49 protein-coding genes (2 of these 49 only partly in view) are annotated in these 57,671 nt (G+C 39.2%); 12 read left to right on the top strand and 37 right to left on the bottom strand.

The features are described from left to right. The 11 genes from ACR1PO_RS18345 to ACR1PO_RS18295 form a co-directional block, all read right to left on the bottom strand. Window positions 1–634 carry the 5' end (the start) of a TonB-dependent receptor gene (locus ACR1PO_RS18345; RefSeq protein ID WP_433987703.1) on the bottom strand. It extends 2,243 nt beyond the left edge of the window, so only the first 634 of its 2,877 coding nucleotides appear in the window; it begins with the start codon at window positions 632–634; the stop codon falls past the left edge of the window. 362 nt (window positions 635–996) lie between these two features. After that, entirely contained in the window at window positions 997–2,673 is a 1,677-nt protein-coding gene (locus tag ACR1PO_RS18340; protein WP_433987702.1) for an NADPH-dependent assimilatory sulfite reductase hemoprotein subunit, read from the bottom strand. 32 nt (window positions 2,674–2,705) lie between these two features. Continuing rightward, the gene (locus ACR1PO_RS18335; protein WP_433987701.1) at window positions 2,706–4,418 is read right to left on the bottom strand and encodes a diflavin oxidoreductase; all 1,713 of its coding nucleotides are present in this window, start codon (window positions 4,416–4,418) and stop codon (window positions 2,706–2,708) included. Next, entirely contained in the window at window positions 4,408–5,253 is an 846-nt protein-coding gene (gene cobA, locus ACR1PO_RS18330) for a uroporphyrinogen-III C-methyltransferase (protein WP_433987700.1), read from the bottom strand. The genes ACR1PO_RS18335 and cobA overlap by 11 nt, the downstream gene beginning before the upstream one ends. Window positions 5,254–5,276: 23 nt before the next feature. Continuing rightward, a complete protein-coding gene (cysK, locus tag ACR1PO_RS18325) occupies window positions 5,277–6,188 on the bottom strand; it encodes a cysteine synthase A (RefSeq protein ID WP_433987699.1) in 912 nt (303 codons plus the stop codon). Between the two features lie 27 nt (window positions 6,189–6,215). Then, window positions 6,216–7,046 carry a serine O-acetyltransferase EpsC gene (gene epsC, locus ACR1PO_RS18320; RefSeq protein ID WP_433987698.1) on the bottom strand — a complete coding sequence of 277 codons (831 nt, stop codon included), beginning with the start codon at window positions 7,044–7,046 and terminating at the stop codon, window positions 6,216–6,218. 4 nt (window positions 7,047–7,050) lie between these two features. Further along, a complete protein-coding gene (locus ACR1PO_RS18315; protein ID WP_433987697.1) occupies window positions 7,051–8,289 on the bottom strand; it encodes a sulfate adenylyltransferase subunit 1 in 1,239 nt (412 codons plus the stop codon). A 94-nt stretch (window positions 8,290–8,383) separates the two neighbouring features. Further along, window positions 8,384–9,292, bottom strand: coding sequence for a sulfate adenylyltransferase subunit CysD (cysD, locus tag ACR1PO_RS18310; RefSeq protein WP_433987696.1), 909 nt, complete (start codon window positions 9,290–9,292; stop codon window positions 8,384–8,386). A gap of 12 nt (window positions 9,293–9,304) precedes the next feature. Further along, a complete protein-coding gene (locus tag ACR1PO_RS18305; protein ID WP_433987695.1) occupies window positions 9,305–10,018 on the bottom strand; it encodes a phosphoadenylyl-sulfate reductase in 714 nt (237 codons plus the stop codon). Window positions 10,019–10,101: 83 nt separating this feature from the next. Further along, window positions 10,102–10,518 carry an RrF2 family transcriptional regulator gene (locus tag ACR1PO_RS18300; protein WP_142723040.1) on the bottom strand — a complete coding sequence of 139 codons (417 nt, stop codon included), beginning with the start codon at window positions 10,516–10,518 and terminating at the stop codon, window positions 10,102–10,104. A 216-nt stretch (window positions 10,519–10,734) separates the two neighbouring features. Then, window positions 10,735–11,229, bottom strand: a complete 495-nt coding sequence (locus ACR1PO_RS18295; RefSeq protein ID WP_433987694.1) for a GNAT family N-acetyltransferase — start codon at window positions 11,227–11,229, stop codon at window positions 10,735–10,737. Between the two features lie 142 nt (window positions 11,230–11,371). Here ACR1PO_RS18295 and ACR1PO_RS18290 point away from each other — a divergent pair, with 142 nt between their 5' ends. The 3 genes from ACR1PO_RS18290 to ACR1PO_RS18280 all read left to right on the top strand — a co-directional run bounded on the left by ACR1PO_RS18290 (window position 11,372) and on the right by ACR1PO_RS18280 (window position 15,828). Then, window positions 11,372–12,766, top strand: coding sequence for an aminopeptidase P family protein (locus ACR1PO_RS18290; RefSeq protein WP_433987693.1), 1,395 nt, complete (start codon window positions 11,372–11,374; stop codon window positions 12,764–12,766). Window positions 12,767–12,780: 14 nt separating this feature from the next. Beyond that, window positions 12,781–14,952, top strand: coding sequence for a S9 family peptidase (locus tag ACR1PO_RS18285; RefSeq protein WP_433987692.1), 2,172 nt, complete (start codon window positions 12,781–12,783; stop codon window positions 14,950–14,952). A gap of 270 nt (window positions 14,953–15,222) precedes the next feature. Further along, the gene (locus ACR1PO_RS18280) at window positions 15,223–15,828 is read left to right on the top strand and encodes a DNA-3-methyladenine glycosylase (protein WP_332386742.1); all 606 of its coding nucleotides are present in this window, start codon (window positions 15,223–15,225) and stop codon (window positions 15,826–15,828) included. Between the two features lie 111 nt (window positions 15,829–15,939). On the opposite strand, the gene ACR1PO_RS18275 is transcribed toward ACR1PO_RS18280, so the two are convergent. Together ACR1PO_RS18275 and ACR1PO_RS18270 are read right to left on the bottom strand one after the other, a co-directional pair. Next, window positions 15,940–16,443 carry a TlpA family protein disulfide reductase gene (locus tag ACR1PO_RS18275; RefSeq protein WP_433987691.1) on the bottom strand — a complete coding sequence of 168 codons (504 nt, stop codon included), beginning with the start codon at window positions 16,441–16,443 and terminating at the stop codon, window positions 15,940–15,942. 1 nt (window position 16,444) lies between these two features. Then, a complete protein-coding gene (locus ACR1PO_RS18270) occupies window positions 16,445–16,873 on the bottom strand; it encodes a rhodanese-like domain-containing protein (RefSeq protein WP_433987690.1) in 429 nt (142 codons plus the stop codon). A gap of 144 nt (window positions 16,874–17,017) precedes the next feature. Here ACR1PO_RS18270 and ACR1PO_RS18265 point away from each other — a divergent pair, with 144 nt between their 5' ends. Together ACR1PO_RS18265 and ACR1PO_RS18260 are read left to right on the top strand one after the other, a co-directional pair. Then, window positions 17,018–18,679 carry an FAD-binding dehydrogenase gene (locus ACR1PO_RS18265; RefSeq protein ID WP_433987689.1) on the top strand — a complete coding sequence of 554 codons (1,662 nt, stop codon included), beginning with the start codon at window positions 17,018–17,020 and terminating at the stop codon, window positions 18,677–18,679. A 14-nt stretch (window positions 18,680–18,693) separates the two neighbouring features. Next, window positions 18,694–19,497, top strand: a complete 804-nt coding sequence (locus ACR1PO_RS18260; protein WP_332386745.1) for an SDR family oxidoreductase — start codon at window positions 18,694–18,696, stop codon at window positions 19,495–19,497. Window positions 19,498–19,542: 45 nt separating this feature from the next. On the opposite strand, the gene ACR1PO_RS18255 is transcribed toward ACR1PO_RS18260, so the two are convergent. The 7 genes from ACR1PO_RS18255 to ACR1PO_RS18225 all read right to left on the bottom strand — a co-directional run bounded on the left by ACR1PO_RS18255 (window position 19,543) and on the right by ACR1PO_RS18225 (window position 27,346). Continuing rightward, on the bottom strand, window positions 19,543–20,349 hold the full coding sequence (locus tag ACR1PO_RS18255; RefSeq protein ID WP_332386746.1) for a phosphatase PAP2 family protein: 807 nt from the start codon (window positions 20,347–20,349) through the stop codon (window positions 19,543–19,545). Between the two features lie 32 nt (window positions 20,350–20,381). Continuing rightward, window positions 20,382–22,799: a TonB-dependent receptor domain-containing protein gene (locus ACR1PO_RS18250; protein ID WP_433987688.1), complete on the bottom strand. Its 2,418-nt coding sequence runs from the start codon at window positions 22,797–22,799 to the stop codon at window positions 20,382–20,384. 39 nt (window positions 22,800–22,838) lie between these two features. Beyond that, a complete protein-coding gene (locus ACR1PO_RS18245; protein ID WP_332386749.1) occupies window positions 22,839–23,600 on the bottom strand; it encodes a COG4705 family protein in 762 nt (253 codons plus the stop codon). Between the two features lie 155 nt (window positions 23,601–23,755). Beyond that, window positions 23,756–25,042 (bottom strand): PorY family sensor histidine kinase, encoded by a 1,287-nt coding sequence (gene porY / locus ACR1PO_RS18240; protein WP_433987687.1) that lies wholly within the window; start codon window positions 25,040–25,042, stop codon window positions 23,756–23,758. 12 nt (window positions 25,043–25,054) lie between these two features. Next, window positions 25,055–25,264: a four helix bundle protein gene (locus tag ACR1PO_RS18235; RefSeq protein WP_433987739.1), complete on the bottom strand. Its 210-nt coding sequence runs from the start codon at window positions 25,262–25,264 to the stop codon at window positions 25,055–25,057. Window positions 25,265–25,493: 229 nt separating this feature from the next. Continuing rightward, on the bottom strand, window positions 25,494–26,168 hold the full coding sequence (locus ACR1PO_RS18230) for a response regulator transcription factor (protein WP_332386752.1): 675 nt from the start codon (window positions 26,166–26,168) through the stop codon (window positions 25,494–25,496). Between the two features lie 188 nt (window positions 26,169–26,356). Continuing rightward, entirely contained in the window at window positions 26,357–27,346 is a 990-nt protein-coding gene (locus ACR1PO_RS18225) for an aldo/keto reductase (protein WP_433987686.1), read from the bottom strand. Window positions 27,347–27,571: 225 nt separating this feature from the next. Here ACR1PO_RS18225 and ACR1PO_RS18220 point away from each other — a divergent pair, with 225 nt between their 5' ends. The 3 genes from ACR1PO_RS18220 to ACR1PO_RS18210 all read left to right on the top strand — a co-directional run bounded on the left by ACR1PO_RS18220 (window position 27,572) and on the right by ACR1PO_RS18210 (window position 31,831). Next, entirely contained in the window at window positions 27,572–28,843 is a 1,272-nt protein-coding gene (locus tag ACR1PO_RS18220) for an NAD(P)/FAD-dependent oxidoreductase (protein WP_433987685.1), read from the top strand. Window positions 28,844–28,878: 35 nt separating this feature from the next. Next, window positions 28,879–29,868 (top strand): SDR family oxidoreductase, encoded by a 990-nt coding sequence (locus tag ACR1PO_RS18215; RefSeq protein WP_433987684.1) that lies wholly within the window; start codon window positions 28,879–28,881, stop codon window positions 29,866–29,868. A 115-nt stretch (window positions 29,869–29,983) separates the two neighbouring features. Then, a complete protein-coding gene (locus ACR1PO_RS18210) occupies window positions 29,984–31,831 on the top strand; it encodes a chloride channel protein (RefSeq protein WP_433987683.1) in 1,848 nt (615 codons plus the stop codon). A 165-nt stretch (window positions 31,832–31,996) separates the two neighbouring features. Here ACR1PO_RS18210 and ACR1PO_RS18205 read toward each other — a convergent pair whose 3' ends face one another. The 4 genes from ACR1PO_RS18205 to ACR1PO_RS18190 form a co-directional block, all read right to left on the bottom strand. Beyond that, window positions 31,997–32,941: an aldo/keto reductase gene (locus ACR1PO_RS18205; protein WP_433987682.1), complete on the bottom strand. Its 945-nt coding sequence runs from the start codon at window positions 32,939–32,941 to the stop codon at window positions 31,997–31,999. Between the two features lie 99 nt (window positions 32,942–33,040). Further along, the gene (locus tag ACR1PO_RS18200) at window positions 33,041–34,849 is read right to left on the bottom strand and encodes a hypothetical protein (RefSeq protein WP_433987681.1); all 1,809 of its coding nucleotides are present in this window, start codon (window positions 34,847–34,849) and stop codon (window positions 33,041–33,043) included. A gap of 340 nt (window positions 34,850–35,189) precedes the next feature. Then, window positions 35,190–36,341, bottom strand: a complete 1,152-nt coding sequence (locus tag ACR1PO_RS18195) for an efflux RND transporter periplasmic adaptor subunit (RefSeq protein WP_433987680.1) — start codon at window positions 36,339–36,341, stop codon at window positions 35,190–35,192. A gap of 7 nt (window positions 36,342–36,348) precedes the next feature. Then, window positions 36,349–40,686: a CusA/CzcA family heavy metal efflux RND transporter gene (locus tag ACR1PO_RS18190; protein WP_433987679.1), complete on the bottom strand. Its 4,338-nt coding sequence runs from the start codon at window positions 40,684–40,686 to the stop codon at window positions 36,349–36,351. Here ACR1PO_RS18190 and ACR1PO_RS18185 point away from each other — a divergent pair. Then, window positions 40,685–40,912, top strand: a complete 228-nt coding sequence (locus ACR1PO_RS18185) for a hypothetical protein (protein ID WP_433987678.1) — start codon at window positions 40,685–40,687, stop codon at window positions 40,910–40,912. The genes ACR1PO_RS18190 and ACR1PO_RS18185 overlap by 2 nt on opposite strands. Here ACR1PO_RS18185 and ACR1PO_RS18180 read toward each other — a convergent pair. The 6 genes from ACR1PO_RS18180 to ACR1PO_RS18155 all read right to left on the bottom strand — a co-directional run bounded on the left by ACR1PO_RS18180 (window position 40,909) and on the right by ACR1PO_RS18155 (window position 46,025). Further along, window positions 40,909–41,271, bottom strand: a complete 363-nt coding sequence (locus ACR1PO_RS18180; RefSeq protein WP_332386765.1) for a hypothetical protein — start codon at window positions 41,269–41,271, stop codon at window positions 40,909–40,911. The two genes, ACR1PO_RS18185 and ACR1PO_RS18180, sit on opposite strands and share 4 nt — an antisense overlap. 132 nt (window positions 41,272–41,403) lie before the next feature. Then, the gene (locus ACR1PO_RS18175) at window positions 41,404–41,973 is read right to left on the bottom strand and encodes a Crp/Fnr family transcriptional regulator (RefSeq protein WP_332386766.1); all 570 of its coding nucleotides are present in this window, start codon (window positions 41,971–41,973) and stop codon (window positions 41,404–41,406) included. A gap of 67 nt (window positions 41,974–42,040) precedes the next feature. Further along, window positions 42,041–42,805, bottom strand: a complete 765-nt coding sequence (locus ACR1PO_RS18170; RefSeq protein WP_332386767.1) for a siderophore-interacting protein — start codon at window positions 42,803–42,805, stop codon at window positions 42,041–42,043. 2 nt (window positions 42,806–42,807) lie between these two features. Then, on the bottom strand, window positions 42,808–43,983 hold the full coding sequence (locus ACR1PO_RS18165) for an MFS transporter (protein WP_433987677.1): 1,176 nt from the start codon (window positions 43,981–43,983) through the stop codon (window positions 42,808–42,810). An 85-nt stretch (window positions 43,984–44,068) separates the two neighbouring features. Beyond that, complete coding sequence (locus ACR1PO_RS18160) at window positions 44,069–44,677, bottom strand: hypothetical protein (protein ID WP_332386770.1); 609 nt, start codon at window positions 44,675–44,677, stop codon at window positions 44,069–44,071. Between the two features lie 559 nt (window positions 44,678–45,236). Beyond that, entirely contained in the window at window positions 45,237–46,025 is a 789-nt protein-coding gene (locus ACR1PO_RS18155; RefSeq protein ID WP_433987676.1) for a helix-turn-helix domain-containing protein, read from the bottom strand. Between the two features lie 71 nt (window positions 46,026–46,096). On the opposite strand from ACR1PO_RS18155, the gene ACR1PO_RS18150 reads away from it, so the two are divergent. Then, window positions 46,097–47,314: a CynX/NimT family MFS transporter gene (locus ACR1PO_RS18150; RefSeq protein ID WP_433987675.1), complete on the top strand. Its 1,218-nt coding sequence runs from the start codon at window positions 46,097–46,099 to the stop codon at window positions 47,312–47,314. A 77-nt stretch (window positions 47,315–47,391) separates the two neighbouring features. On the opposite strand, the gene ACR1PO_RS18145 is transcribed toward ACR1PO_RS18150, so the two are convergent. After that, window positions 47,392–48,162: an MBL fold metallo-hydrolase gene (locus tag ACR1PO_RS18145; RefSeq protein ID WP_332386775.1), complete on the bottom strand. Its 771-nt coding sequence runs from the start codon at window positions 48,160–48,162 to the stop codon at window positions 47,392–47,394. Window positions 48,163–48,254: 92 nt separating this feature from the next. Between ACR1PO_RS18145 and ACR1PO_RS18140 the strand changes: the two genes are divergently transcribed. Continuing rightward, entirely contained in the window at window positions 48,255–48,569 is a 315-nt protein-coding gene (locus tag ACR1PO_RS18140) for a winged helix-turn-helix transcriptional regulator (protein WP_433987674.1), read from the top strand. Window positions 48,570–48,768: 199 nt separating this feature from the next. On the opposite strand, the gene ACR1PO_RS18135 is transcribed toward ACR1PO_RS18140, so the two are convergent. The 6 genes from ACR1PO_RS18135 to ACR1PO_RS18110 form a co-directional block, all read right to left on the bottom strand. Then, complete coding sequence (locus ACR1PO_RS18135) at window positions 48,769–50,481, bottom strand: RICIN domain-containing protein (protein WP_433987673.1); 1,713 nt, start codon at window positions 50,479–50,481, stop codon at window positions 48,769–48,771. A 760-nt stretch (window positions 50,482–51,241) separates the two neighbouring features. Next, window positions 51,242–52,534, bottom strand: coding sequence for an adenosylmethionine--8-amino-7-oxononanoate transaminase (bioA, locus tag ACR1PO_RS18130; protein WP_433987672.1), 1,293 nt, complete (start codon window positions 52,532–52,534; stop codon window positions 51,242–51,244). Window positions 52,535–52,767: 233 nt separating this feature from the next. After that, the gene (bioB, locus tag ACR1PO_RS18125) at window positions 52,768–53,751 is read right to left on the bottom strand and encodes a biotin synthase BioB (protein WP_374462715.1); all 984 of its coding nucleotides are present in this window, start codon (window positions 53,749–53,751) and stop codon (window positions 52,768–52,770) included. A 4-nt stretch (window positions 53,752–53,755) separates the two neighbouring features. Next, entirely contained in the window at window positions 53,756–54,364 is a 609-nt protein-coding gene (bioD, locus tag ACR1PO_RS18120) for a dethiobiotin synthase (RefSeq protein ID WP_332386779.1), read from the bottom strand. Between the two features lie 44 nt (window positions 54,365–54,408). Further along, window positions 54,409–55,524 carry an aminotransferase class I/II-fold pyridoxal phosphate-dependent enzyme gene (locus ACR1PO_RS18115; protein ID WP_332386780.1) on the bottom strand — a complete coding sequence of 372 codons (1,116 nt, stop codon included), beginning with the start codon at window positions 55,522–55,524 and terminating at the stop codon, window positions 54,409–54,411. Further along, window positions 55,517–56,140, bottom strand: a complete 624-nt coding sequence (locus ACR1PO_RS18110; RefSeq protein ID WP_433987671.1) for a hypothetical protein — start codon at window positions 56,138–56,140, stop codon at window positions 55,517–55,519. Before ACR1PO_RS18110 ends, ACR1PO_RS18115 begins: the two co-directional genes overlap by 8 nt. 67 nt (window positions 56,141–56,207) lie before the next feature. Here ACR1PO_RS18110 and ACR1PO_RS18105 point away from each other — a divergent pair, with 67 nt between their 5' ends. Next, window positions 56,208–57,671, top strand: the 5' portion of a protein-coding gene (locus ACR1PO_RS18105; protein WP_433987670.1) for an aminotransferase-like domain-containing protein. The gene runs 27 nt beyond the window's last position; 1,464 of the gene's 1,491 nt are visible here — the first part of the coding sequence; the start codon lies at window positions 56,208–56,210; the stop codon falls past the right edge of the window.

Below are 57,671 nucleotides of genomic sequence, written 5' to 3'. Positions count from 1 at the left end.
CTGTAGGCCCTATGGCATTTCCCAGCGGTACGCCCAAGGTTGCTGATTGTACATCAACGCCATCAACCAACTGCATGAAACGGAAGTTGTTCGGTGAATTGAAACCTCTTGAATTCGGAATTTTCAACGTAAGACTGGAAGTTAATAGCTGTAATCCTTTTACGTTTTCCAGGGTTTCATAAAACGAAGCAGCCGGACTTTCTCTGATGGTTTTAATATCTATTTTCTCAATAGCTATTGGTGATCTTAATATCTTTTCCGGAACTCTGGAGGCTGAAATCACCACATCATCAATGATGGTATTCTGAGGATTAAGGCCTACCGTTATTTTGTTGGAAGGTGAAAGTATTTCTACAGTCTGGCCGGTGAACCCATCTTTCTGAATAACCACCCGGAACGGAATGGTAACCCTTGTTCTGAGCTTAAAATTACCCGATTGATCGGTTAATGCAGTATCCTGTGTGTTTTCGATCTGTACTTTTACAGAATCGAGACCTTTATGCGTACCTGTATTTTTGATGCTACCGCTAAGCTCTATGAGTTGCTGCTGTGCTTCTGCCAGGTTAAAAAATAGAAATGTAAATGCAATAATGCCTGCTTTTGGTAGAAAATTTCCCTGCTTTTTGTTTTTCATTTTTTCTTCATTTTTTAGGTTGAGAATGAAGCTGTCTGAATTTTTACCTTTAATGATGAAAATCTTCAATATGGTTTCATATTACAATTGAAGGGCTTAGAATTCCCCTCCTCCGGAGGGGTGGCAAAAATTCTTTAATTTTTGACGGGGTGGTTTAAGCCGTTAATAGAATTCTGAGATTGCTTCACCTTTGGTTGCAATGAAAGAATGTGTATTAACTTTTCCTCGTGGTTCAAAAAGTTGAAACAGCTTTATATGTATTGTTACTAGAGCATCAACAACACATACACATTCGTCTGCCTAAATGAAGAGGTTGATTTTTTTTATTTTTTTTCAGATCATCATGAAAATTAGCCATATAATTAATTTAGGTTAAGTAAGTAACGGTATGAAAAATCACCAAATGTTTCTTCTGCCAGTCTTTTCTGCACATAAATCCCGAAAAGCTCATCCAGCGTGGTCAGAATTTCTTCTTCACCAATGTTTTCTTTAAATTTTGTATTCAGCCGCATTCCCAGGCGGTCTCCTCCGATGTGGAGATTATATTTCCCGTAGGCTGTTCCCACAAATCCTATTTCAGCATTGGGAGATCTTCCGCAGCCGTTGGGACAGCCGGTCATACGGATCGTGATATCTTCTTCCAGCAGACCATATTTTTCAAGAATAGGTTCTATTCTCGTGACCAGAGAAGGCAGATAACGCTGGGCTTCAGCCAGTGCCAGTGAACAGGTGTTTAAAGCTACACACGCAACAGAGTTTTTGCGTAAAGCACTTGCTCCATCGGTATGTTCTGAAATTCTGTGTTCTTTTAAAATAGCTTCAATTTCAGCTTTATCTTTTTCATCAATATCAGCAAGAATAAGATTCTGGTTGCAGGTAAAACGGAAATTGGCTTTTCCTGTCTGCGCAATTTTTAATAACCCCGATTTTAAAGAATATTCTGCTGTATTAAGGATTCTTCCGTGCTCTACAAATACGGTATAGAACCATTTACCTTCATGATTCTGTATCCAGCCGTAGCGGTCTTTTCTTTGTGTAAATGTAAATTCACGGGCCGGCTCAAAATTGAATCCGGTTCTCTTTTCCACTTCAGCTCTGTACTGGTCGATGCCCAATTTATCAATCGTATATTTTAATCTTGATAATTTCCGGTCGCTCCTGTTTCCGAAGTCTCTTTGTACCGTGATGATTTCGTACACGGCTTTTAATACTTTTTCTTCCGTATCTAAAAATCCAAGAATGGAGGCGAGACGGGCATAAGTAGCTTCATTTCCGTGAGTGGCACCTAATCCCCCTCCGGCAGCAATATTATAACCCACAATTTTATCGTTTTCGGTAATGGCGATTAAAGCGATATCATTGATGAATACATCCACATCATTATTGGGCGGAACGGCAATTCCTATTTTCAGTTTTCTCGGAAGATATCTGTCCTGATACAAAGGATCTTCTTCTGCTTTACGATCTACAAGAAGTTCATCATCAATCCAGATATCATAGTAAGCTTTGGTTTTCGGAAGACACATTTCACTGATTTTTCCTGCCAGTTCATACGCTTCCTGCTGTAAAGGAGATTCCGAAGGATTGGCTGTACAGGTTACATTTCTGTTCACGTCCCCACAGGCCGCAATAGAATCCAGATGCTGCAGGTTGAAGCTCTGAATGGTGGGTCTTAAATGAGATTTCAAAATCCCATGCAGCTGAATCGTTTGTCTTGTGGTTACTTTAATGGTTCCTGTGGAATGGTCTTCAGCCGTTTCATTCAGGCCTACCCATTGTTCAGGAGTTAAAAAACCACCGGGAAGTCTTAATCTGATCATATAGGAATACAGCCATTCCAGCTTTTTGGAAACACGCTCTTCCCTTCTGTCTCTGTCGTCCTGCTGGTACATTCCGTGGAACTTGATCAGCGTCTGGTCATCTTCCCTTATGGCTCCGGTGAAGTTGTCTGCAAGGCTTTCCTTTAAAGTTCCCCTGAGTCCGTTACTACCGGTTTTAATCCTTTCTACCGGTGAAAGATTTTCTTTATCGTTGTTCATAACTGTTACCTTTGATTTTTTGAGTACTTCTTTTAATACACATCTTTAGCATATCTGCCGCTTAATTCCATTTCTTCCAAATAGTTTACAGCGTCTTCTTTGCTGCGTTTTCCTTCATTCTGAATAATGTTCAGGAGTGTTTGTTCTACGTCCCTGGCCATGGGCTCTTTGGCGCCGCATACGTATACTGACGCGCCTCCTTCCAGCCAGTAAAATACTTCCTGAGATTTTTGTTCTAATCTGTGCTGAACATATACTTTCTCAGCGGTATCTCTGGAAAAAGCAAGATCCAGATGGGTCAGACCGCCTGTCTTAAGGAAGTCCTGAAGTTCAGCCTGATAAAGAAAATCTGATACAAAGTTTCTGTCTCCGAAAAACAGCCAGTTTCTTCCCTCTGCACCTGTTGCATCACGTTCCCAAAGAAAAGACCTGAATGGTGCAATACCTGTTCCCGGCCCTATCATGATGATATCCTGATCAGCTTCCGGCAGTTTAAAGTGTCCTGCATCCTGGATGTAAAATTCCAGCTCTTCTCCTTCTTTAAATTCACTTAGAAATCCACTGCATAATCCATTATGCTTCTGATGATCAATAAAGAATTCTGATTTTGCCACGGTAATATGAATTTCGGTATCACCGTGAGCCTCCGGAGAAGAAGAAATGGAATAGAGACGAGGTGCCTGAGCGGTTAATATCTGTAAGATTTCTTTAAATTCATCTGCATTTTTTACAGGATAAATCCTAAGAAGGTCAAGAAGGCTCAATCTGACTTCCGGAATGGAATGTCCCGTTATTTTTGCATACTGGGCAACAACTGATTTCAGTAAATAGCTGATGTTAAGATGCTTGCATAGTAGTTCTTCAACAGGAGCTGTAACCTTCGGTGTTTCTATCTGCTTTTGAGGATCAATCCCGGTCAGCGTAATAATTTCATTGACTATTTCTTTAGCATTGAAAGGGATTACTCCCAACGCCGCACCTGGCTGATAACTAAGCGCTTCTTCTGTTTCAATTTCAATATGATAGGTTTCTTTTTCAGACGTAATATCGTTCAGATTGATGATGGCGGAAACTTTTCCCTTATATTTTTTTCTTCCGGAAGAGACTTTTGGTTTTGAAACACTTTTTGTACTCTGACCAGCATTTTTATTAACCGCTTCAAAGACATGTTCTATCCAGTGGGAAGCTTCCTGTTCATAATCTATATCACACTTTTTCAATGGAATAATGCGCTGAGCACCCAATATTTCAAAACGGGTATCTATATCTTCTCCGGTTTGGCAAAACAGCGGATAACTGCTGTCTCCCAATGCCAGCACTCCATATTTAAGTCCGCTGAGATCAATTTCATTTTCATAAATATAATCATAGAATTTTTTGGCAAGTGCTGGTGGTTCGCCTTCTCCCTGGGTACTGATGACTATAAAAAAGAATTCTTCTTTCACAAGATCTTTAGGCTTGTATTGGGAAAGGTCTGCAAGTTTTACCTGAAGCCCTTTTTTCTTTACGATACCTGCCAGAGCAGTAGCCAGTTTTTTACTGTTTCCGGTTTCTGTACCGTAAGCCAGTGTTATTTTCTTTACAGCATTCTGTGCGATATCATTTGTTTGCTGTGGCGGCAGAACGGCTGTAAGTGAAGTTCCTCCGGCAATACCTGCAAGATATCCGCTTGCCCATATGGCTTCATCTCTGGAAAAGTCTATGGAGATTTGTTTTAGTACATTTAATTTAGTTTCAGACAGCATATTCAAAGAAATTTTGAGTGGTAGGGATCAGACTTCCGTTTTCTACCGATTTAAAATAAAGACCTTCCTGTTCCGTATTTTCAAGCCACGAAAATTCTTCATGGAGATTCACAATTTTACCCACAATCACCAATGAAGGCGAAGCAAAATTTTTGTCTCCGAATTTTTCATCAAAATCATCAAATGATGACGTGTATACCTTTTGGAAAGGGGTTGTAGCCTGTTCAATGACTGCAATTTTTTTATCACCTGAAACCTGAAGTTCTTTCAGTTTTTCCACAAGAGGGGTAAGGTTTCCTTTAGACATATAGAAAACAAGGGTATCATTGGTGCAAGCAAGTTCTTTCCAATACTCTTCCGTTACAATTTCTGATTTATAATACGTCAGAAAACGAACGGAGGTAGAATAACCTCTTGCCGTTAAAGGCATTCCTGCAAAGGATGCTGCTCCTAAAGCCGCTGTAATTCCCGGGATGATCTCGTAAGGAATATGATTTTGCTTTAAAGCCTGCAGCTCATCAAGAATATTGGAGAATATGGAAACATCTCCTCCTTTCAGTCTTACAATGGTTTTATTCTGACGGGCATATTCCACCATTAAAATATTGATATGAGATTGTGGTGTAGAAGCATTTTTGCTGCATTCTTTACCTACATAGATAATTTCTGTGTCTTTATTAACGTAGGTTTCCAGAATCTCGGGACTTACAAGACGGTCACATAAAATGATATCTGCTTCTGCAATCGCTTTTACTGCTTTTACCGTGATCAGTTCAGGGTTGCCGGGCCCTGCACCGATAAGGTAAACCTTTGGTGATTTTATATTTGTTTTCATTGAAGTAGGTGTTAATTAAGGATTTAGAAGAGTCCCTCTACCGACAGGTATCTTTCTCCGGTATCGTAATTAATCGTCAGGATTTTAGTGTTAGGGGGTATTTCCGGTAAATGTTTGGCGATGGCGGCTAAAGCGGCTCCTGTGGAAACTCCGACAAAAAGACCTTCTTTTTTAGCAGCTTTAAGAGCATATTCATACGCTTCTTCTTTGCCTACTGTAATCACTCCATCTAAAAGGGTAATATCCAGGATAGAAGGAACAAACCCGGCTCCTAATCCCTGCAATGGATGCGGTGCAGGATTTCCTCCACTCAATACAGGGGATAATTCCGGTTCTACGGCGAAAACTTTTACGTTTGGATATTTTTCTTTAACCACTTTTGCTATTCCGGTAATGTGTCCTCCGGTTCCTACTCCGGTAATGATGTAATCCAGACCGTCCGGGAAATCTTTTAAAATTTCCTGAGCCGTAGTTTCCACATGTATTTTTACATTGGCTGGATTATCAAACTGTCTTGGAATCCATGAGTTGGGAGTTTCTTCCGCAAGCTCATTGGCTTTTTCAATGGCGCCTTTCATTCCCTTTTCTCTTGGGGTAAGTACGAATTCTGCTCCGTAAGCTTCCATAATCTTGCGGCGTTCTATACTCATGCTTTCCGGCATGACAAGGATAAGTTTGTATCCTTTTACGGCGGCTGCCAAAGCGAGGCCTATTCCTGTGTTTCCGCTTGTAGGTTCTATAATGACACTGTCTTTATTTAATAATCCTTTGGCTTCTGCATCTTCAATCATCGCCAGTCCGATTCTGTCTTTAATGCTTCCGCCGGGATTGCTTTTTTCAAGCTTGATCCAGATTTCATGATCTGGACTGAAGAGTTTGTTGATTTTCACGACGGGTGTATTTCCAATCGTTTCTAATGCATTCTGAAATTTCATATCAATGTACTTTTTATTTTTGTTTTTTTAAATCACAAAGGTTAATGATTCCGGTAATGAAGTATTATCCTTTATTTTTATTTCACTTTTGTGGTAGACCAGAGAGTTGGCAGGGACATCCTGTGTTACCCATACATTTCCGCCGATAATGCTCTCTCTGCCTATGGTAGTTTCGCCTCCAAGAATGGTTGCCCCTGAATAGATAATGACATTATCTTCAATATTGGGATGCCTTTTCTGATGGGCTTTTTCTTTGGAAACATTCAATGCTCCGAGGGTTACTCCCTGATAGATTTTGACATTATTCCCGATAACCGTTGTTTCTCCGATCACAATTCCTGTTCCATGATCAATGAAAAAGGATTTTCCGATAGTGGCTCCCGGATGAATGTCAATTCCTGTTTTGCTGTGGGCATATTCTGAAATGACACGTGGTAATATTTTCACTTTCTGAGTCCAAAGCTGGTGCGAAATACGGTAGACATACGTGGCAAAAAAGCCGGGATATGCCAGGTATACTTCTTCCAGAGAGTCAGCGGCAGGATCAAATTCCAGAATAGATTTTGCATCCAGAACCAGCTGGTCATAAAGTCCCGGTAAAGCTTCAAAAAACTGAGTGACCTGTTTTTCTGTAAGGCCTTTGTCTCCTGTTACTGTATGGATAAGGTCTGAAAGTGTCGCCTGGAGTGCTTCGAAATTTTTTTTCAGCTGATCTTCAGTATTGTCATGCTTAGGCAGGAAGAGTGTTTCGTACAAATCCTTGACCCATTTTTTGGTTTTTATCTTATCAAAGAATCCATGAATACTATTTTGTTTGGTCTGATGAATTCTTTGAATCAAGTGATCGGAAATTGCCATTTTTCTATTGAATTATACAGGCTGCTACCGTTGAATTGGACGTTTCATCCACCAGAATGGCAGAGCCCGTTGTTTTATTATTGGTAAAGCTGTCATAGACCAAAGGCTGTGCCGTTCGGAGGGTAACTTTCACAATTTCATTCAGTTTAATTTCACCATCGGCCTGTTCCCGGATGAGCGTATTAACATTGATCTTGTAATCTACCTCTTTCACCACTGCTTTCACCAGTCTGCTGTTCTGCTGCAGAAGATATTTATTTCCTGGCTGCAAAGGTTTCTGATCAAGCCAGCATAATAAAATTTCAAGATCTTTTTCAACAGCAGGAACATCTTCTTCTGTGGCAAAAATATCACCCCTGCTGACGTCCAGATCATGAGCAAGATGAATCACGGCGGGTTGCCCTTCATATGCTTCTTCTTTTTCAACGCCATTGATCTCAATTTTAGTGATTGCTGTCGTCAGATCTGCAGGAAGAATATGGACTTTGTCTCCTTTAGTGAATTTTCCGCTTACTATTTTTCCGGCATATCCTCTGTAGTCATGCAGCTCTTCAGTCTGAGGGCGGATCACATATTGCACCTGAAAACGGTTTCCGCTATTTTTTTCTTCATTGATTGTTACTTCTTCAAGATATTCCAGAAGGCAGCTTCCCTTGTACCAATCTGTTCTGGAAGATTTTGAAACGATATTATCTCCTTTTAATGCAGAGATCGGAAAATAACTTACGTCATTCAGTCCCAGATTTTCTGCAATTTTTGCATATTCTGATTTAATGTTTTCAAAAACTTCTTCGGAATAATCCACCATATCCATTTTGTTGATAGCTACAGCAACTTTTTTCAACTGTAATAAAGAAGCGATGATGGAATGTCTTCTGGTCTGTTCAATCACACCTTTTCTTGCGTCGATAAGAATAACCATAAGGTCAGAGTTTGATGCTCCGGTGATCATGTTACGGGTATATTGTACATGGCCAGGTGCATCAGCAATGATAAATTTCCTTTTTGCGGTTGAAAAATAACGGTAGGCAACATCAATTGTGATTCCCTGTTCTCTTTCTGCACGCAGACCATCTGTTAAAAGAGCAAGGTCTACCCCATCTTCATTTTTGTTTTTGGAATGTTTTTCAAGGACTTCCAACTGGTCCTGCAAAATGCTTTTGCTATCGTAAAGCAGTCTGCCGATAAGGGTACTTTTACCGTCATCCACGCTTCCTGCTGTTATAAATCTTAATATATCCATCCGATTTTAATTATAAATAATGAGTAATGGGCAATGAGTAATGTTCTGTCGTTAAGAAATAAAAGCTGTCTGTTCTATTATTTATTACTCATTGCTAGAAATAGCCTCCTTTTTTTCTGTCTTCCATAGCGGCTTCTGTCACCCTGTCATCAATTCTGGTTTCGCCACGTTCTGAAATTCTGGTGGCTATGATTTCTTCGATAACGGCATCTATTGTAACAGCGTCAGATTCTACTGCAGCGGTACAGGTCATATCTCCTACGGTCCGGTAACGGATTTTCTTTGTAGTAATGATATCTTCCGGATCCGGTACAACATGTAAAGAATTGGCCAGCCATTGTCCGTTGAAGTCGATTACTTCCCTTTCATGCGAGAAATAAATGGAAGGAAGCGCAATTTTCTCTCTTCGGATATAATTCCAGATGTCCAGCTCTGTCCAGTTGCTGATTGGAAAAACCCTTACATTTTCTCCTTTGTGGATTTTACCGTTGAAAATATTCCAAAGCTCAGGACGCTGAAGTTTAGGATCCCACTGCCCGAATTCATCACGAACGGAGAATATTCTTTCTTTTGCTCTTGCCTTTTCCTCATCTCTTCTGGCTCCCCCGATACAGGCATCAAACTCAAACTCTTCAATGGTATCAAGAAGTGTATAGGTTTGCAGCCAGTTTCTGCTTGGGAATTTCCCTTTAGCCTCAGTCAGCTTTTTACTTTTTATGGTGTCTTCCACTTTTCTGACTACAAGATTGACATCTAACTGCTGTACCAGCTGATCACGGAAATCCAGAACTTCCGGAAAGTTGTGCCCGGTATCAACATGAACAAATGTAAACGGAATTTTCCCATGAAAGAACGCTTTTCTCGCCAGATGCGCCAGTACAATACTGTCTTTTCCTCCACTGAATAACAACGCCGGACGTTCAAATTGGCCTGCGACTTCTCTTAATATATAAATAGATTCGGCTTCTAACTGATCCAAATAGTTTAACTGATGTATTGACATTTTTTTCTTTTTTTATTGATGAATATGCAGACCGCATTCTTTTTTATTGGCATCTTCCCACCACCATCGGCCTGCCCTGAAATCTTCTCCTTCTTTAATTGCTCTGGTACACGGTTCACATCCTATGCTAACAAATCCTTTCTTGTGAAGATGATTGTAAGGTAAGTGATGATCTTTTACATAGGCTGTCACCTGTTCTGTCGTCCAGTGAAGGATGGGATGGTATTTTATGATCCTATTATCCGGATCCCATTCCAGCTGCGGCATATTCTGTCTGTTGGGAGAATGCTCAGCTCTTAGTCCTGTAATCCATACCTTATACCCCTCCAATGCTTTTTTTAGAGGATGTACTTTGCGGATGGTACAGCACGCTTTTCTTTTTTCTACAGATTGGTAGAACGAATCAGGGCCGTTTTCTGTGACAAATGCTCTGAGCTCTTCCGTGTCCGGATAATAGGCTTTGATATTCTTTTTAAAGAAAGCTTTCGTAGACGTCCAGGTTTCATAGGTCTGTTCAAAAAGCCTTCCTGTATCCAGGGTGAATATTTCAATATTTAAATCTTTTATCAGATGAGTGATAACCTGATCCTCGTAACTGAAGCTGGTGGAAAAGATTACCTTATCCGGGAATTTTTCAGCCAGCATTTGCAGTCCATTAGTTTGAAAAGAAGCTTCATTAGCCTCTTTTACAAGATTTTCAAATTCATTTTCCAGACTGTTTTCCATTTTGAATTGAGATTTAAGTCTTGCAAATATATATAAAATTCTATAACTCCTATCAAAATAGTAGAATTTAAATAAAAAAAATTTTATTCTTTATTGATGAACTTGGTTAAGGTAGCTTCCATCATGCTTTTTCTGGTCTTTTCACGCACGATCATCAGTTCTTTTCTAAGGTAACAGACTGCTTCATCGACACAATCATCGCATGCTTCGTAAAAGTTCAAAGAAACACAAGGTGTAAGAGCAATAGGACCATCAAAAATACGGTAAATATCTGCTAATGAGACCTCATCGGGAGATTTCAGAAGATAATACCCACCTACTTTACCCTGTTTGCTGTTGACCAGTTTGACCCTTTTAAGTTCAAGAAGGATTTGTTCCAGAAATTTCTTGGGGATGTTTTCGTCTTGTGCAATAACAGAGGTTGGCAGAAAGCCCTGGTTATAATTCCTTGCTAATCTGACCATTGCTTTAAGCGCATATTTGCAACGTTTTGACATCATAATTTCTGCAAGTTATGATAAATTATTGTATAAATGAAATGTTTTTATGGCTGAAGACCTTGTATTTTAGCCACAAAAGATAAAAACACTTAAGTTTATTTTAAGTTAAAGATAAACAGCTGAGAACTTCACTTAAGCTTAAAATCAAAGATTTTTATTGATACAAAAACCTCTGTGTAAATCTGAAAAATCTATAGTGAAAAAATATTCGGCAAACTATCCTTTCTGTAATATAAAGTAAGCCAGTTCCCTATCTTCCCGTTTTAGATTTTCAACTCTGTTGAAACCGCTTTTCAGAAGTACCTTTTGGGATCCGATATTATCAAGATCAGTTACAGCAACAATATCTTTCTGATGAGTCAGCGAAAAACAGTAATCAACAAGGGCTTTACAGACTTCGGTTCCGAGGCCTTTTCCCCAGTAATTTTCTCCTAAAGTATACCCAACTTCCAGCTGCTCCGGATTGTCGAGAAAGATTCTGGCCAGACACATTCCTACAAAATCATTGTTTTGAGTGTTGAATATTCCCCATCTGCTGAAGGGTCCTTCTTCATAATCAGCTAAAGCTTTTTCAAACATTTCCTTGTATTCTTCAGGAGTTTTGTAAGGCAGATACCGGGTAACGTTTTCATTTTCAAAAAGAGTGGTAAATAATGAAAATTCTTCAGGGGTAAATTCACGGATGATGATCCTGTCATTTTTAAAGTGCATTGTAATAGAATCTAATGATGTAATAAAATTACACAAAAGACTAAAAAGTGCGTATAAAATTTAAACTTTATTTTAATAATTAAAGTCTGCTAATAATACAAAATTGTAAATTTAAACCTTTAAAATAAAAACTATTCATAATATGTTTTCAGCACAAACCTATCAAGATAGAAGAGCCGTGCTACAGAATAATGTAGCGGACGGAATTTTATTATTTCTGGGAAATATAGAAAATCCTGTGAATTTTGAGCACAATCCTTATTATTTCCGCCAGGACAGCACCTATTTATATTACTTCGGGATCCAGGAGCCCCGTATAGCAGCCATTATTGATATTGATGAAAATAAAACCATCATTTTCGGCGATGAGCTGAGTATAGATGAGATTGTATGGATGGGAAGGCAGGAAACCCTTAAGGAAAAAAGCCTGAAATCCGGTGTCCAGGAAACGTTACCTTATGCAGAACTTGCCCGATATATTGCAAAGGTACAGAGCTCCGGCAGAAAAGTACACTATCTTCCTCCGTATCAGCCTTCCAATAAAATTTTGCTGTCGGATCTTCTTGGAATTAAAGTTTCGGACCTGCAGCCTTCTGTAGAAATGATCAAGGCAATTGTAAAACAAAGATCAATCAAAGAACCTCAGGAAATAGCACAGATAGAACAGGCTGTGAACGTCTCCAATGAAATGCATCTGCTGGCCATGCGCCTTGCGAAACCGGGAATGAAAGAATATGAGATTGCCAATGCAATCCAATATCTTGCTGCGAATAAAGAGTGCGAGATGTCCTATCCTCCTATCGTTACTATAAACGGCGGTATCCTGCATAATCATTATCGTCTTAATACCATGAAAGAAGGAGATCTTTTCCTCAATGATTCCGGGGCGGAAACATCAATGGGATATGCGGGTGATCTTACCAGAACATTCCCTGTAGCCAAAGCATTTACCACAAAACAAAAAGAAATTTATGAGGTAGTTCTGAATGCTTTCAATAATGCCCAGCAACTTCTGAAACCGGGTGTTCGTTTCAAAGATATTCATCTGAAAGCGGCTCAGTATCTTGTTGAAGGTCTCATTGATCTTGGATTGATGAAAGGAAACGCTGAAGACGCTGTAAAAAACCATGCCCATACCCTGTTTTTCCAATGCGGACTGGGGCATATGATGGGATTGGATGTGCATGATATGGAAGATCTTGGAGAGCAGTACATCGGGTATACTGAAGAAGAGCCAAAAGATACCAAAACATTTGGTATTAAGTCTTTACGCTTAGGAAAGGCTCTTGAATCCGGATTTGTAGTTACCGTTGAGCCAGGTATTTATATGATTCCGGAATTAATTGACATGTGGCAGGCTGAAAACAAAAATGCAGACTTTATTAATTATGATAAAGTAAAGGAATACAGGAATTTTGGAGGAGTCCGCGTAGAAGATGATTTCCTGGTTACAGACAATGGCTACAGACTTCTTGGAAACGGACTGATCAAAACCGTAGAAGAAATTGAAAATTACAGAGCTGAACATTTAGCTTAATTCAAATATTATTTATGAAGAACATAAAAAAACTAACAGCCATTGCACTCTATTTTCTGTGCTTATCGCCATTGGCAGCACAAAAGACCCAATGGACTCCTGATGGCAATGCTTATTACTCATTTACTGAAAAAGGGGTTGAGATTGTGGATGTGCTGCATCCCGGAAAAGACCAGACACTTTTAAGCAGCAGTGAACTGATTCCTCCCGGAAGTTCTGAAGTGTTGAAGGTGCAGAGCTTTCAGGTTTCTCCGGACGGGAAAAGTTTATTGCTTTTTGCCAACACAAAAAAAGTATGGAGAGATAATACCCGTGGAGACTACTGGATTTTTGACAAAAATACCAAAAAGCTTACTCAGCTTGGGAAAGGCTTGCCGGCTTCATCATTAATGTTTGCAAAATATTCGCCGGATGGTAAAAAAGTAGCCTATGTATCGAAGCATAATATTTACATTGAAGATCTTTCAAACAATCAGCAGACTAAGATCACTACAGATGGTACGGACGGAATGATCAACGGTACTTTTGACTGGGTGTATGAAGAGGAATTTGGAACCCAGGATGGCTTCAGATGGTCCCCGGACGGTAACAAAATTGCTTACTGGAAACTGGACGCTAGAGGGACAAAAAACTTCCTGATGATTAATAATACCGACAGTTTGTACTCATTTACCATTCCTGTAGAATACCCGAAAGCTGGTGAAAACCCTTCCGGATGCAGTATCTGGTTTTATGATCTTGCTTCCGGATCTACAAAGAAAGCGGATATTGCAGGTGATGAAGTACAGCATTATATTCCGAGAATGGAATGGGTACTGGATTCTAAATCTGTTATTCTGCAGCAGCTGAACAGAAAACAGAATCAAAGTAAAATTATCTTAGCAGATGCCGGTTCCGGAAGCAGTAAGACGATCTACACGGAAACAGATGCTGCATGGATTGATATAAAATCCCGCTGGAATGATAATGATCCGAGTGGATGGGACTGGATTGATAATGGAAAAGAATTCTTATGGCTTTCTGAAAAAGACGGATGGAGACATATTTACAAAATAGATATGAACGGTAAAGAAACATTAATTACAAAAGATACCTTCGATGTAATAAAACCGGAATTTTTTGATGTTCAGAATAAGCAGATCTATTTTTTGGCTTCACCAAACAATGCCACACAGAAATATCTGTATAAAGTAAGCATGAAAGGAGGAAAAGCACAAAAAGTAACTCCTGAGACCTATACGGGTTCTAATGAATACACGGTTTCCCCTAACGGAAAGATCGCAATGTTTACCAATGATAACATCAATGACCTTTCAATAGGTTCCGTAGTATCTCTTCCGGAACATAAAGAATTGGTAGCTGCCAAAAGATCCGCAAAAGCAGATCCTGCAATGTCTAAAGCAGAGTTTTTCCAGGTTACCACTCAGGACGGGGTTACATTGGACGGATGGGTAGTAAAGCCTAAAAACTTTGACCCCAATAAAAAATACCCTATTGTTTTTACCGTATATGGAGAACCTGCAATGCAGACGGTAACAGACAGTTTCTATACAGGCTGGAATGGATTATATACAGGAAATATGGCTGAAGACGGCTATTTATATGTTTCCCTTGAAAACCGCGGAACCCCTGCCCCGAAAGGGCGTGAATGGAGAAAATCGATTTACCGTAAAATAGGGCAGCTGAATATCCGTGATCAGGCAATGGGAGCTAAAGCTTTATTCGCAAAATGGCCGTATATTGATACATCAAGAGTTGCCGTATGGGGCTGGAGCGGCGGTGGCTCTTCTACCCTGAACCTTTTAGGACAATATCCTGATATATACCAGACGGGAATTGCGATTGCGCCGGTTGCCAACCAGTTATTCTATGATAATATCTATCAGGAACGTTATATGGGGCTTCCCCAAGAGAACAGAGAAGACTTTGTTAATGGTTCCCCGCTCGCTTATGCTAAAAATTTAAAAGGAAACCTTTTACTGGTTCACGGGACAGGTGATGATAATGTACATTACCAGAATACAGAAGTGTACATCAATGAGCTGGTAAAGTACAACAAACAGTTTCAGCTGATGTCTTATCCTAACCGTACCCATTCTATTGATGAGGGTGAAGGAACATCACTGCATCTTGCTACCCTGTTTACAAAATTTCTGAAAGAACACTGCCCTCCGGGAGCAAAATAACTAAACTATAAGAGTCTCACAGTGATGTGGGACTTTTTATTTTATGTATGTTTCAACAAAAATTCCCCGGAGAAATCCGGGGAATTAAAGTGTCAAAACCTATATTTTTATAGTGGTGTGAATGATGTTGAATTAAAAGAAACAATGGATATGCCAAATTAATCACTATTTTATGAAATGTGAATTTTTGTGGTATCTTTTGTTGACTCCGGAGATTTCGTTTTTACAGGATTATCACTAAATTTGAGTGAATAATTTCTAAAATCATTCATGAAACTACCACTCTCCTATTATTCCAATCCGGATGTTCTTTTTTTGGCTCGGGACCTTTTAGGAAAAGTACTTTTTACTGAAATCGACGGTGAAACTACAGCGGGAATCATTGTAGAAACCGAAGCCTATTTCGGAGCTAAAGATAAAGCTTCCCATGCCTATGGAGGCAGACGCACAGACCGTACTGAAACTTTATACAGCCATGGCGGAGTTTCCTATGTTTATTTATGTTACGGTATTCATCACCTTTTCAATGTGGTGACCTCTGTTGAAGACGAGCCTCATGCAGTTCTCGTAAGAGCTGTTGAGCCTTTGATCGGTAAAGAAATTATGGAATTCAGGAGAAATATGCCGGCTTCCAAACCTTCTATTTCTGCAGGACCGGGATCTGCAGCCAAAGCTTTAGGTATTGACCGCTCATTTAACAGGAAAAAATTAACGGAAAATGAAATCTGGATTGAAGATCATGGCATTGTATATCAACCGGATGAAATAATCGCAGGACCACGTATAGGTGTTGCTTATGCAGAGGAAGACGCCCTTTTACCGTGGCGTTTCTTTGTAAAAGGAAATAAATATGTGAGCAAACCGAATAAGGCATAATCTGTCAGCATAATTAAATAAGTATTATAAAAGATATATTATTTCCTTTTAAGTAAAACGGGGTAAAAATAAAGAGCAGTATAACTTCTGCTCTTTAGGGTTATAAAAAATTCAGTTCTGTATTAAATTTTTCTTTAAAAATTCTTCCAGGTCTTTGCCATGAAGATTCTTAGCTAAAATGGTTCCCTCACCGTCAATGATGATGTTAAAAGGAAGTTCATCCACTTCATAAAGCTTTGCGACAGGGCTTTTCCAGAATTTTAAATCACTGATCTGTATCCATTTGATACCGAACCTGTCAATTGCTTTCTGCCAGCTTTCTTTATTCCTGTCCAAAGAAATCCCGAGAATTTCAAACTGATTGTTCTTTACCTTATCGGAGTAGGTGTCGTACAATGCTTTCAGCTCAGGCTGTTCTTCAACGCATGGAGCACACCATGTTGCCCAGAAATCAATCAGGACAATTTTCCCTTTTAATGCTGAAAGAGAAAATGCTGTTCCATCTGCTTTGGTCATCGTAATTTCAGGTGCTTTTTTTCCTATTTCTATTGCTTTCTGGGCATCAACGGAACCTGAAAGAAACAGTAAAAATAATATTGTAAAACAGGTCTTCATATTAATCATTTGCAGGATAGTTTTTATCCAGCCAATCGGTTTTGATATTTTTAGGAAGGTTTAAAAGCTTTGCATTTTTGAAGCCCAGTTCCATCAGTAATGCAAAAGCAGGACGGATATTGGGACATTTTACAAAAGGACAGCATCCACAATAGATCACAATTTCTCTGTTTTTCGGGACATCTTTAAGATAATTTCTCAGTTTTTCCAGATTTTCAGGCTCACGAGTGGGTCCAATGTCTACAGAACCTTTAATAATCGCTTCAGGACCTACTGAGATGATTATGAGATCTTTGGCCTTATGCTTTTCAATTCTGGAAGCCAGTAACGCCGGATCCATCAGCTGGCTGTCTTTCCATGGATCCTGTTTTTGCTGTGCCTGGCTGAAAAAGGAACAGACAAGGCAAACCACAATGAACAAATACTTCATACTTCTATTTTTCACAAATATAAGATGAAAAGTTCAGAGTTCAGTCCGGCATTATACGCTGCATGCTTTAATTTCTCTTATTTTCAATCTGATTCCGAATAATTTTATACATTTATGCTTAGTATCATTCAAACATTTTAACCCATGGAAGAAACATTCCGGCCTGATGCCATTATCATTGGTGCAGGATTGGCAGGACTTACTGCTGCAATGGAAATTACCAATGCCGGAAAAAAAGTACTGCTCCTGGACCAGGAAACCGAACAGAATATCGGCGGGCAGGCTTTCTGGTCATTCGGAGGGCTTTTTCTGATCAATTCACCCCAGCAAAGAAGAATGGGAATCAAAGATTCTTATGAGCTGGCTTTACAGGATTGGAAAGGAACGGCCGGCTTCGACCGTCCGGAAGATTATTGGCCGCGTCAATGGGCTGAAGCTTATCTGAAATTTGCTGCCGGTGAAAAGTATCAATACATTTCTAAGCTCGGGATCAAGCTGATGTTTATGGTAGGCTGGGCAGAGCGTGGTGATGGTTCGGCGACAGGCCATGGGAATTCTGTGCCCCGTTTTCATGTGAGCTGGGGAACCGGTACAGGAGTTGTGAAGCCTTTTGTGGAGAAGGCTTATAAAGCCAGGGACAAAGGTTTGCTGCAGATGAAATTCAGACACAGAGTAACGGAATTTATAACAGAAAATGGAAAGATAAAAGGACTGAAAGGAGATATTCTGGAAGATGATACTAAAGAAAGAGGTGCTGCTACCAACAGAAATGTAATTTCATCATTTGAATATGCCGCCCCGAACATCATTATTGCTTCAGGAGGAATTGGTGCCAATCATGAACTGGTAAGGAAAAACTGGCCTGAACGACTGGGGAAAGCACCTGAAAATATGGTTTGCGGTGTTCCTGCTTATGTAGATGGTAAAATGATCGGTATTGCAGAAAATACGGGCGCTCATATCATTAATCCTGACAGGATGTGGCATTATACAGAAGGGTTGCAGAACTGGGATCCCATCTGGCCGGATCATGGAATCAGGATATTACCTGGACCTTCGTCCTTATGGTTTGATGCAAAAGGTAAACGCCTCCCCGCTCCTTTTCTTCCGGGATTTGATACGTTGGGAACCTTAAAATACATACAGGAAACCGGCTTTTCCTATTCGTGGTTTATCCTGACACAGAAAATTATCAAAAAAGAATTTGCGCTTTCGGGTTCAGAACAGAATCCTGATATTACCCATAAAGATTATCCCCTTTTTCTGAAAAGGATCTTTGGTAAAAAAGCACCGGGCCCTGTGGAAGCATTTAAAGAACATGGAAAAGACTTTATTGTATCGGACAATCTGGAAGATCTTGTTAAAAGGATGAATGAACTGACCGGAAATAACCTCCTGAAATATGATAAAATAAAATCGCAGATCGAAGCCAGGGACAGGGAGCTGGATAATAAATTCTCAAAAGATACCCAGATTAATTATATCAGGAATACCCGGAACTACTTAGGAGATAAGCTGGGCCGTGTCGCGGCTCCCCATAAAATTTTAGATCCTGAAAACGGACCTTTAATCGCTGTACGTCTCAATATCTTAACCCGTAAAACGTTAGGCGGAATCAAAACGAACCTGAACGGACAGGTCTTAAGGGATGATGACAGTATTATTGAAGGATTATATGCAGCAGGAGAAGCAGCAGGCTTTGGCGGCGGTGGAATGCATGGCTACCGGGCGCTGGAAGGAACATTTCTCGGAGGCTGTATTTTCTCCGGAATGAAAGCGGGAAAATATATTGCAGGACTTAAATAAAATAATGAGCAGATATGAGCAGTTATTTCGATCATAAGGTCATCTGGATCACCGGAGCATCATCAGGTATTGGAGAAGCTTTGGTAAAAAACCTGGCAAAGAACAGCAATGCCGGAATCATTCTGTCTTCCAGAAAAGAAGATCAGCTGCATTCCGTAGCTGAAAAAGCAGGATTGAGTATTGACCGGTATGCAGTGATTCCTTTAGACCTCAAAAATTATAAGGATATGCCTGATATTGCAAAAAAAGCGGCGGAACAATTTGGAAAGATCGATGTTCTGATTAATAATGCAGGACTGTCACAGCGTTCTCTGGCGATGGAAACGGATATTGAGGTAGATAAGCAGCTCATTGATATTGATTATATCGGAACAGTAGCCCTTACGAAAGCGGTTGTTCCTTATATGATCAGGAATAAAGGAGGACAGATTGCTGTAGTCTCCAGCCTGATGGGAATCTTCGGAGCTCCGATGCGAAGCGGATATGCCGGGGCAAAGCATGCACTGCATGGTTTTTTCGATGCTTTGCGGGCAGAATTATTCAATCAGAATATCAGAATTACCATTATCTGTCCGGGTTTTATACAGACTGACATTTCTATTAATGCTGTCACCGGAGACGGCTCATTACAAGGGACCATGGATGATGCTACAAAAAACGGAATGCCGGTAGATATTTTTGCAGGAAAAATGCTGAATGCCATTCAGAAGCAGAAAAAACAAAAAGCAATAGGAGGAAAAGAAGTGATGGCTGTCTATCTTAAAAGATTTTTTCCGGGCTTGTTGGCCAAAATAATCCGTAAAGCAAAAGTGGTATAAAAAGCTCTGTTCAATAAAGAGCAGCGCTTTTTAAGAATGTTTATATCAAAAGGTTTTCACCAGTCCTATTCCCACTGTGTTATTTTGATAAAAAGGCATGACCATAGTAGATGATAAGGTCTTTTTATTTTTATTCCCCCTCAGTAAATTGTCAATTTTTGGGAATAGCCAGTAAGCCAGTTCTGTAGAAAGGATTCCAAATCCGGCTCCTGCCACAACATCTCCCAGCCAGTGTTTATCATTCAGCATCCTGTATACAGCCGTGAAAACAGCGAACGGATATCCTGAAAGGCTCAGCCAGAAATTGGTGTCTTTATACTCCCTGAACATAAACTGTGCTGAAGAAAATGCTGTAGCAGAATGTCCTGAAGGAAACGATAAGGTATTGGAGCCGTCAGGTCTTTCTTCTTTTACAAGATATTTTAAAGGCATGGTAAAAGCTGCTGCGATCAGTTGTGAAGAGGCATAAATAATGGTGCGGTCTCTCAGATTGTGTGTTCCTTTTATACCCATGGCATTAAACCCGTATACCATTACTGCCGGAGCATATTGGGTATAATTATCCAGTTTTATCCGTGCAGGCTGATGCTCGTTGATTTCAAATCGTGTCGATTGATTAAGGTTTTTCAGGTTTTTCATGCTTAAACCTGCTACTCCATAAGCAATGAATGCTGCAGGAATAATCAGGCTTTTATAATTCAGAGTGCTTTTTCGGGCATCTTTAGTGATAATACTGTCCTCTACAGGTTTCTGAACAGATATCGTATCATTGGTATTCTGAGCGTTGATCCTGCCAATGGCTGAACTTAAAACCACTACATACATCAGTGTTTTTTGAAAGTACTTTTTCATCCTAAATCACATTATAGTTATCCAATTCTGTATTAAAATTTATAGCTGTATCCTAAACGGATTACCTGGGTTTCGTAATAATCATTGTTTGTATAGGCAAATCCATTCCCCTGAACAGACTTCCTGATCACCATTGTGTTGAGCAGATCTGAAGCATTCATAAACAGTTCGCCTTTTCCTTTCTGAATCGTTTTTTTCACTCCTGCATCCATTGAGAATCTTGACTTTGTTTTTCCCTGGGGGATTATGTCCGGTGCCAGATATACCAGGGTAAACTGCATGTCCAGTCCTTTTGGAAAATGGAAAACGTTATTCATCTTGATATTCCCTGAGATAGCAGTCTGCCGGCCGGCTGAAAAAGGATTAGGCTGAGGATACAGGTTTTGTACAGTAAATGCGTTGATCTGGTTACGGTATAGATTTCCATTAACATTGAAAGAATATACATCTGATATTTTTTGGTTCCATATTGTTTCCAGACCGGTATTATAACTTTTTCCAGCGTTCTGGAATATTGCATAGATAAGCGTGCTGCCCGGGACAATACTTGAAATTCTGGTGATGGTTCCGTTGGCAAAACGATGATACAGTGCAGAATACAAATATCCGTTGTCCCAATTGTGTTTGTAGCCCAAATCAACAGAATTCGTAAACTGAGGACGTAATGCCGGATTTCCTACCTTAATGATCTCTGCATCATCATATTTCGGGAAAATTCTGATATCCACTTCGTTGGGACGGTCTACCCTTCTGTTGTAAAAAACAGAGAATTTATTGCGGGCATCAAGTTTGTAAGCAAGTCTGAAATTCGGGAATGGCTGGGTATAATTGTAGCCGTCACTTTTATAGGTTGGATGATTAGGATCGACATTATATTGAATTTTTACATATTCCAGTCGCAGCCCTAATTCCGCTTCCCATTTTTCATTTTCAAAGACATAATTTCCATATACAGCAGGAATCAATTCTTTATAATCGGCTTTTCCTCCTGCAGAAATATCCAGAACAGAGTTGGCGCCCGGAATAAAATTCATATTGGTAGGAATACTTCTGTTTCGAAGCTTGATTCCGGTTTCTATTCGTCCGTATTTTAAAGGTTTTACATAATCTACATTGAAATCATATACCTGTTCATCGGATAATAATTTGAAGGCATCAGTTCCCGTAGAAGCAGGAAGGTAGTTATCATAGAAATACTTTTCATCTTCCCTGTGAAATGTATAATTGAATCCAACATTCAAAACATGTCCGGCTTCTTTGAATTTATGCTGATAGGAAGCTGTTCCCATCACTGTTGTTTTCAGCTCATCCTCCAGAAACTGCCACAGACGAAGCCGCTGAGACAAATCTCCGTTGAAAAATGGCTGATCACCTCTGTCTGTAATTTTTTCACTTCCGTACATTCCTGAGATGGTTAATGTATTTTGGGGATCAATAGTCCAGTCGATTCCTGCTTTGGTGGTGAAGAAATTGGTATTTCTGTTTCTTTTCAGCTGGGAATTGATAATGGTTCCGTCATCATAAGTACGGGTTACAAATTCATTTTTATTAAGAGTCTCTGTATATAAATTGTCGGCCTGTAAAAAAATATTGATCTTGTTTTTTCTGTAATTAACAGCCAATGAAGGGTTAATTTTGGGAGTGAGCGTATATTGCGGTCTTATGCCGGGCAGATTTTCTTTTCTTACCCAAAGTGAGCCTAATCCTGTGGTAAACCCGGCTTTTCCGTTCCAGCCATTCTGCTTATTCTTTTTCATGATAATATTGATGATGCCGGCATTCCCGTTAGCGTCATACTTCGATGAAGGGTTGTTGATGATCTCAATTTTATCAATAGCAGAAGCAGGAATATTATCCAGTCCTGTCTGGCTTCCAAAACCGGTGAGAGCAGTCTGTTTACCATCAATCAATACAGTAACCTTATCATTTCCTCTCAATTGTACTTTACCGTCCTGTACAGTAATTCCGGGCAGATTTTGCATGCTTTGCAGCACAGACCCTCCGCTTTGGCTGATGTTATCTGCGACGGAATAGGTCTTTTTATCAAGGCGGCTGTCTATTTCATTCTTTTTGGAGGCTGTAATGGTAACCGTTTCTATTTTGGTCTCATTTTCCTGTTCTTCAGTCAGTTCAACAACGGGAATTTCCAGAAACTCTGACAAGCTGCCTATAAAAACCGGTTGTGAATATTTTTTATATCCGGTGAGTGAAGTTTCCAGAATATAATGATCAGGTTTTAAACCGTTAAGAGAAAATCTTCCGTCTTCATGAGTAATAGTTCCGGCAATAAATGTGCTGTCTTTTTCTTTTTTTAAAATAATATGGGCATAAGGTAATGCTGTTTTGTTTTTATCGGTAATTCTACCTGATGCTGTCACAGAAAGAGCCTGCGCAGAAACAAGGGATGAAATGACCATACATGGGAGAAAAAACAGGGCTGTTCTATTCATTTTACTATTTTATTTTCTTTTAAAAAATCTATTGTTTAACTATGATTTGTTTTGAAGTGATGGTAATTCACGGGTATGTTTTCTTTGGGAAATAATAATCATCAGAACCATCAGTGCAAGGGATATCAGTGATGCATTAAGTGTTCCCAGGTCCAGTCCTCCTTTAACCAGGGGTTTGGTTAAAAGGTCCCCAAAGGTTGCTCCAAAAGGTCTGGTAAAAACAAAAGCGATCCAGAACAGGAGAACATGATTGATTTTTGTGAAATAATGAAGCAGGACTACAGCCAAAATAATAAGTCCTGTAATCAGAGCTCCGGTCATATATCCAAGTCCCAGATTATCGCTCAGGAAATCTCCGAAAGCTGTTCCCAGACTATTGGAAAACAATATTGCTGTCCAGTAATACAATTCTTTATTTCTCTCAGAAATCGGATATACTTCAAGGTTTCCGTACTTTTTATACCATAAAAACAGGGAGAGTAAAAGCCCGGAGAGTAAAATGAGGCTTCCGGTAAGGTATCCTGTTTTCAGCGTTCTGTCTATAAAATCAGAGATTTCTGTACCTAAAGTCGTTGTTCCGATGATCACCATCCAGTAAATTGCCGGGATATATTTTTTTACACTGAGCTGCACAGACAAAATAATGATGAAAAATACCAGGGCGATCACAATTCCCGCAACATATCCTAAATTCAGGGTCATGGAAATAAAATCTCCAAGCGTTTCTCCTAACGTGGTGGCTGCAATTTTCATTAACCAGAAAAGAAGCGTAACCGCTGCAACTTTATTAAATATTCTCATTCTCATGTAATTTTATAAAGGATACTGCAGAACTAAAGCATGGAATGTTTCTGAAATCATTTCTAAATACAGTTAATTCCTCAGTATATTTTTATACAAAGGTGCAATCCGATTTAGAAGAAATTTTGAATTGTTGGGTACGGAAATTCTTTTAACTAAAATTTAACGGTGAAAATATGGAGACCGTTTTCAAATCTGTAGCTGATCATCCATTGGTGCAGCCTGCATATTTCCTGTATGATAGACAGTCCCAGGCCACTTCCGTTGTTGTCCGCTGAAAATTTAGAAAATCTTTTAAACAATGCTTCTGTACTCAGTTTTTCCGTTCCTGAATTGGAAACTTCAAAAAAAGATTGATTTAATTCTATAGAAACAGAACCTTCCGGAGAAGTATGCCGGATAGCATTGATGATGAGGTTGTTGATCAATATCTCTGTCAGAATACTATTCCCGTTTACTTTTACATTATTTGAAATATTTTTAGCTGCAGAAATGTTTTTTTGTTCAAAATGCTCCTCGAGAATCTCAATGCTTTGATGAAGCAGCTGGTCAAAGAGAATTGTTTCCGAACGGTCAAACTGGTTATTGTCAATTTTAGCGAGAAGCAAAAGATTTTTATTGATACGGGAACTTCTTGTAAGCGCTTTGTTGATGTCTTCTGCAATTCTGTATTGCTTTTCAGTGAGATCCTGATCCTGAAGTAAAATATCCAGTTTGTTTTTAATAATGGCAAGCGGGGTCTGCAGCTCATGAGATGCATTTTCAGTGAACTCCTTCTGGGCTTTATAAGTAGAAATATTTCGTTCAATCAGTTTGTAAAGGGATTGATTAAGCTCTTCAAATTCTGAAGTATCGGAAACCGGAAATTCTATGGTATTCTGACTGTTAAGATTAAAAGTCTTCAATTGATCCAACGTATCCCTGAAAGGTTTCCAGATGGATGAGGACAGCTTTCTGTTCAGGAATAAAAGTCCGACAACAATAACCACAAAAAAGAATATCGTGATCATCGCAATCACAGCTATGGTTTCATGGGATTCTTCAATGTTCGTTTGTATGGTAAACAGATAGGGCTTGTTGTGCAGGTAAACTACTTTTTTAAGACATCTGTAACGTTCCTTTTTTTGTTCTGAAATAAAAGGCAGCTGCTTTTCATAAGTATAAACTGTGTCTTTTCTGATCTGGCCGGGAGAAATTTTTTCAATATTGGTATCAGGCTGAATGTGATTCCATAATTCAAGACTTTTTTCCAGCGCTTCATCAGAAAGCTTTAACCGGTTAAATTCATAAGCTGTTTTCTCTATAATAATCTCGTTATGCTCATCGAGCTCACTTTTCCAGATGGTATCTACCACAATGTAATACACAGGGATGCTTATCATCAGAACAATAAGTACATAGATGAGAAAGGGCTTTGTGGTTTTTGTTAATAGAGGCTTCACAATAGTTATGAATTATGAATTATGAATTATGAATTTTTGTTTTGTGCTTTTGTATTTATTCTTGGTTGTAATAATAATACTACGGAGTATTTTTAATATTTCTGTGGATTCATTACTGATACTTTCATATTCAGTGGATGATAAATAATCTGTGTGAAATAAAAGCTCAATCCGGTAAATAGATTCATCACATTCTTTTTGGGCAATAGCAAGTTTATGGATAAAGTCTGCTTTACTTTCTGCATTCTGTGATTCTCTTATTAAAGCTCCTACTGCTGTTCAGCTTCTTAATAACTGTTTACTCAGAACATATTCATTCTTAGAAGTAAAGATATTTATAAAGATTAATAATCCTAATTGCAAAATCAAAACTTTTATCTTTCAACACATTTCTCTTTTCACTCCTGGTTAATCATCATTAATAATTTATCATTCATCATTCATCATTATCTTAGTTTTCCCACTTATACCCTGTTCCGTATACCGTTTTAAGATAATGTCCGCATCCCGCATCATACAGTTTTTTCTTAAGGTTTTTTACGTGAGCGTAAACAAAATCATGATTATCAAGCATATCTGCCAGATCTCCGGAAAGGTGTTCTGCAAGTGTACTTTTAGAGATCACTTTATTTTTATTTCCGATAAAATAAATCAAGAGATCAAATTCTTTTTTCGTTAATGAAATCGATTCATTATTTACTGCCACTGTTTTAGCCAGCAGATCTATCTGAAGCTCATTTTGCTTCACTACGTTGGAGCTGTTGAACTGTTTCCGGCGGATCACAGAATATACCCTTGCCATCAGCTCAGAAAGATGAAAAGGTTTGGTAAGATAGTCATCGGCTCCCAGCTTCAGGCCTTCAATTTTATCATCCAGCGCGTTTTTGGCAGAAATAATAATGACACCGTCCTGTTTCTGCTGTTTCTTTAATTCTTCCAGAATTTTCAGACCATTACCGTCCGGAAGCATGATGTCCAGCAAAATACAATCATAATCAAAAGCCTCTGTTTTATTCATGGCTTCATCAAATGTGGGGGCATGTTCACAGAGGTAATTTTCTCCGGACAGATATTCGGAAATACTTTGAGCAAGCTCGGCTTCGTCTTCAACAATCAGAATTTTCATGCGATAAATCTATCATTAAATTTTGAAGAAATTTTGAATATAATGCATCTGCAATATAAATTTCTGATTACGATATGCAAATAAGGATTTTGTCTCTGATAAAATCCTTATTTGTTGAATATTTTACATACAAAACTCTTTTCTTCATTGCATTTCCCAACGCTATTTGATTTTCTATCCTGTTATTTTTATCCCGGAACCTGGGCTTTTTCATAGATCAGTTTTTCACTTTTTAATTCTTTCCAGAATTCAGCAGGAATAGCAGTGTTAAGGGCATCCATATTATCTTTTACCTGTTCAGGCTTGCTGGCTCCCGGGATAATGGATGCAAATTCATCAGCTGCCAGTACAAAATGGAGTGCCGCATCAACAAGACTTATAGTATACTTTTCAGCAATGGAAGTGATTCTTTCCCGCTTTTCACTCATTCCTTTCGGGATGACGTCTTTATAATTGTAACGTTCCCTTCCTGTCACATATCCTGAATTGTATCCTGCGCCTGAAACCAGTTTTACACCAGCTTTTCTTACAGCAGGAAGAAGACGGTCCACAGCATCTTCATGCTCAAGGATAGAATATTGCGTTGCGGAAAGACAGATATCCGGATCAGCAGATTCAATACAGTCTAAGATAGGTTCTATTTTGTTAACACCCATTCCCCAGGCTTTTATGACACCCTGATCCCTAAGCTCGGAAAGAATTTTAAAAGCACCCTTTCTGGCCTGTTCCAGAAAATAGGGATAACGGTCTCCTACCTGATCTTCAGATAAATCATGAATATAAACGATATCAATATGGTTCAGTCCGGTCCTTTTCAGGCTTTCTTCAATTGACCTCTGTACAGCATCAGCAGTATAATCATGACGGAAATCATAATGCAACGGATTTTTCCACATAGTAGGCGGTACCTCAGCTTCAGGCACTTCACGGAAAAGTCTTCCCACTTTGGTTGAAAAAACAAAATCATTCCGTTCCTGTTCTTTCAGGAAACTTCCAAATCTTCTTTCGCTTTTTGTTAATCCATACCATGGAGAAGTATCATAATATCTGATGCCTGTATTCCATGCTGTCTGCAGAATTTCATGAGCCTGCTCATCTGTGATATTTTCGAAAGCAGTTCCGATCGCTACTCCACCAATTCCCAGTCGGTGTTTTTCTGTTAAAATGTCTGTTTTCATATTGAAATATTTTATGGTGTTGGTTATAAACAGGCTGCAAACATCGTGCAGATATAATGGAAACGTTAAAGGTAAAGATAGCATTCAACCTTTTGAAATCCTTAATGGGTAATGATATAAGGCTTCTTTTGATATTTTAAATATTATGTTAAATGTTTTTTTTATCGCTTCTTTGGTCCTGTTATTGAATGAAATATGATACACCATTTCAATAAATTACTTCATATGAAAAAGCATATTCTAATCGTAGGAGGAGGATTTGCGGGTATTAACCTTATCAAATCTCTCAAAAATGATAAACGGTTCAAAATAACGCTGGTCGATAAGAATAATTATCATTTTTTTCCACCCCTTATCTATCAGGTGGCCACTTCTTTTATAGAGGCTTCCAATATCAGCTACCCTTTCAGAAAGCTGTTTTCAAACAATAAAAATGTGAAATTCCATATGGGCAGCCTGCTTAGGGTAAATCCTGAAAATAAAACAATAGATACCGATACCGGCACCCTGGGTTATGATTATCTGGTATTGGCACTGGGAACAGAATCCAACTTTTTCGGAATGGAAAATGTAAGAAAATGTGCACTGCCGATGAAAAATATCGAAGAAGCGCTCTACCTGAGAAATCATATCCTGCTGACCCTTGAAGAAGCTGCCCGAAACAAAGATATCAAGGAAGCCGAAAAGCTTCAGAACATTGTTATTGCAGGCGGTGGCCCTACAGGGGTGGAATTGGCAGGAATGCTTGCAGAGATGGGAAGGTATATTGCTCAGAAAGAATATCCGGAAATTAAGTTAGGCCTTTCCAATCTTTATCTTATAGACGCACTGCCTACCCTTCTTTCCCCGATGAGTCAGCTGGCTCAGAAGACAGCTTATGAAAAACTGAAAGAATTAGGTGTAAAAATTTTATTGAATGTTTCTGTAAAAGATTATACAGATAACAAAGTCATCTTAAGCGACGGAAGCATTATTGAGACAGAAACGCTGATCTGGACTTCCGGAGTGATCGGAAAAGAAGTCCCTGGATTACCGGAAAACAGTATCGGAAAAGGAAGGAGAATTCTGGTGGATGCCTATAATAAAGTAGAAGGAACCAGTAATATTTATGCATTGGGAGACATTGCACTGATGCTTTCAGAAGAAAAATATCCGAAGGGGCATCCTCAGCTGGCTCAGGTTGCCATTCAGCAGGGTAAAAATCTTGCCGCAAATTTCAAGCGCATAGAAGATGGAAAAGTCCTGGAGCAGTTCCATTACAATGATAAAGGAAGTATGGCTATCATTTCAAAATATAATGCTGTAGTGGATCTTCCGAAGCATTCCTTTAATGGATTTATCGCCTGGCTCACCTGGCTTTTTATTCACATTATTCCTCTTGTAGGATTCAAAAACAAAATTCAGCTGGCAGTGGACTGGTTTCGTTTATTTATCACCAACAATCCATCCATCAGGCTTATTCTTTTCCCGAAAAGAAATACAACAGGCAACGGATAACTACATAACAAATACCAACACTTAAATCTTATAGTATGAAAAATCAAAGAAGACCTCCTTTTTTCGGAGAAACAGTGGTTATTACAGGAGCTTCAAGCGGAGTTGGTAAAGCCACGGCAGAAGCTTTTGCAGAACAGGGTGCAGATCTTGTTCTGGCAGCAAGAGGTGAAGACGCACTTAAAGATACGGCAGAATTATGCAGAAAGCTTGGTGCTACCGTGATTGCAGTACCTACAGATACTTCCGTAGCTGAAGATGTTCAGAATCTTGTCAGGGAAGCCCTTGAATTCAGTGGTAAGATTGATTATTGGGTAAATAATGCCGGAGTGCTCGCCTTTGGTAAATTTGAGGAAGTTCCGGCAGACGTTACAGACCAGATTGTTAAAACAAATCTTCTCGGATATATGCATTCTGCTCATGCGGTACTTCCTGTTTTTAAGAAGCAGAAAAAAGGAGTACTGCTCAATAATATTTCTATTGGCGGATGGATGCCTGCACCGTATGGAACAGCTTATACAGCCTCAAAATACGGGGTTCGTGGTATGGTGGAAACATTACAGGGAGAGGTCTCAGATTTTCCGGATATCCATATCTGTGCGCTGTATCCCGGTTTTCAGAAATCTTCCGGAATAGAGCATGCTGCCAATTATTCAGGAATAAAACTGAGTACCCCTCCACCCTCTTTTGATCCCCGGGAACTGGCTGCGGCTATTGTAAAGACGGCTAAAAATCCAAAAGAAGTTATCTATCCGGACTGGTCTGCCATTGTTTTCAAAAATTTATATGAAATAATTCCCGGAATCATCCGGTATCTATCTTCAGCAGGGATGCGTATGGTGATGAAGAATGCTAATAAAGATAATAAGACCGGAGGAAATGTTTTGGAGCCGTCCAAAGGAAATATGGGAATAGATGGAAAAACACTGTTTTCTTTTCCTAAAACTTTGCTATGGGCTGGGGCCGGAATTATAGGAGCCATGGCCGCAGGCATACTTTTATCAGGAAAATCCGGTAAGACAGAATAATCATAAACAGGGAGGAAATTGACAGGACAGACGTTGAAAAAGCTGTTTTTTGTAAGATATTTCATAAATTTACGGAGCTGTATCTGTTTCATAGCAGCATAAAAATGTTTCCAAGGTGAAAATTCACAACAAAAAAAAGTACCTGAGCTTCCTTAAATTTAAAAGAGATTTCCAGAAATACGGATTGGAAAAAGCACGCAGTTATGAGCTTATTCTGCATTGGCTGAACAACAGGCTCAGCAGAAACCAGTTTCTTGTGCTTTCCGGGATTCTTGTAGGCTGTACTGCCGGCCTTGCAGGGGTGATCCTGAAAACGCTGGTACACAATATTCATTATTTTATTACCAATAAGGTACATTTTGAATATCAGATTTTATTCTATATCGTTTTTCCTTTTTTAGGGATTGTCCTGACTACCATGATTGTTCTGACACTTTTCAAAGGACAGGACCGTAAAGGGATCGGGGCTATCCTGTATGAGATTGCACAGAATTCCAGTATTGTGGCTTCCGTTAAAATGTATTCCCAGGTGATACAGAGTGCCGTAACTGTAGGATTGGGTGGCTCTGCCGGACTGGAAAGTCCTATTGCTGTGACCGGAGCTGCTATTGGCTCAAATTATGCGCAAACCTACAGGCTAAGTTATAAAGAACGTACTTTGCTGCTGGCCGCCGGTGCTACTGCGGGGATTGCTTCAGCATTCAACGCGCCTATTGCAGGGATTATGTTTGCTTTTGAAATTCTTCTGACCGGCGTGGTTTTTACAGACTTTATCCCTTTGGTGGTAGCAGCAGTCTGCGGAAGTCTTTTGTCAAGAATTTTACTTCAGGAAGATGTGCTTTTCAGGTTTTATACCAGAGATGCTTTCAATTATAAAAATGTACCCTATTATCTTATCTTAGGAATTGTTACAGGTTTATATGCCCGTTATTTTGTGGTTATTTCTCAAAAAGTGGAACATTTCATAAAGGGACTTCAGCTTTCAAGAATGCGCAAAGCGATGTTTGGAGGGGCTGTTCTTTCGCTTTTGTGTGTTCTTTTTCCTCCTTTGTTCGGGGAAGGGTATGAAACCGTGAAAGCCTTTACCAACGGGAATACCTACTCTATTATTGAAAACAGTTTTTTCAGATATTTTGAAATCGGTGACTGGACGATTATCATATTTTTAGTTCTGGTTCTGCTTTTAAAAGCTTTTGCTACTTCTTTTACCATATTCAGTGGTGGAAACGGAGGAAATTTTGCCCCGTCTCTTTTTGCAGGCGGAACTTTAGGGTACTTGTTTGCACTGGTGTGCCAGCATCTGGGATTTACAGATGTTCCTGTGACTAATCTTGTTCTGGTAGGAATGGCGGGAGCGATGAGCGGTGTACTGTATGCCCCGCTTACTGCAATATTTCTGATCGCAGAATCCAGTTTCGGGTATGATTTGTTTATTCCGCTGATGATCGTTTCCGTAATATCTTATCTTATTGCCAAATGGTTCTCCCCGATTTCTCCTGAACTGAAATCTTTGGCAGATCAGGGCAAAATATTCACCAATAAGCATGATAAAAACCTGCTCTTTGCTTTAAGAACGGAGGATTTTATTGATCAATACTCTCAGACCATCAATCAGAACGCTTCTGTTACGGAACTGTTTGAAATGGTTAAAAACGGAGATAAAAATATTTTTGCTGTTGTGGATGATAACAGAAAGCTCAAGGGCGTGCTTACCCTGGACGATATAAGACCTTATCTCTTTAATAAAGAAATTGAAATTTCCCAATCGGTTACCCAGATTATGAAAGCACCGCCGGCAGTCCTTCACCGCGAAAATAAACCACTGGAAATTCTCCAGACTTTTGATGATACCGGTGTATGGAACCTTCCGGTAGTGAGTGGTACCAATGATTTTATCGGTTTTATTTCAAAATCATCGATATTAATGAGCTACAGACAGCTTCTGAAAGAATACTCTGATTAGATATTGACATACAATAGGACAACTGAAGAACTCAATTCCCTTCCGCCGGAGGAGTGGCGAAAATTCAAAGAATTTTTGACGGGGTGGTCAGTATCGTCGAATCACAAAAAATCCGTTCAATTGCTGAACGGATTTCTTTTTAATCTGTAATGAAAGTCGAAAAAATTAGCTGCTTGCGTTATTCAGCAGATCAATATCTTCCTGATCCAAAACAAGGTTCGGCGCATTGAATATTGTTTCCAGCTGTGATGCACTCGTAGCACTTACAATAGGTGCCGTGATCAGTGGATTTGATAAGAGCCATGCCAGAGAAACAGTTCCCTGGGTGGTGTTATGCCTGGCACTTACCTGGTCCAAAGCTTTTAAAACCTTAAGTCCTTTGTCATTTAAATACTTTCTTACGCCTTCACCTCTCGTACTTTTTGCAAGATCTCCCTCATTACGGTATTTACCAGTTAAAAAGCCTGCTGCGAGAGACCAATATGGAAATACACTTAAATCTAGCTGTTCCGCCAGAGGTGCATAATTTTGCTCAAAACCTTCTCTTTCCATCAGGTTATAATGCGGCTGCAATGCAACATATTTAGGAAGGTTATTCTTTTCTGCCGCGTCAAATGATGCTTTCAGACGTTCCGGCGACAGATTGGAAGCTGCAATATAACGTACTTTTCCTGCTTTAATAATCTCATCATAAGCGGACAGTGTTTCTTCTACCGGAGTGGTATCGTCATCAAAATGGGTATAATAGAGATCAATATGATCAGTCTGAAGTCTTTGCAGCGACTCATCTACGGATTTTAAGATATGCTTTCTGCTGATATCGAAGCCATGTTCTTTTGTTTGTGAACCTACTTTTGTTGCCAAAACAATATCGTTACGGTTGTTACGGCTTTTCATCCACTTTCCGATGATTTCTTCAGATTGTCCCCCTTTCCCGTTAACCCACCATGAATACGTATCTGCTGTATCTATAAAGTTGAATCCTGCTTCCGTAAAACGGTCCAGTATATCAAATGACTGTTTCTCATCCAGGGTCCATCCAAAAACATTTCCTCCGAAATTAATTGGTGCAATCGTTAAATCAGTGTTTTTGATCTTTCTTTTTTCCATAAAAATAATTTTACTAAATGACTTCTAAGGTAGGGAATATTAAGCCCTGAGAATATTTAAAATAGCCATTTCTGCTATAGTTATTATAAATGAGTATAGTTATTTTTCAACCTGTGGAATATCAATGGCCATAAGCTGAAGTTTGTATTCCTCCAGCTGAAGACTGATCACAGATAATTTATTTCTGAAATATGAAGAGTTTTTAAAAAGATTATGATAATATTCTATACCTTCGAGTACATTTTTCCTGAAAGTATTCCATTTCCTGGTTTGCGAATGGGTGATCTGTACTGCTGAATCAGTAATTTCCTTTCTCAGATAATCCACATACATTTTCAGTTCGTTAATGAACATATTCGGACGGTGGTTATCGGGAAGAATATTGGTATTTCCATAAATATGTTTCACCATGTCTGAAAGAGACACTTCCTTGTCAAAAAAGGCAACGTTCGGTCCGGGACATATCACAACACCTTGCTTTTCGCCTTTGATTTCAAGGTTTTGTTCCATATAAGCGGCATTCACAAGTCCCACACACAGACAGGCTTTATCGGTGATTGCAGCCTTTCTTTTTTCAAATTCCGCCTCTGTCAGCGTTTCTTTTTCACTATAAAGTTCTTTCAGTTTGATATCCTGATACTTTCTGGAAGCTGTGCAGGTTCCTTCCGGAGAAAACTCTTTACTCAAAGCGAGAAGTTTCTTCGGGCATGAGCTTCCATATTTGCCTTGTGATTCTTTTACATATCTGAGTTTTTCATTGGAGGTTCCTTTTACCGTGTTAAAGGGTACTCCCAATGGCGACATATTACTGAGGTAAAAATCCTGTTCTTTTGATTGTACAAGCAGATTACGGGTTTCGGCATCTACAGAAGTAGCTTCAGGTACCAGTAAAAAGGGTGATCCCCAGCCTACGCTGTCAACATTATAACGGGTTAATAAGAACTCATGTTCTTCGGAAGTTCCTACTCCACCCTGAACGGTAATTTTCATTTCTAAAGGCTCAGACACCACAAATTTTCCTTTTTGCTCCAAAGCTGTTATCATTAAGGAATGAGCGGATTGTATAAGATCGTTTTTTTTCTGCTTGAATTCTTCCATAATCGGTCCGAGAAGCATTCCTTCGGTAGCAAAGGCATGTCCCCCGCAATTCAGTCCGGATTCTATCCTGTATTCCGAAACCCACAATCCTTTTTTAGCCAGAAAATTTCCCTGGATCATGGCAGAACGGAAGTCACTCACTTTAAGGATGATTTTCTTTCTGAGCTTTCCGTTTTCATCCGGGAAAAAATCTTCAAATTCTTCCATATAGCTGTACAGACGGGGATTCATTCCTGCAGAAAGCACCACAGATGATGAAAGTTTGCTTTTGGCAAACCCCCGAAGGGAAGCGTGAGCGTCGTTATACATGACCGGCAGCTGTTCGTTCTGATGATAATTATCCTTATCTACTTTCGTCATGATGTTAACATCAATACTTCCGGGATTTAAATTGGATTCAATGAAACTTTTAATATGGGAACTCCAGTTGTCTTTCTGATGGATAAGGTTTTGAAGGCTGTTTTTGAGGTCTGAAGTATTGGGAAGCATGGCTATGAAGTCTTTCAAAGCCTCTTTATTTCTGCTGATTTCCTGTTTGAAAGATTCAAATTTTTCATTCACGATATCATCCACCATATCCAGATAGGCTGTAATTCTTCTGGCTCTGTAATCTTCTGTTTTTGCAGAGATACCGAAATAGTCAAGATTGAACTTTTTATTGTAAAAGTTCTTCATCTTCTCAAGGATTTCATCATCAATGATGGAGATCACAGAAGATATTCCATACTGCGCAACACGAATCGGGCTGTCTATCGTATAAGCCAGTCCCATTACCGGAATATGGAAATTGTGCAAAGTTTTTTTTGTCATAAAGTTTTGATAAAATTTCTTTTTATTTTATCTAAAAATCCTTTACAACTATTCACTGCTATAAAAATATTATTTTAAAATGAATTATGCGTTAAATAATACTTTGGATGTGAAAAAACATGTCAAATGTCATTTTTTTAAGTTGTTTGAAATAAAAAAGATCAGTTGGATAACTGATCTTTTCTTCTTGTATGTTTCATAAGAAGCTTGCTTAAACATATAGTACACCTAAGTTTTTGAAAATCTTTGATTTTCGCTTATGAAAATTTTCTGCGTCATTATTAAGTGCACTAAAGTGTTTCAAAATAAAAGCTTTTTGACTTTTGTGGTTTCATTTTAATTATTCCGCTTTGTTTTTAAGCATCATCAGAAGGCTGTAAGCACCTTTCCTTACAATCTTTTTATCCTTTAAGGGATCTGCTTTTAAGATCTCTGTAAACTGATCATCTGAAATTCCGGCTGCTACGGGAATCATTTTATAATTGGATTTTCCAAGGTCTTCAAAAACATAATTTTTGTTTTCAAAAGAAACTACTGCTTCGTTGGGAAGTCCCTGGGTAGAACGGCTGCTGATATTGACTTCGGCATTCACATACATACCTTTTACAAATTCCGTATTTACAGATGATAATCTGGCTACTGCAGTTGCTGAACCTCCGTTTTCGATGCTTGGAACTACACTGACAATTTTAGCACTTGATTTCACATCCGGATTCTGATTGTTGTAAACCAAAATCTCCTGCCCGGCTTTCACATCATTTACATCATTTTCAAAAACCTTTAATTCTAACAATAATCCGGCTGGATTAATCAGCTCAAATAAAGTATCTGACGGGTTGATATATTGTCCGTTATTCACAAGAATTTTGCTCACAAAACCTGTAAACGGAGCATAGATATTAATCTTGCTTCTGATATTTCCCGTACTCAGCCCTTTGGCATTGATTCCGATGATTCTGAGCTTTTCCTCAAGACCTTTTAAGGTCGCATTCAGGGTGGAATATTCAGCCTGAGCGGTCTGCATCGTTTTATCACTGCTGGCCTTGCTGGTATTAAGATCTTTCTGCCGGTTATAATTCAATCTTGCCGCTTCGAGCTGGGCTTTTGTCACCAGATAATCCTGCTGAAGCTGTATAAACTGCGGATCCTCTACCACAGCAAGCACCTGTCCTTTGCTGAAATGACTCCCGTTAATCACATTGATAGACTTGATATGCCCTCCCATAATACTGGAAACCAAGCTGATGTGAGATGGTGCAATTTCTGCTTTCCCATTCAGTCTCACGAGCTTTTCCATATTTCTGTCCTGAACTGTGGTGGTTGTCAATCCTACAGACTGGATCTGTTTTTCAGTAAGATGGACTGTATTTTCATTGTTTTTAGCAAATTTTGTGTTTTCATAAACTGTTTTTTCTTCCTCTTTCTTTCCTGAGCATGAAGATAAAGTGAGCGTTAAAGCAAGGCTGTATAGTGATATATTCTTGAAATGCATGACGTTATTATTTTGAAATTAAGAATTGAAGTTCCGCTCCGGTCTGATTGAGCTTTTCCAGCTGGTCAATATAATCTGCTTTGGTTTTTACGGCCTGGTTCACAAGGATTACCCAATCCAGGTAATCAATTTCTCCCACTTCCATCTGTTTCTGTGCTGTTTTTAAAATCGTTTCAGATTTTGGAAGCTGTTTTTGTTCATAATTTTCAATGACCTGCTGTTGATTCATATAATTGGCCAGCTGTTGGTTTAACCTGTTTTTAAGCTCAATTTCTTTTCTCCTGTACTGGTTTTCAGAGATGGCAATTTTTGTCTGTGCTGCTTTTGCCAAAGCTCTTTGCCCTTTTGTAAATAGCGGAATTCCCACACCCACCTGAACCGAATTGAAGCGGTTATTATTGATATTTTTCATGCTCTGATTGGTATATCCTACAAGAAGATCCGGAAGCAGTCTGCTTTTTTCCAGCTGTACTTCTGCTTCTCCTACTTTGATCTGTTGCTGCAGATATTGTAACTCCGAATGCTGCTTTACCATTTCTTCAGAGATCTGAAGACCCATATTTATCGTTGGTTTATCAGCTATAGGCTGGTAAGGCGTTTCGGATTGAAGTAACAGCTGAAGCTGAAGTTTTGCTATGTTCAGGTCATTTTCAAGAGTATTCAGCTGTACTTTTACCTGTTCTTTCTGGATTTCTGCTGTGGATTCTTCCAGGATATTGGCTTCTCCTTTTTTTAATCTTAATCCTGCTTTATCGGCAAAATTATTGTACAGCTGGCTGATGTATTCCAGCACTTTTTTCTTTTCCTGAAGGACCAATATTCTGTAGAAAACATCTGTCACTTCTTTGGTAAGCTGTGCCTTTGTCAGATTCTGATTGATAATACTGGCAGACCATTCGGCATCCAGCATCTGCTTTCTTTTTGAATATACTGTCGGAAAACTGAATCGCTGAGAAATTCCGAATGAATTATCGGTTTCCTCACCCTGAATCTGTCCAAACCCTCCGGTAACTTCAAGCTGCGGGATATCCAGATAGCTGGCTTTCAGCTTTTCCTGATAATCTGATACTAATTTTGAGTTTTTAAGAGTGCCATTTTGCAGGTATGCTTTTTCCAAGGCCTGGTCGTAAGTAATATTTTCCTGAGCCTGATAACTTCCAAAGGTGATCATCAGTAAGAAAACAGACAGTTTTTTATAGTTGGATTTTTTAGAAAATTTCATTTTATTTTTATTAATATGTTCAAAAAGGACGTACAGAATAGGAAGTACAAACAAGGTTAAAAGGGTTGCAAGCATCAAACCACCGATTACTACGGTTGCCAAAGGTCTCTGTACTTCCGCTCCCGCACCATTGCTGATGGCCATAGGAAGGAACCCTAAAGAAGCTACAAAAGCTGTCATCAAGACCGGGCGAAGCCTGATTTTTGTTCCCATCAGTACAATTCTGCTGGTGTTGGTTATTCCGTTCTTTTTCAATCGGTTAAACTCTGATATCAAAACAATTCCATTAAGCACTGCAACTCCGAATAATGCTATAAACCCTACGCCTGCACTGATGCTGAAAGGCATCCCTCTCAATGCCAGAAAATAAACCCCTCCGATGGCAGATAAAGGAATGGCTGTGTAGATCAGTAAGCTGTGTTTTACAGAACCGAAGGCAAAGAATAACAAAAGGAAAATCATTACTAATGAAATAGGAACTGCAACTCCAAGCCTTGCTTTAGCTTCATTCAGGTTTTCAAAGGCACCGCCGTACGAAACAGTATATCCGGGTGACAGTTTAAGGCTTTTGCCTGCTTTTTGCTGAAGTTCTTCCACAATACTCTGAACATCTCTTCCTCTTACATTAAAACCTACAATGATTCTCCTTTTTGTATCTTCCCTCTGAATCTGGTTCGGACTGTTTTTAAGTTCTACTTTAGCCAGCTGTGATAAAGGAATCTGTTCTCCCGAAGCGGTAGGTACCAGAAGATTTTGAATGCTTGTAATATCTTTTTTATGTTCATTATCCATCCGGACCACGATATCAAACTTCTTCTCACCTTCATATAAAGCGCCTGCGGTCTGGCCTGCAAAAGCCATGTTGATCACTCTGTTGATATCTGCTACTGAAATATTATAACGGGACAGTTCAGGACGGTTATAATCGATAACAACCTGTGGAGCGCCCACCACAGGCTCAATATAAAGATCCTGGGCACCTTTTACCGTATTGATGATGCTTCCCATCTTTTTTGCATACGAAGCAAGGCTGTCCAGATCCTCTCCATAAATCTTGCACACTACATCCTGTCTTGCTCCTGTCATCAGCTCATTGAAACGCATTTGTACAGGAAACTGGAAGCTGGTTGTCAATCCCGGAATAACGCTTAGTGCCTTACTCATTTTATCAGAAAGCTCCGGAAATGTTTTGGCAGAAGTCCATTCCTTTTTAGGTTTCAGAACAATGATAATATCTCCGGCGTCCATAGGCATGGGCTCTGTGGGAATTTCAGCACTACCGATTTTGGTCACTACTTTTTCTACTTCGGGAAACTGTGTTAAAAGGATGTGCCCGGCCTGTGTAGTTGCTTTTTTTGTTTCGTTGATGTTGCTTCCCTGAAGGATTCTCATTTCAACGGCAAAGTCACCCTCTTCCAAAGACGGAATAAACTCTCCTCCCATTCGGGAAAGGGTAAACACGGCACCTGCAAAAAGGATCAGCACACTTAGGATTATTGTTTTTCTGTATTTAAGTGCTTTCATCAGGAGCTTCTGGTGGGCTGTTTCCACTTTACCCATGACACGGTCTGAAATATTTTCTTTCTCTTTCTTTTTTCTGCTTAATACCAAAGAACTCATCATCGGAATATACGTCAGAGAAAGTATAAATGCACCGATCAGCGCAAAAGCAACCGTCTGTGCCATAGGCTTGAACATCTTTCCTTCAATCCCCTGAAGTGTAAAAATCGGAAGATATACAATTAAAATAATGATCTGTCCGAAAACAGCACTGTTAACCATTTTGGTAGCAGAGCCTGAAACCTGGTCATCCATTTCCTTTTTGCTGAGCATATTGTCTTTCCCGAAATGCTTTTTGTGGGCGAGCTGGTGCAGCACTGATTCTACAATAATAACGGCCCCGTCTACAATAAGCCCGAAATCAAGCGCTCCAAGGCTCATCAGGTTCCCTCCCACACCAAAGATGTTCATCATGATAATGGCAAAAAGCATAGCCAAGGGAATTACAGAAGCTACCAGTAATCCTGCCCTGAAGTTTCCTAAAAATAAGACAAGGATGAAAACCACGATCAGTGCGCCTTCCATCAGGTTTGTTTTTACAGTACTGATTGTATTGTTCACCATTTTGGCACGGTCAAGGAAAGGTTCAATTACGACTCCTTCCGGTAATGATTCCTGAATTTTTTCCAGTCTTTCTTTAATATTTCCGATCACTACATTGGCATTCTCTCCTTTCAGCATCAAAACGATAGCTCCGGATACTTCTCCGGTATCATTATAGGTCATAGCACCATATCTTGTCGCATAACCTATCTTTACGGAGGCTACATCTTTGATATGCACCGGAATGTTTTCCCGGGTTTCCGCTACCTGAATGTTCCCGATATCTTCCATACTTCCCAGAAGCCCTTCACTTCGGATGAACAAAACAGTTTCCTTCTTTTCAATATAAGCTCCTCCCGTATTCTGATTGTTTTTCTCAAGGGCAGCAAAAACATCATTGATATTGATATTAAATGCCTGTAACTGATTAGGATTAATAGCAATTTCATACTGTTTCAGTTTCCCTCCGAAACTGCTGACATCTGCTACTCCTTTGGTTCCAAGAAGCTGTCTTCTGACTACCCAGTCCTGAATTGTCCTCAGCTCCGTTTCATCATATACATTTTCATAACCTTTTTTGGCTCTTACCACATACTGGAAAATTTCTCCCAATCCTGTTGAAATAGGCCCTAATTCCGGCTTGCCAATTCCTGCCGGGATATTGTCCTGAACAAGCTGCAGGCGCTCCTGTACCTGCTGGCGTGCCCAGTATACATCTGTATTGTCATCAAAAACTACGGTCACTAATGAAAGTCCGAAACGTGAAAAGCTTCTCAGCTCTGTAATTCCGCTGATATTGCTGGTAGCCTGTTCAATAGGAAACGTAACTAGGCGTTCTATATCTGCCGCACCGTAAGAAGGTGCCGTTGTAATGATCTGAACCTGATTATTGGTGATATCCGGCTGAGCATCAATGGGAAGTTTCGTGGTTTCGTAGATCCCAAAAAGCACAAGCCCCACTGTAAACAGAGCAATGATGAGTTTATTCTTTACAGAAAACTCAATAATTTTATTTAACATGAAAAAACTATTAATGGATAACCTGACGGCAAAACCGTTCCTGAGTGAAATCTTCATTTGTTCACAGACAGCGACTGGAAACCTTCCGGCCTCATCAGCATATCATAAGAAAATAAAGGTGGTACTACATCATAAACAACGTTATCATGCACAACAGGCTAAATTGATATATAATAATAAATGGAATGCTTTAAGAATAAAGCAATTTCAGTATAGAATCAATTAAGAAAACCGCGGAGGCTGGAAAATCTGAGAAAGGTACTGATGGGAAAAATCTTTTTCCTTGTAAATACTGGTTTTCTTTGAAACCGTAATTTCTTTAGGTTTTTTTATTTCGAATATCAGTTCCGGAAGCTGGGCATGTACAGTCAGTACAATAGGAGGATTGATAAACGGCAGCTTCTGGTCTGTATCCCAGTCAGAATCCTGCTTATGGTTATCATAATGTTCCATGACAAATTCCGAAAGACTTCCCTGGTATTCCATGAAATGTTCAACAAACATAGGTACTTTCAGTACTTCCCCCGCATTGGTGGTAGCCAGCACATACATCATTGAGCATAATATGGAGAACCATTTTAACATTGATGCAAATATAAGGCTTAAATTTTTCCTGAGAAGGCTGTAGTATTAAATTTTTGAGAATTTAATCTAGTTTAAAAATGGTTTAAATAAATAATAGTTATTTCAAATAATGTTAGATTCATCAAACAAAAATTAAAGCCTGGATTTCAGTCTGCTTAGTGTTTCCTGTGAAATATTAAGATAGGATGCCACCATTTTATTAGAAAGCCGACGTACAATAATCGGATTTTCTTCCAGTAGCTGTTTGTATTTTTCAAGAGCATCCTGCACCATAAACGACATCAGTCTTTTTGTGTTGGCTATACAGGCAATTTCAATATAAATTCTGTAAAATTTTTCCCACTGGGGAATAATGTCCAGTAAATGATAAAAATCCTGGTGGGTAATGTAATATACCTCCGAATCTTCTACAGCCTGAAGAAGCTCATCAGAAGGTTCTGAAGTAATAAAGGTATGAAGTGCTGTGGCAAACTGATTTTCAAAAGCAAAATATCTTGTAGAATCCTGCCCCTCCTTATTAATATAAAATATCCGTAAACAGCCTTTTACAACAAAGAATGTTTTCTTAGGAGAGTGAACATTGGTAACGAGAAGCTCGTTCTTTTGTAATTTGACAGGTTTGAAATAAGAAAGAATAACTTTCAATTCTTCATCTGTTATTGATATTTTGCTTTTAATATATGAAACTAATACGTCTTCCATTTATTTAAATCAGTCACAGCAAATTTAGCAATAAATATGTTAAAAAACTTACTGCTATTCCGGCTTCTTATGTGCTTTCGGATGATTTCCCTTCCGCTTGCCCTGCTCTCCAGTAGGAACAGGCATACATGGCACGGGCGTCCCGTTTCAGATTTGTTTTAAAATAGATGCGAAGCTCCTGCACCGTTGTATATTCTGCTGCGATATAAACATATTCTTTCAGGACTCCGGGTGGAAACCGAAACGATTTGACTGTTTCTGAAAGCCGGCTTCCGTTCTCAGGGTGAGGATTGTGAAGCCATTCCACCGAGATATCCGCGGCAGAACACAGGATAAGCTCATCTTCCCTGCCTGCAACTTCCAATATGAATTTTGCTGTTACATAAGACGGAAGCTGTTCTGCTATGGCACAAATGACCGGTAATGCTGTAGCATCCCCTGCCAGCAGATAAAAATCAGCATCGGGAACCAAAGGTCTTGTACTTTCTTTCATCCCTATTTCCAATATATCACCCTGCTTGGCTTTCAGTGCCCATGCAGAAGCAGGTCCTTCATCGCCATGAGCAATGAAATCTATAGTTAATTCACGCTTTTCCAGATCAATTTTTCTGTTGGTGTACGTTCTTATAAAAGGAATACTTCCCTTTTCTGCCGGTATAAATATTTTGTTATTTGAACCGGAGCGTACATTAACCAATGATTCAGCCTGTTTATCATCTATTTCAAATACCACACGGATAAGATGAGGAGTAAGATATTGTTTGTTTTTAACAATAAATGCAGAGCGTATTTTCTTTGTCTGCTCTGCCAGAGCAATTATAGAATTTTCCATTTTTATTTTTTATTTATTAGTAAAATCACAATAGACACTATACAGCTGATGCCCCCGAAAAGATACACCGTCTGATAATCAAACCAGCCTGCGATTAATCCTGCAATGGGTCCTGCCAGTCCTAATGAAAGGTCAACGAAAGCCACATACGCACCCAATGCTGTTCCTCTCATCTGAGGATTTACTTTTTGGATTGCAAGCACTCCCAGAGCAGGAAAAACCAATGAAAATCCAACACCCGTTAATCCACATCCGATGATGGCCAATATTTTGGATGCAGACGTCCAGATCAGCAGCTGTCCTGCTACTTCGATCATCAGAGAAAGTAAAGCAATCTTAAAACCTCCGTATTTATCAGGAAAAGAAGCAAATAAAATTCTGGTCAGAACATAGCATGCTCCGAAGATCATAAAGGCAAGTGAAGCATCACCCCAGTTTTTCTGTGAGAAAAATAAAGCAATAAAAGAAGCAATACATCCAAAAGCCATCGATGAAAAAGCAAGACTCAATCCCTGTCCGGATATAGCACCAATTACCTTGTAGAAAGGAGTTCTTACGTGCTCTTGATCTACAGGAATAGAAGGAAGTTTTGCGGTGGAAAGCCAGCTTATCACCGGAAGTAAAGCAATAAGAACAAAAGCAGGCAGAATATTATATTCTTTGCTTAGCCAGATGCTGACAGGTGCTCCGACAGCAATTCCCGCATACATAGCGATACCGTTCCAGGTCATTACTTTTCCGGAGCTGGAGTGCCCTACGAGACCTATTCCCCAGGTTAATGCTCCTGTAACCAGAAAACTTTCACCTACACCATGAATAATTCTTGCCAGTAAAAGAAAGGCAAGTGCCAGCATTGGATGAGCCTGAAATAATACAGCCAGTACATAAACTGCTCCGGCAATCACTGCCAGTATCACACCGGACATTTTACTTTTCTTGGCTCCTTTTGTATCTGTGATTTTGCCGGAATAGGCCCGCGTTAAAAGTGTCGACAGGAACTGAAGGCCAATGACAAGTCCCACCATTATACTGTCAAAACCTAAACTGCTCTGGACAAAGCTGGGAAGTACCCCCAAAGCAATTCCTATCGTCAGGTAAACTCCGAATACCGAAATAATAATCGGAGCGGTCGCCTGGTAGAAATTAATAGTCTGCCCTTTTTCTAATGTTGTACTCATAAATTTTGTTTAAAATATTCGGGTGCAAAGGTCCCCGAACAGCTAACACAAAACTTTGATCTAGATCAAAAAAGGTACAGGGGTTTTAATCAAAATCTAAAAAACCATCAGTAAGCTGTTTCCATTGTATTTTGGCAACTCCGAACATTCCGGGAATGGCAATGAAAAGATTTCTTATTACATCAAAGAATTTTGCATTAAAATTAGGCCTTTCATTTCGTCCGTATACTGCAGCTTTCAGATGATCAGGGCTTCTGGATATCATGAAGGTGGAAGTAGCTCCTGAACCGTAAAAATGGGCAATATGGCGGTTTTTTTTATTCTGGGGATTTATGGAAGGTCTGCACGTCATGGATATACTTTCAGAAAAGCTGTCCTGATAGAAACAAATATCTGTAACTTCCACCCAGTCATATCCCCTGGCTTCAGGTTCTCCCGGCCCCGGAATGTCAATCCGGATAAAATCACCTTTCTGAGGTTCCCGGTTGACCGCATTACCATCGGAATCGTACAATTTAAATGCTGCAAATGCTTTCCCGCTGTAACTTTCCCATTGATTCACTGAGAAAAATCTTTCTTTTAACAGGGTAAATTTCAGCGGAATCAAATCCTGCTTAAATGCCTTTCTGCTTTCCGTATCATGGAAACCTCCGGACTTTTGTGCAGGAACGCCTTTGAATATCTTTGGACTCATATGATAAGGTTTTTAAGCAATTTAATCCAAAAACCATTCTGAATTTTATGAGCAGGGTCACAAAAAAGGTAAACACATGTTTGATTATGGACTTAAATAATCCATTTTCCAGTGATCATTCTTTTTTATAATTCCTTATTTTGGATAGAAAACAGGCACACAATTCATATAACAGCGAATTATATTTTACAGGCTGTGTATTTATATTGCCAATTCATAAATCCTAAAGAAAATAAAAAACAATTAGGAAATAATTACTTTTATTTAAAATAAATAATTTTTAAAAAAAATGCGCTTACGATGTTTTGCATAATATGATTTTTGTTTATATTTGTGAATCGAAATAATTTTTTTTCATCATTTGTGTTTTTTTAAGGTCTCCATTCGTGGAGACCTTTTTATATTCAATTATATCATAATCGAATATTGGCTATTGAAATGGAAAAATAATTGAAATGTGAAATATTTCTTTTTTTAATATAGCTGATTGCTTTTATATAAAGGAATATATGAAGTTTTGCGATGTTAATAATTCCCTTTTTTGTTGAATATTATGCGCTTATTGAATGGTCTTAATGAAATCTGTGGGCCTGAACTGCATCACAGCCTGAAAACTTCTGGTGAATGCCTGAACACTCTTATACCCTACTTCATAAGCTGTTTCTGAAATCGTAAGAGTGCCAGAGCTTAAAAATTCCAGGCTTTTAATAATGCGAAGCATCTGCTGGTATTTGCTTAAAGTAAGTCCTGTTTCTTTTTTGAAAATTCGTTCCAGTGTACGGAAAGAAAGAAGAGCTGTGTCACTGAGATCTTCCAGCCTGATCTCATTCCGGTAATGGCTGTGAAGATGTTCTATGACTCTGGTGAGGCGTTTGTCTTTCGGAAGACTGATGTGAAGGGTCAGCGAATGCTCTACAAACCGTGGTAGTTCATTGAACAGCGCTTTCAGAAAAAGGTTTTCATTATGATCTGAATTCATCAGCTTTGACCATTTTTCGGAATATTTGATCATTTCTTTTAAAACCGGAGGGACGGAAAATACATTGATCTCCTGATAAAAAGGATTATCCGTACTGATATTGATATCTGCAAACATGATCATCAGCTTGATTTTTTCAGAATGTGAATTCGTTTTGTGAACGGCATTAGGGGGAATCCATACAGCGTGATTCTGCGGAAGAAGATAAATTTTTTCTTCAATAGTGATATACTGGAAGCCGCTTTCCACATAGACCAGCTGCCCTTTCTGATGGTGGTGAAATACATCATCGTGAACCCAGTTTTCTTCAAACCAGACGAAATAAGGTTTCTTCAGTTCATCTATTTTTATGCTGTCGTTCGCGCTCATGTCGTTTTAGGTTAAAATTTTGGCAAAATTAAACAAAATTACTACGCTAATTTTGCGCAAAAGTTTTAATTATGATGAAGAATGAAGTAAAAAAGAATACTTCGTATGTTTTATTAATCATTAATGTTCTGGTCGTTATATTGATTTCCGGCAATCTCCGTTCCCCGATTGTTGCAGTTGCGCCTGTGTTGGGAGAAGTGAGAGATGCCTTGAATCTGGACAATTTTCAGGTGAGTTTACTGACTTCTATCCCACTGTTTATGTTTGCGGCCTGTTCTGTCCTGGTGAGCAGATTTTCCAATAAGTTAGGAATCAGTAAACTGCTGATGTATTCACTGGTAATTTTAAGCTTTGGTTTATTTTTAAGAATCAGCGGATCCCTTTGGCTTTTATTTTTAGGTTCTATCTTCATTGGTTTGGGAATATGCATTGGAAATGTAGTTACTCCCGGATATGTTAAAAACAATTTTCCGAAACAGATTGGTCTCATGACAGGGATTTTTGCTGTATCCATGAACCTTACAGCGGCTCTGGCTTCAGGGTTTAGCGTGAAAATCGGAGAATGGACGGGATTCGGATGGAAAGGCTCTCTGGGAATATGGCTGGCGATTGCAGCACTGGGCTTTCTTGTTTTATCATTGGAATCCGTATTCAATAAAAGAAACTCTGATCAACCCAAAACGGCGCTCAGCACTTCAGATTTTAATATGTTCAGATCTGCTCAGGCATGGAATATCAGTGTTTTTATGGGGCTGCAGTCTTTATTTTATTATTGTCTGGTGGCATGGCTGCCTTCATTTCTTGCTGATTTTCATATGCAGGGAGAAAGTTCCGGCTGGGTATTTTTTGTGATTCAGATTACGATGATTCCCGTGACGTTCTGTTGTCCTATTATTGCCAGTAAAATGAAAGATCAGAGAGCTATGATCCTTTTTATCTGCACGCTGATGTTCGGAAGTACCATGATGTTTGTCTTTCTGAAGTCTCAATGGATTTACGTAAATGCTGTACTCATAGGGATTTCCAATGGATTGTCTTTCAGCTTATCCATTCTGTTCTTTTCCACGAGAACGAAAAGCAGCATGAATGCGGTTAAAATATCAGGTATGGCACAGTCGGTAGGGTATCTGATTGCCGCTTTTGGTCCTCCATTATTTGGTAAGCTGCATGACTGGGATATTTCCTGGAACAGCTCATTTTATTTATTGAGTCTGGCAGTATTGTTAATGCTCTATTTTGGAATGAAGGCTGCGAGAAATAAATATGTAGAAGATGAAGACATAAGGTAAAGAGACTGTCTCAAAAGCCAAATTATTTGACTTTTGAGACAGTCTCTTTTTTTTGTTTTTTCAAACAGGTTTACTAATTAAAATTTTAATTCAGCTTCTTCACCGTTATCAAGTACAAGACATCTCTTCTCTAGGCCGTTTTCATTGATTTTCTCCTTAATAAATTTTCTGTCTTCCGTACAATGGCTTACGGCTTCAAGGTGAGTTACCCAAACAGTAGACTCCGGAGCATATTCACAGACTTTCAGTATGTCTTCACTGGTCATAATAATGGGATCCCCTATGGAAAAAGTAGCGGCTCCCCCTGCTACAATGATGTGTTGTGGCTGATGCTGAGCAATTTCCTGAGCAATTTCATCATACCAGATGGTATCTCCCGCGATGTATACTGATTTATTGTCTGTTTTAAATACAAAACCATTCACGATTCCCATTTTTTCTCCGATTTCTCCGGTTCCATGCTGTCCTTTGGTGGTTGATATCTCAATATTTCTGAATTGAACCGGATCATTATTGACAGCAATAATGTTTGTGAAACCCTGGCCTGCAATCTGTTCCGAAATGATAGCCGGGCAGATGACCGGAATATTTTTATCAAGAAGTTCAATAGCAGCAGCGTCCCAATGATCAGGGTGAAGGTGGGTTACAGCAACCGCATCTACGCTTTTTAATTTTTCATTTAATTCTTCTTTATTAAAAGGCAGGTCTACGAGAGGATTGAGTAATTCGCTGTCTGTCATTGGCATTTTCCCTCTGGAACCTTTCTCTCCCAGCATGGGATCTACCAGAATAGAAATTCCATCAATATTCAGTAGTAATGTTGCATTGCGCCACAATTGTAATTTCATTTTGGGTATTTTTGTTGAACAAAGGTATTACCTGACCATGGTAAAACAATCGAAGGTTACCAAAAGGTTAACCATAAATATTCAATTGACTTATGAATTTTGAAGAATTTAAAAACTGTGGATTAAGACGAAGCCTGGATGTCCTTTCTGGTAAATGGAAACCATTAATTCTACAAAACCTCTTTGAGGAAGACCGGGTGCGTTTTGTGGAGCTTTGGCGGAATATGCCCAGGGTTTCCAAGAAAGTATTGGCAGAACAGTTGAAGCAGCTGGAAAAAGATCTTATCATTGAACGGACCGAAGTGTATAATTTTCCACCGGAAGTTTATTATAAGCTGACAGAAAAAGGTCAGAAGCTGGGGCCTATTCTTTCTGAACTTCATGCATGGGGAGACGGATTGAGATAAAGCAGCTTATTAGATTGCCAATTTATATGTGATTTACAGTAAAAGTATACTATCAGGAGAAATGATAAGATCCTGAAATAGCTTTTTACATAGTGAAGCTTTAGTTTTTTATTAAAAAAAATCGCGATAAGTAATACTTACCGCGAAATAGTATAAAGATTTTAGAAAATAAAATCATGTTTACATCTTTTTGGGATGTTTAGTTCATTGCTATAAATTTGAACTTGAACAGTTGGCAGGATGTACCATAATAATCCCAAAGCTGTAAATTGGAATTGCCGTCCATGGTACAGCTTGGAATATCCCAGCCACGGGTAGCATCCACTTTTGACAGGATTTTGTAATAACCATTGGAGACAGCAACTACCTGCCATGCCTGCGCGTCATTGCCATAGTTTTGCCAAAGCCGGATTGATGTTCCCAGTGTGTTGCTGTTACTTGTCAGATCAATACAACGGTTAGATGCACTCGCTTTGGATACAAAACGCCAGTATCCATTTCCGGCATCAATGGCAACCCATCGCTGCGCGTTGGCACCATTCCTTGTCCATGGTCTTAGCACTGCGCCGTTGGCATCCTCACCTGACTTTAAATCAAGTACTTTGTTGGCATCGGTTTGAAATTCAATCTCATAAATACCATTATTGACCAGGCTGCTGGTTGTGTTACAGTTTCCAACAGGATAATTGGAGGATGCATATTGCTGAAACCACTGTTTGCTTGGGGCCGCACACGCCTCCCAGTCATTATTGAAGGCTGTTCCTGCATTAGGATCTCCCTTGTGAAGCAGATCATCAGGGGCAAGGAGGTTCCAGCTCACATTGCCCGACTGATCCACAATATATTTTAAGTTTGCGCCAAATCCGCTTCCTCCTGCAGTACCGGTAGTAGCAACACCGAAGGTACCATACCCCTGAGGTGCCCAGTCGGTTTCTGTAATCGCGATAGGTGCAATGTCTGCGATTGGTTTAACATTGATATTCCATGCATTTTGAAAGGATTGATAGTTGTTAACCCCACCCCAGTAACCTGGGTAAATATGAACAGCATAGCCAATATTACCCCCTGTGATCTGGTTATTGACATAGCCCTGATAATGCGATTGCCATCCTGTGCCCGGTATCCAGCAAACATTATTGGCTCCGTTGTTACGGATAATATTCACTAAAGGCTGGAAGAAGTTTTTAAGTGCTGCAAAGTGCTCGTTCCCTGTAGATCCCCATGTGCCGTTTGTTCCCAGGATTTCAACAGGTTCATTAGCTAATTCGAACATTACGTTGTCGGCATTCTTTAAGCCAGGATGCTGTGACAAAAAGGTCCATACAGTTTTAAGATAGCTGTGATAAGCATCGTTCACGGCAATACGGTTTGGACATACACCCGGCGGACGCAGGATGACATACATTCCCAGACTGCGGGCATGGTTGATCAGTGGAATAATCACCTGATCCGTATAAGTTACCAGGCGGTTATAATTGAATCTTGAGATATCGTTCTCAGGGATGGCCGGTCCGGGATCATTGGTCCAATACGGATCAATATGAAGGCGGATGTAATTGAGATACCAGCCATCAGCAGCGTTGCTGAGTTTGGTCATGACAGCCTTGTTATAGTTCAGGGCGCCCTGAACATTGTAATTGTCCCAGGTACAGTAGCCTGAATTGGCACCATACTGACATCCGTTAAACCAGGGGCTGGGTGTTATGGCAACACCATGTAAGAGAACCTTATTGCCGCAGGGATCCTGAAGGTATCTGCCTCCGACATGCAGCATGGGTGTTGCCGCGAATGCTCTTGCAGTAGCACTTAGATTAGCTTCAGGTTCTTCGAGTAAATTTTTTTCATCCATCGTAGAACAGCTGGAAAGAATGATTAACAGAAAGGCCAGTAGCCACATTTTGTTTGTTTTCATAGTTTAAATATTAATATTAAAGGTGATTTCTCAGTTTTACTCCTAGCCATCAATTTTTCGACTCGCTATCTTACGTAGGAGTTTCAGATGTTCGGATAGTAAAGTAATGTTGCAATAATGTAACTCTGCTCAACAGAATTATGTGTTGATCTTCGTTACTTTGTTTGCTTTCAGATTTAGCAGAAAAATGAAACCGTTTCTATTCCATTTCAGACTGAAAGACTTTCTTCTTTTTCCGGATTTTCCACATGTATATGTGTGATGTTATGAAAATCCAAATTATCGCTGATTACGATTGTTAGTTTATGATAAAAATAATCATATTATTAAATATAAAGCAATATTTTAATAAAATTTATATTAAAAAATCAATATCATAAATAAAATAATTAACAAATAGTCATAATGTTTTTATAATAAAGAAAATAAAAAGAACCTTATCATAAATTTTCATTTAGATGTTTATGAAAAAAGAAGAAAATGATTGTTTACATTCCTGAAATTTTCCATTTTAAGCTCATAAAGCCCTCACAAAAAGCGTATTTATTGATAAGCTGTATATTTAAATTGTAACAGAAATATATTAATCAGAATTTCAATAAAGGGGACAGGAAGAATTATAGTATTTTGAAGAAAACGGAACAAAGAATAGATTAAGATATGAATAACTCTTATCCTTTAATACATTAAAACCTTATAGGTTTGAAAACCTATAAGGTGCATTAAAAAATTAAAAATAATTATTACCGGAAGGGATCGTTCAATCTTTAAACTGATCCAGAACTTCCATAATATTCTGATAGACAAAATCCAGTTCTCCGGAAGTAATACAATATGGTGGGACCAGATAGATTACATTTCCCAGCGGCCTCATGATTATTCCTTTCTGTAAAAACTCATTGTAAAGCTTCTTCCCTATTTCATTGAAATAAGAAGTCCCATTCCCGGTTTTAAAATCGAAAGCCAGAATAGTTCCGATCTGGCGAACTTTTTCCACACGAGGATGTAAAGCAAGTGTCTTCACAAACTCTGAATGTTGATGAGTGATGCGGTTGATATTCATTTGAGTTTCATTGGTCAATAGTAGTTCCATACTGGCAAGAGCCGCTGCACAGGCTAAAGGATTAGCTGTAAACGAATGCCCGTGGAATAAGGTTTTATATCGGTCTTCAGAAAGAAATGCCTTGTAGATGTTATTAGAACAGGTAGTAATTCCCATAGGCATGGTTCCGCCGGTAAGCCCTTTTGAAAAGCACATGATATCCGGTTTTTCTGTAAGATAATCCGCTGCGAAGAGCTTGCCTGTTCTCCCAAATCCGGTAAAAACTTCATCCTGAATCATAAGAATACCTTCTTCTCTGCAGAATTTCATTAGTTGGCTTAGGTCTTCAGTTTTATACATCAGCATTCCGGCTGCTCCCTGAACCAGTGGTTCATAAATAAAACATGCTGTCTCATCGGCCAGTTCTTTAATCTGTTGCTGCAGTCTTTCGAGGTTTTCAGCATTGGGGGTATCAATGAAAACGACTTCAAAAAGCATGCTTTCAAAAGGTCTTGTCCAGAAGCTTTTTCCGCTTACAGACATCGCTCCGAAAGTATCCCCGTGATAGGCATTTTTAAAAGCTAAAATCTTTGTTTTCTTTTGACCTTTATTATATGCATATTGAATACACATTTTCAAGGCTACTTCTACCGCTGTAGATCCGTTATCAGAGTAAAAAACTTTTTCCTGACCGGATGGAAGAAGTTTCAGTAAATTTTCTGAAAGCTGTACAGCCGGTTCATGAGTAAAGCCTGCAAAAATAACCTGTTCCAGTGTATTTAACTGTTCAGATACACGTTGTGCTATATAAGGATGAGAATGCCCATGCAGCGTTACCCACCATGAAGAAACCACATCCATATATTTTTTTCCTTCGGTATCATACAGATAAATTCCTTTTCCTTTTACAATGGGAATGGCATCATCAGCGGTTTTCATCTGTGTGTACGGATGCCAGTTGACTGCTTTGTCTCTCTCCTGCAGGCTGATTTCTTTTGTTATTGTATTCATATTGATCTAAAAAAGGTAATGAGTGATAGAGATGGATTTAACAATAATTTAGTTGAATATGTTGGCGTAAATGTTGGACTAATCGCAAAGACGCAAAGTTTTATCACAGATTGCGTGGGATATTTAAACCTATATCAGATCAGTTTATAAAAATTCAAAAAGGAATTTTACAATAAATGTTATAATACTCATAATCCAGCTCATCACTCATTATTTTATCATTCATTAATTTTCTAACAGCATGTTTCTTTTTTCATCATGGGTTTCAGGCCTAAGGTCTGCAGCATCTGCATATCTTCAGATACACCCGGGTTGGGTGTTACCAGTAACGTTTCTCTTTCTCCTGTGAAAATAGAATTGGCTCCTGCCATAAAGCACCAGGCCTGTTCTGTTTCAGACATTTCTATACGGCCTGCGCTTAATCTTACCATAGAAGAAGGCATTACAATTCTTGCCGTAGCGATCATTCTTACCATTTCCCAGGTGTCTACTTTTTCGTTATCAGCCAATGGTGTTCCTTCTACTCTTGCCAATGCATTGATGGGAACAGATTCCGGATGTTTTGGCATTGTTGCCAACGTTAAAAGCATTGAAATCCTGTCTCTATGGGTTTCACCAAGTCCGATGATTCCTCCGGAACACACTGTGATTCCTGCTTTTCTTACGTTGTTGATGGTATTAATTCTGTTATCAAAAGTTCTGGTAGAGATAATCTCCTCATAATACTGCTCAGAGGTATCAAGATTGTGATTGTAGGCATACAATCCTGCTTCCTGAAGTCTTACCGCCTGTTCTTCAGTAAGCATACCTAGTGTACAGCAAACTTCAAGACCAAGTTCGTTGACCCCTTTTACCATGTCAATTACCCTGTCAAAATCACGGTTGTTACGAACTTCGCGCCATGCTGCCGCCATACAGAACCTTGAAGATCCGGAATCTTTTGCTTTTTGTGCATGGGCAATAACAGTTTCTGTAGGTAATAAAGCCTGTACTTTGATATTGGTGTGATAACGGGCAGCCTGTCCGCAGTAGGAGCAGTCTTCAGGGCATCCGCCGGTCTTGATCGATAATAGTGTTGAAATCTGTACTTCGGAAGGATCATGCCATTCGCGGTGGACAGTGGCTGCTTTATAGATCAGTTCCATCAGAGGTAAATGATAAATTTCCTCAATCTCTTCTTTCGTCCAGTTGTTTCTCAGTGTTGTTTTTGTATCCATTATCCTAATTTTGTATTGTTAACTGCTTTGCAGCATCTTGTATAGACTCCTTATCAGTGATGGTGATTTCGGGAATCTTTATAATTTTTGTTTCTTTTTCAATAAAGCTGCAGATCACTCTTTCTGTATCTTCATGGAAATTTCCGTTAAGAATTAAATACTCCAACGGTATTTCTCTCTGTTGTAAAGCTAAGATTGAAAGCAAGCTGTGATTGATGCAGCCCAGATAGTTTCTTACAACCAATGCTGCCGGAAGGTTTAATTCCTCAATCAGATCAATCATAAATGTTGTGTCTGAAATCGGTACCATAAGACCTCCGGCCCCTTCTACAATCAGTGAATTTGCTGTTTTTGGGAGTTGAAAATCATTCAGACTGATAGTGATATTTTCTTCTCTTGCCGATTGATGTGGTGATGCAGCCAGCTGTAACCGGTAAGTTTCCGGATGGCAAAAGCCGGTATCTGTCCATGCTTCAATTTTATGACTGTCCGTGTAATGAAGATCTCCGGACTGTATCGGTTTCCAGTATTCTGTTTTAAAATGCTGAACCAAAACAGCTGAACAAACTGTTTTTCCTATTTCGGTTCCTATTCCTGTTATAAATAGTTTCATGTTTTGATTTGGGATTCGTGCTTCGTGTTGCGGGGTTTGAAAAATTATATTTTACCTAATTCTTTAATAATTCCTGTCAGTCTCATAATTTCTTCTTCTGTATTAAAGCTGTGAAGACATATCCTCAGCCGTTCACTTCCTTCTTTTACCGTTGGGCTGTATATCGCATAAGTTAAAAACCCTTCCTCTGATAAAGTATGCTGAACTGCTTTAAGTTTTTGGTTATCAGGGATGAGAATAGCCTGAACCGGACTTGTTCCTGATGATGGTGATTGGAGATTTTGGCTTCGGAAAATTGCAATATTGTCCTGAAGTTTTATCGCCTGATCATGGCTTTGATCTAAAAATTCATATCCGGTTTTTATGCTTATCCATTGGAAATCCTGTGCTGATGTTGTGTAAATGAACGGACTTGCAAAATTGACCAGATAAGATTTCACCGTTTCATTACAAAGAATTGCTGCTCCATGAGCTCCAAGAGCTTTTCCGTAAGTGACAACGGCTGCTGAAACCTGACCATGTAACTGATGTTTTTCAATCAGTCCATATCCAAAAACGCCGAAAGCGTGGGCTTCATCAACAATCAGAGAAGCTTTATACTGCTCCGCAATCGCTGCAATTTCCTGAAGAGGAGCAAAATCTCCTTCCATCGAGTACAGACTTTCTATCGCGATATAGCAATGACCTTGCTGTCTTTTTAAAATATTTTTAAGATCTTCAATATCATTGTGTTTGAACTTCAGTTTTTTAGCATTCGAAAGTTGACATGCATCATGTACCGACCGATGAATCTGTTCGTCCACAATGACGACATCATGACGGCTCGGAAGCGTTGAAAACAAAGCCAGATTAGCATTGTATCCGGATGGGAAAAGTAATGCCGATTCAAAATGATGTTCCTGAGCAATATATTTTTCCAAAGAAACTGCAATATCGCTGTTCCCGCTGATTAACCTTGAGCCTGTACTTCCGGAAAGCAGTTGGGGATTTTCCATAATGGCCTGCAACAGGATGTTTTGAAGCTTTTTGTTTCTCGCAAACCCCAGATAATCATTGGAATAAAAATCAACTCCATCAGAGCGAAGTCTTAAACGCCTTAATGTTCCTTCCTCTTTTCTTCTGTTAAGGGATCCCTGAAAACGGGAAGTATTGCTAAGCATGATGTAACTGGGCTACTTCTTCTGTAATCGCATTCATCCACTCTTTATGCAATTCTTTTTCTATGGTCAGAATATGGTCTGCATGGTGTTTCCAGTCTGACGAAAATTCATTCAGTTGATGAATCATTTCTTCCAAATGTCCTTCTTCTTCAAGAATAATAGATTTTACCATGATTTTAGAAGAAGCTTCAGTAAGTGCCTGCTGATAGACAGGATAAAGTTCATCTGCCCGGACCTCAATAGCATAGGTTACAAAAAGATAGGCAGCATATTTAATATCTGTTTTATCAAGATTAAAAGCTTTCTGAAGGTAGCGGCAGGCTTTAATATCCAGTGAGTGAAGATATTGGCTTGTTGCAATAGGAGCCAGAAGCTCTGTGCTTTCGTAAGTTTTGCAGAGTCCGGGATCTATTTTCCCGATCTGCTTTTTCAGGTAATAAGCGTGGCGGTGCTCTTCAGCAGCGTGTTTAAGTTGAATCTGAGAAACCAATGTTGGATGTTCACATTTTGATATTTTTCTGGCACCGGCATTCTCCATAAAAGAAAGTGTATTGAGCCATTTGGCATGGGTACTTCCGTCCTGTACAATTCTTTTTAACAGATGATGAAATTCCATTAGATTTTTATTTTGATGCCAAAAGTAGTATATTGCCGGATGGTTACATGGTGCCAGTTTTGATATTATGGATAGTCCGGTTAGAATTCCCTATGAAAGTTTTATAAAGATTGACAGAAAATCTGAAACTTCCATCTATCTGCAGATTGCAAATCAGCTGATCAATGCGATTCAGCGAGGTGTTTTACCTTTTGGAACAAAGCTTCCGGGAACAAGAACCTTCAGTGAAATGCTGGAAATCCACAGGAATACAGCGGTTGCAGTGTATGATGAACTTTCTGCGCAGGGCTGGACAGAGAGTTTTCCGAATAAAGGAACTTTTGTCATTGGAAAAGATCAGGAAAAACCTGTGAAAGTGAACGATTTTGAGCGGAATAACCTTCAAAACTATCCAATAACGACTGGTTTTTCATTCAAAACATCCAATATCTTAGATAATCCCTTTGAACATTCGGATTGTGAATATGTCTTTAATGATGGCGTTCCGGATATCCGTTTAACGCAAATCGGACAGCATTCCCGGTTTTACAGCTCTATTCTGAAACGTAAATCCAGCCAGAAAGCTTTTGGACATTATAATCATGACGGGAGTGAATTTTTTAAAGAACATTTATCCCAGTACCTGAATCTTTCCCGGGGACTTCCTATTTCCAAGAACAATCTGCTGATTACCCGAAGTACGGAAATGAGTATCTATATTGTTTCCGAGATTCTTCTTTCTGCCGGTGACACCGTATTGGTGGGCGCTTTGAGCTACTTTTCAGTCAATATGATCTTTATGAAAGCCGGTGTTGACATTGTTTCGATTCCTATTGATGAAGAGGGAATTATAGTGGAAAGTGTTCGTGAAGCCTGTAAAAAACAAAAAATACGGATGCTTTATCTCACTCCGCATCACCACTATCCTACTACGGTTGCTTTGAGTGCTCAAAGACGTTTCGAGTTGCTGGAACTGGCCAATGAATACGGATTTATTATCCTGGAAGACGATTATGATTATGAATTTCATTATGATAAAAGTCCAATTCTTCCCTTAGCCAGCGCCGATACCAACGGAATGGTGATCTACATCGGTTCTTTTGGAAAGTCTTTGGCTCCGGGATTCAGGACAGGATTTATTGTAGCTCCGGAAAATCTGATGACAGAAATGCGGAAGTATCTGGGAATTATAGACCGTCAGGGTGATATTCTGATGGAAAGGGCGCTTGGAGAGATGATTGCTGAAGGGGAAATTAACCGTTATCTGAAGAAATCTTTAAAGGTCTACCAGGAAAGGCGCGATTATTTTTCCGGGCTGCTGGAAGAGAATCTGGGTGATTTTATCTCTTTTGAAAAACCTTCCGGAGGGCTTGCTGTATGGCTGGAATGGAATATTCCGCTGAATCTGATGCAGCTGAGCAGGAATTGTGGAAAAGACAATCTTTTTATTCCCAAAACATTGTTGTATCAGAATAAAGCTCTTACGGCAATGCGTCTGGGTTTTGGTGATCTGAATGTTGAAGAAATGAATAAGGGGATTGAGGTTCTTACT

The sequence above is a fragment of the Chryseobacterium amylolyticum genome, assembly GCF_051011775.1.
Taxonomy (GTDB): domain Bacteria; phylum Bacteroidota; class Bacteroidia; order Flavobacteriales; family Weeksellaceae; genus Chryseobacterium.
The sequence above is the reverse complement of the archived record's forward strand: the minus strand, read 5'-3'. Positions and strand labels throughout refer to the sequence as shown.

Excerpts from the sequence above, each read along its gene's own strand:
- ACR1PO_RS18340 (WP_433987702.1), bottom strand. The coding sequence starts at position 2,673 with ATGAACAACGATAAAGAAAATCTTTCACCGGTAGAAAGGATTAAAACC.
- ACR1PO_RS18335 (WP_433987701.1), bottom strand. The coding sequence starts at position 4,418 with ATGCTGTCTGAAACTAAATTAAATGTACTAAAACAAATCTCCATAGAC.
- cobA (WP_433987700.1), bottom strand. The coding sequence starts at position 5,253 with ATGAAAACAAATATAAAATCACCAAAGGTTTACCTTATCGGTGCAGGG.
- cysK (WP_433987699.1), bottom strand. The coding sequence starts at position 6,188 with ATGAAATTTCAGAATGCATTAGAAACGATTGGAAATACACCCGTCGTG.
- epsC (WP_433987698.1), bottom strand. The coding sequence starts at position 7,046 with ATGGCAATTTCCGATCACTTGATTCAAAGAATTCATCAGACCAAACAA.
- ACR1PO_RS18315 (WP_433987697.1), bottom strand. The coding sequence starts at position 8,289 with ATGGATATATTAAGATTTATAACAGCAGGAAGCGTGGATGACGGTAAA.
- cysD (WP_433987696.1), bottom strand. The coding sequence starts at position 9,292 with ATGTCAATACATCAGTTAAACTATTTGGATCAGTTAGAAGCCGAATCT.
- ACR1PO_RS18305 (WP_433987695.1), bottom strand. The coding sequence starts at position 10,018 with ATGGAAAACAGTCTGGAAAATGAATTTGAAAATCTTGTAAAAGAGGCT.
- ACR1PO_RS18300 (WP_142723040.1), bottom strand. The coding sequence starts at position 10,518 with ATGATGTCAAAACGTTGCAAATATGCGCTTAAAGCAATGGTCAGATTA.
- ACR1PO_RS18295 (WP_433987694.1), bottom strand. The coding sequence starts at position 11,229 with ATGCACTTTAAAAATGACAGGATCATCATCCGTGAATTTACCCCTGAA.
- ACR1PO_RS18290 (WP_433987693.1), top strand. The coding sequence starts at position 11,372 with ATGTTTTCAGCACAAACCTATCAAGATAGAAGAGCCGTGCTACAGAAT.
- ACR1PO_RS18285 (WP_433987692.1), top strand. The coding sequence starts at position 12,781 with ATGAAGAACATAAAAAAACTAACAGCCATTGCACTCTATTTTCTGTGC.
- ACR1PO_RS18280 (WP_332386742.1), top strand. The coding sequence starts at position 15,223 with ATGAAACTACCACTCTCCTATTATTCCAATCCGGATGTTCTTTTTTTG.
- ACR1PO_RS18275 (WP_433987691.1), bottom strand. The coding sequence starts at position 16,443 with ATGAAGACCTGTTTTACAATATTATTTTTACTGTTTCTTTCAGGTTCC.
- ACR1PO_RS18270 (WP_433987690.1), bottom strand. The coding sequence starts at position 16,873 with ATGAAGTATTTGTTCATTGTGGTTTGCCTTGTCTGTTCCTTTTTCAGC.
- ACR1PO_RS18265 (WP_433987689.1), top strand. The coding sequence starts at position 17,018 with ATGGAAGAAACATTCCGGCCTGATGCCATTATCATTGGTGCAGGATTG.
- ACR1PO_RS18260 (WP_332386745.1), top strand. The coding sequence starts at position 18,694 with ATGAGCAGTTATTTCGATCATAAGGTCATCTGGATCACCGGAGCATCA.
- ACR1PO_RS18255 (WP_332386746.1), bottom strand. The coding sequence starts at position 20,349 with ATGAAAAAGTACTTTCAAAAAACACTGATGTATGTAGTGGTTTTAAGT.
- ACR1PO_RS18250 (WP_433987688.1), bottom strand. The coding sequence starts at position 22,799 with ATGAATAGAACAGCCCTGTTTTTTCTCCCATGTATGGTCATTTCATCC.
- ACR1PO_RS18245 (WP_332386749.1), bottom strand. The coding sequence starts at position 23,600 with ATGAGAATATTTAATAAAGTTGCAGCGGTTACGCTTCTTTTCTGGTTA.
- ACR1PO_RS18230 (WP_332386752.1), bottom strand. The coding sequence starts at position 26,168 with ATGAAAATTCTGATTGTTGAAGACGAAGCCGAGCTTGCTCAAAGTATT.
- ACR1PO_RS18225 (WP_433987686.1), bottom strand. The coding sequence starts at position 27,346 with ATGAAAACAGACATTTTAACAGAAAAACACCGACTGGGAATTGGTGGA.
- ACR1PO_RS18220 (WP_433987685.1), top strand. The coding sequence starts at position 27,572 with ATGAAAAAGCATATTCTAATCGTAGGAGGAGGATTTGCGGGTATTAAC.
- ACR1PO_RS18215 (WP_433987684.1), top strand. The coding sequence starts at position 28,879 with ATGAAAAATCAAAGAAGACCTCCTTTTTTCGGAGAAACAGTGGTTATT.
- ACR1PO_RS18205 (WP_433987682.1), bottom strand. The coding sequence starts at position 32,941 with ATGGAAAAAAGAAAGATCAAAAACACTGATTTAACGATTGCACCAATT.
- ACR1PO_RS18200 (WP_433987681.1), bottom strand. The coding sequence starts at position 34,849 with ATGACAAAAAAAACTTTGCACAATTTCCATATTCCGGTAATGGGACTG.
- ACR1PO_RS18195 (WP_433987680.1), bottom strand. The coding sequence starts at position 36,341 with ATGCATTTCAAGAATATATCACTATACAGCCTTGCTTTAACGCTCACT.
- ACR1PO_RS18185 (WP_433987678.1), top strand. The coding sequence starts at position 40,685 with ATGAAAAAACTATTAATGGATAACCTGACGGCAAAACCGTTCCTGAGT.
- ACR1PO_RS18190 (WP_433987679.1), bottom strand. The coding sequence starts at position 40,686 with ATGTTAAATAAAATTATTGAGTTTTCTGTAAAGAATAAACTCATCATT.
- ACR1PO_RS18180 (WP_332386765.1), bottom strand. The coding sequence starts at position 41,271 with ATGTTAAAATGGTTCTCCATATTATGCTCAATGATGTATGTGCTGGCT.
- ACR1PO_RS18175 (WP_332386766.1), bottom strand. The coding sequence starts at position 41,973 with ATGGAAGACGTATTAGTTTCATATATTAAAAGCAAAATATCAATAACA.
- ACR1PO_RS18170 (WP_332386767.1), bottom strand. The coding sequence starts at position 42,805 with ATGGAAAATTCTATAATTGCTCTGGCAGAGCAGACAAAGAAAATACGC.
- ACR1PO_RS18165 (WP_433987677.1), bottom strand. The coding sequence starts at position 43,983 with ATGAGTACAACATTAGAAAAAGGGCAGACTATTAATTTCTACCAGGCG.
- ACR1PO_RS18160 (WP_332386770.1), bottom strand. The coding sequence starts at position 44,677 with ATGAGTCCAAAGATATTCAAAGGCGTTCCTGCACAAAAGTCCGGAGGT.
- ACR1PO_RS18155 (WP_433987676.1), bottom strand. The coding sequence starts at position 46,025 with ATGAGCGCGAACGACAGCATAAAAATAGATGAACTGAAGAAACCTTAT.
- ACR1PO_RS18150 (WP_433987675.1), top strand. The coding sequence starts at position 46,097 with ATGATGAAGAATGAAGTAAAAAAGAATACTTCGTATGTTTTATTAATC.
- ACR1PO_RS18145 (WP_332386775.1), bottom strand. The coding sequence starts at position 48,162 with ATGAAATTACAATTGTGGCGCAATGCAACATTACTACTGAATATTGAT.
- ACR1PO_RS18140 (WP_433987674.1), top strand. The coding sequence starts at position 48,255 with ATGAATTTTGAAGAATTTAAAAACTGTGGATTAAGACGAAGCCTGGAT.
- ACR1PO_RS18135 (WP_433987673.1), bottom strand. The coding sequence starts at position 50,481 with ATGAAAACAAACAAAATGTGGCTACTGGCCTTTCTGTTAATCATTCTT.
- bioA (WP_433987672.1), bottom strand. The coding sequence starts at position 52,534 with ATGAATACAATAACAAAAGAAATCAGCCTGCAGGAGAGAGACAAAGCA.
- bioB (WP_374462715.1), bottom strand. The coding sequence starts at position 53,751 with ATGGATACAAAAACAACACTGAGAAACAACTGGACGAAAGAAGAGATT.
- bioD (WP_332386779.1), bottom strand. The coding sequence starts at position 54,364 with ATGAAACTATTTATAACAGGAATAGGAACCGAAATAGGAAAAACAGTT.
- ACR1PO_RS18115 (WP_332386780.1), bottom strand. The coding sequence starts at position 55,524 with ATGCTTAGCAATACTTCCCGTTTTCAGGGATCCCTTAACAGAAGAAAA.
- ACR1PO_RS18110 (WP_433987671.1), bottom strand. The coding sequence starts at position 56,140 with ATGGAATTTCATCATCTGTTAAAAAGAATTGTACAGGACGGAAGTACC.